Source organism: Caulobacter sp. FG7, from assembly GCF_057808875.1.
Map to the genome: position 1 here is coordinate 1 of NZ_JBMDIW010000035.1, position 53863 is coordinate 53863.

The 53863-nt window shown below is 69.1% G+C and carries 61 protein-coding genes, 1 tRNA gene and 1 pseudogene (1 of these 63 cut by a window edge); 31 read left to right on the forward strand and 32 right to left on the reverse strand.

All coding sequences use genetic code 11. The features are described from left to right. Positions 1-714: LysR family transcriptional regulator (locus tag ACODR1_RS21835; RefSeq protein ID WP_488882316.1), on the reverse strand; the 714-nt coding region annotated here is incomplete at its 3' end. A 95-nt stretch (positions 715-809) separates the two neighbouring features. Between ACODR1_RS21835 and ACODR1_RS21840 the strand changes: the two genes are divergently transcribed. Beyond that, positions 810-974 (forward strand): hypothetical protein, encoded by a 165-nt coding sequence (locus ACODR1_RS21840; RefSeq protein ID WP_488882317.1) that lies wholly within the window; start codon positions 810-812, stop codon positions 972-974. 9 nt (positions 975-983) lie between these two features. Here ACODR1_RS21840 and ACODR1_RS21845 read toward each other — a convergent pair whose 3' ends face one another. From ACODR1_RS21845 to ACODR1_RS21865, 5 genes are read right to left on the reverse strand one after another with little or no spacing between them, the layout of a single operon-like run. Further along, positions 984-1538: a hypothetical protein gene (locus ACODR1_RS21845; RefSeq protein WP_488882318.1), complete on the reverse strand. Its 555-nt coding sequence runs from the start codon at positions 1536-1538 to the stop codon at positions 984-986. Beyond that, entirely contained in the window at positions 1535-2170 is a 636-nt protein-coding gene (locus ACODR1_RS21850; RefSeq protein ID WP_488882319.1) for a hypothetical protein, read from the reverse strand. Before ACODR1_RS21850 ends, ACODR1_RS21845 begins: the two co-directional genes overlap by 4 nt. After that, a complete protein-coding gene (locus ACODR1_RS21855; RefSeq protein WP_488882320.1) occupies positions 2167-2343 on the reverse strand; it encodes a DUF4169 family protein in 177 nt (58 codons plus the stop codon). The genes ACODR1_RS21850 and ACODR1_RS21855 overlap by 4 nt, the downstream gene beginning before the upstream one ends. A 3-nt stretch (positions 2344-2346) precedes the next feature. Continuing rightward, complete coding sequence (locus tag ACODR1_RS21860; protein WP_488882321.1) at positions 2347-3276, reverse strand: DUF6807 family protein; 930 nt, start codon at positions 3274-3276, stop codon at positions 2347-2349. Further along, positions 3273-3860, reverse strand: coding sequence for a glutathione S-transferase family protein (locus tag ACODR1_RS21865; protein WP_488882322.1), 588 nt, complete (start codon positions 3858-3860; stop codon positions 3273-3275). Before ACODR1_RS21865 ends, ACODR1_RS21860 begins: the two co-directional genes overlap by 4 nt. 154 nt (positions 3861-4014) lie before the next feature. Here ACODR1_RS21865 and ACODR1_RS21870 point away from each other — a divergent pair, with 154 nt between their 5' ends. After that, on the forward strand, positions 4015-4251 hold the full coding sequence (locus ACODR1_RS21870) for a DUF2171 domain-containing protein (RefSeq protein ID WP_334349959.1): 237 nt from the start codon (positions 4015-4017) through the stop codon (positions 4249-4251). 74 nt (positions 4252-4325) lie between these two features. On the opposite strand, the gene ACODR1_RS21875 is transcribed toward ACODR1_RS21870, so the two are convergent. Further along, positions 4326-5528 (reverse strand): pyridoxal phosphate-dependent aminotransferase, encoded by a 1203-nt coding sequence (locus ACODR1_RS21875; RefSeq protein WP_488882323.1) that lies wholly within the window; start codon positions 5526-5528, stop codon positions 4326-4328. A gap of 287 nt (positions 5529-5815) precedes the next feature. Here ACODR1_RS21875 and ACODR1_RS21880 point away from each other — a divergent pair, with 287 nt between their 5' ends. Beyond that, complete coding sequence (locus ACODR1_RS21880) at positions 5816-6400, forward strand: hypothetical protein (RefSeq protein ID WP_488882324.1); 585 nt, start codon at positions 5816-5818, stop codon at positions 6398-6400. A 205-nt stretch (positions 6401-6605) separates the two neighbouring features. Here the strand turns inward: ACODR1_RS21880 and ACODR1_RS21885 are convergent, their stop codons facing one another. Both ACODR1_RS21885 and ACODR1_RS21890 read right to left on the reverse strand, forming a co-directional pair. Beyond that, positions 6606-7139, reverse strand: coding sequence for an NADPH-dependent FMN reductase (locus ACODR1_RS21885; RefSeq protein WP_488882325.1), 534 nt, complete (start codon positions 7137-7139; stop codon positions 6606-6608). Positions 7140-7201: 62 nt separating this feature from the next. Next, entirely contained in the window at positions 7202-7867 is a 666-nt protein-coding gene (locus tag ACODR1_RS21890; protein ID WP_488882326.1) for an AAA family ATPase, read from the reverse strand. Between the two features lie 217 nt (positions 7868-8084). Here ACODR1_RS21890 and ACODR1_RS21895 point away from each other — a divergent pair, with 217 nt between their 5' ends. Both ACODR1_RS21895 and ACODR1_RS21900 read left to right on the forward strand, forming a co-directional pair. Further along, positions 8085-8798, forward strand: coding sequence for a TVP38/TMEM64 family protein (locus ACODR1_RS21895; protein WP_488882367.1), 714 nt, complete (start codon positions 8085-8087; stop codon positions 8796-8798). Between the two features lie 246 nt (positions 8799-9044). Continuing rightward, the gene (locus ACODR1_RS21900) at positions 9045-10634 is read left to right on the forward strand and encodes a 2-isopropylmalate synthase (protein WP_277794296.1); all 1590 of its coding nucleotides are present in this window, start codon (positions 9045-9047) and stop codon (positions 10632-10634) included. 159 nt (positions 10635-10793) lie between these two features. Here ACODR1_RS21900 and ACODR1_RS21905 read toward each other — a convergent pair whose 3' ends face one another. Then, positions 10794-11267 carry a hypothetical protein gene (locus ACODR1_RS21905; protein WP_488882327.1) on the reverse strand — a complete coding sequence of 158 codons (474 nt, stop codon included), beginning with the start codon at positions 11265-11267 and terminating at the stop codon, positions 10794-10796. 123 nt (positions 11268-11390) lie between these two features. Here ACODR1_RS21905 and ACODR1_RS21910 point away from each other — a divergent pair, with 123 nt between their 5' ends. From ACODR1_RS21910 to ACODR1_RS21945, 8 genes are all read left to right on the forward strand, one after another. Next, positions 11391-11975, forward strand: a complete 585-nt coding sequence (locus tag ACODR1_RS21910) for an O-methyltransferase (protein WP_488882328.1) — start codon at positions 11391-11393, stop codon at positions 11973-11975. Then, positions 11972-12850, forward strand: coding sequence for a DMT family transporter (locus ACODR1_RS21915; RefSeq protein ID WP_488882329.1), 879 nt, complete (start codon positions 11972-11974; stop codon positions 12848-12850). The genes ACODR1_RS21910 and ACODR1_RS21915 overlap by 4 nt, the downstream gene beginning before the upstream one ends. Positions 12851-13216: 366 nt before the next feature. Next, the gene (locus tag ACODR1_RS21920) at positions 13217-14260 is read left to right on the forward strand and encodes a rod shape-determining protein (protein WP_010919417.1); all 1044 of its coding nucleotides are present in this window, start codon (positions 13217-13219) and stop codon (positions 14258-14260) included. Positions 14261-14310: 50 nt separating this feature from the next. Beyond that, a complete protein-coding gene (mreC, locus tag ACODR1_RS21925) occupies positions 14311-15441 on the forward strand; it encodes a rod shape-determining protein MreC (protein ID WP_488882330.1) in 1131 nt (376 codons plus the stop codon). After that, positions 15438-15947 (forward strand): hypothetical protein, encoded by a 510-nt coding sequence (locus tag ACODR1_RS21930; RefSeq protein WP_488882331.1) that lies wholly within the window; start codon positions 15438-15440, stop codon positions 15945-15947. The genes mreC and ACODR1_RS21930 overlap by 4 nt, the downstream gene beginning before the upstream one ends. Positions 15948-15951: 4 nt before the next feature. Continuing rightward, positions 15952-17991, forward strand: coding sequence for a penicillin-binding protein 2 (gene mrdA, locus ACODR1_RS21935; RefSeq protein WP_488882332.1), 2040 nt, complete (start codon positions 15952-15954; stop codon positions 17989-17991). Next, positions 17988-19145: a rod shape-determining protein RodA gene (rodA, locus tag ACODR1_RS21940; RefSeq protein WP_101716519.1), complete on the forward strand. Its 1158-nt coding sequence runs from the start codon at positions 17988-17990 to the stop codon at positions 19143-19145. The genes mrdA and rodA overlap by 4 nt, the downstream gene beginning before the upstream one ends. Before the next feature lie 83 nt (positions 19146-19228). Continuing rightward, positions 19229-20107, forward strand: coding sequence for a hypothetical protein (locus tag ACODR1_RS21945; RefSeq protein ID WP_488882333.1), 879 nt, complete (start codon positions 19229-19231; stop codon positions 20105-20107). A 25-nt stretch (positions 20108-20132) separates the two neighbouring features. Here ACODR1_RS21945 and ACODR1_RS21950 read toward each other — a convergent pair whose 3' ends face one another. From ACODR1_RS21950 to ACODR1_RS21960, 3 genes are all read right to left on the reverse strand, one after another. Then, entirely contained in the window at positions 20133-20429 is a 297-nt protein-coding gene (locus ACODR1_RS21950) for a winged helix-turn-helix domain-containing protein (protein ID WP_488882334.1), read from the reverse strand. 2 nt (positions 20430-20431) lie between these two features. Next, positions 20432-21001, reverse strand: a complete 570-nt coding sequence (locus ACODR1_RS21955; protein WP_488882335.1) for a hypothetical protein — start codon at positions 20999-21001, stop codon at positions 20432-20434. Between the two features lie 88 nt (positions 21002-21089). After that, complete coding sequence (locus ACODR1_RS21960) at positions 21090-21716, reverse strand: LysE/ArgO family amino acid transporter (protein ID WP_488882336.1); 627 nt, start codon at positions 21714-21716, stop codon at positions 21090-21092. Between the two features lie 69 nt (positions 21717-21785). Between ACODR1_RS21960 and ACODR1_RS21965 the strand changes: the two genes are divergently transcribed. After that, positions 21786-22676: a LysR family transcriptional regulator ArgP gene (locus ACODR1_RS21965; RefSeq protein WP_488882337.1), complete on the forward strand. Its 891-nt coding sequence runs from the start codon at positions 21786-21788 to the stop codon at positions 22674-22676. Position 22677: 1 nt separating this feature from the next. Here the strand turns inward: ACODR1_RS21965 and ACODR1_RS21970 are convergent, their stop codons facing one another. After that, positions 22678-23934: a DNA polymerase IV gene (locus ACODR1_RS21970; RefSeq protein WP_488882338.1), complete on the reverse strand. Its 1257-nt coding sequence runs from the start codon at positions 23932-23934 to the stop codon at positions 22678-22680. A 10-nt stretch (positions 23935-23944) separates the two neighbouring features. Further along, positions 23945-24601, reverse strand: a complete 657-nt coding sequence (locus tag ACODR1_RS21975) for a hypothetical protein (RefSeq protein WP_488882339.1) — start codon at positions 24599-24601, stop codon at positions 23945-23947. Positions 24602-24724: 123 nt separating this feature from the next. On the opposite strand from ACODR1_RS21975, the gene divK reads away from it, so the two are divergent. Both divK and ACODR1_RS21985 read left to right on the forward strand, forming a co-directional pair. Then, entirely contained in the window at positions 24725-25093 is a 369-nt protein-coding gene (divK, locus tag ACODR1_RS21980; protein WP_058348522.1) for a cell-cycle response regulator DivK, read from the forward strand. Between the two features lie 6 nt (positions 25094-25099). After that, positions 25100-26464 carry a PleD family two-component system response regulator gene (locus tag ACODR1_RS21985; RefSeq protein WP_488882340.1) on the forward strand — a complete coding sequence of 455 codons (1365 nt, stop codon included), beginning with the start codon at positions 25100-25102 and terminating at the stop codon, positions 26462-26464. 7 nt (positions 26465-26471) lie between these two features. Here the strand turns inward: ACODR1_RS21985 and ACODR1_RS21990 are convergent, their stop codons facing one another. The 3 genes from ACODR1_RS21990 to ACODR1_RS22000 form a co-directional block, all read right to left on the reverse strand. Next, a complete protein-coding gene (locus ACODR1_RS21990; RefSeq protein ID WP_488882341.1) occupies positions 26472-27224 on the reverse strand; it encodes a glutaminyl-peptide cyclotransferase in 753 nt (250 codons plus the stop codon). 90 nt (positions 27225-27314) lie between these two features. After that, complete coding sequence (gene rpmG, locus ACODR1_RS21995; protein ID WP_004620056.1) at positions 27315-27482, reverse strand: 50S ribosomal protein L33; 168 nt, start codon at positions 27480-27482, stop codon at positions 27315-27317. 81 nt (positions 27483-27563) lie between these two features. Further along, the gene (locus ACODR1_RS22000; RefSeq protein ID WP_488882342.1) at positions 27564-28007 is read right to left on the reverse strand and encodes a DUF6265 family protein; all 444 of its coding nucleotides are present in this window, start codon (positions 28005-28007) and stop codon (positions 27564-27566) included. A 38-nt stretch (positions 28008-28045) separates the two neighbouring features. On the opposite strand from ACODR1_RS22000, the pseudogene ACODR1_RS22005 reads away from it, so the two are divergent. After that, positions 28046-28135 (forward strand): annotated as a pseudogene (locus ACODR1_RS22005) (hypothetical protein); the annotation flags it as partial. A gap of 2 nt (positions 28136-28137) precedes the next feature. Here the strand turns inward: ACODR1_RS22005 and ACODR1_RS22010 are convergent. After that, on the reverse strand, positions 28138-28872 hold the full coding sequence (locus ACODR1_RS22010) for an NUDIX hydrolase (RefSeq protein ID WP_488882343.1): 735 nt from the start codon (positions 28870-28872) through the stop codon (positions 28138-28140). 120 nt (positions 28873-28992) lie between these two features. Between ACODR1_RS22010 and ACODR1_RS22015 the strand changes: the two genes are divergently transcribed. Continuing rightward, on the forward strand, positions 28993-30297 hold the full coding sequence (locus ACODR1_RS22015) for an amidohydrolase (RefSeq protein ID WP_420808144.1): 1305 nt from the start codon (positions 28993-28995) through the stop codon (positions 30295-30297). Between the two features lie 163 nt (positions 30298-30460). Further along, entirely contained in the window at positions 30461-31369 is a 909-nt protein-coding gene (locus tag ACODR1_RS22020) for an Hsp33 family molecular chaperone (protein ID WP_488882344.1), read from the forward strand. Between the two features lie 100 nt (positions 31370-31469). Here ACODR1_RS22020 and ACODR1_RS22025 read toward each other — a convergent pair whose 3' ends face one another. From ACODR1_RS22025 to metZ, 4 genes are all read right to left on the reverse strand, one after another. Next, entirely contained in the window at positions 31470-31757 is a 288-nt protein-coding gene (locus tag ACODR1_RS22025; protein WP_488882345.1) for a hypothetical protein, read from the reverse strand. A 94-nt stretch (positions 31758-31851) separates the two neighbouring features. Further along, complete coding sequence (locus tag ACODR1_RS22030; protein ID WP_488882346.1) at positions 31852-32490, reverse strand: hypothetical protein; 639 nt, start codon at positions 32488-32490, stop codon at positions 31852-31854. A 75-nt stretch (positions 32491-32565) separates the two neighbouring features. Further along, the gene (gene apaG, locus ACODR1_RS22035; RefSeq protein ID WP_488882347.1) at positions 32566-33030 is read right to left on the reverse strand and encodes a Co2+/Mg2+ efflux protein ApaG; all 465 of its coding nucleotides are present in this window, start codon (positions 33028-33030) and stop codon (positions 32566-32568) included. Beyond that, on the reverse strand, positions 33011-34195 hold the full coding sequence (gene metZ / locus ACODR1_RS22040) for an O-succinylhomoserine sulfhydrylase (protein WP_488882348.1): 1185 nt from the start codon (positions 34193-34195) through the stop codon (positions 33011-33013). Before metZ ends, apaG begins: the two co-directional genes overlap by 20 nt. 230 nt (positions 34196-34425) lie before the next feature. On the opposite strand from metZ, the gene ACODR1_RS22045 reads away from it, so the two are divergent. The 10 genes from ACODR1_RS22045 to ACODR1_RS22090 all read left to right on the forward strand — a co-directional run bounded on the left by ACODR1_RS22045 (position 34426) and on the right by ACODR1_RS22090 (position 42072). Then, the gene (locus ACODR1_RS22045; RefSeq protein WP_488882349.1) at positions 34426-35706 is read left to right on the forward strand and encodes a nucleotide disphospho-sugar-binding domain-containing protein; all 1281 of its coding nucleotides are present in this window, start codon (positions 34426-34428) and stop codon (positions 35704-35706) included. Positions 35707-35779: 73 nt separating this feature from the next. Further along, complete coding sequence (locus ACODR1_RS22050; protein ID WP_488882350.1) at positions 35780-36808, forward strand: 2'-deoxycytidine 5'-triphosphate deaminase; 1029 nt, start codon at positions 35780-35782, stop codon at positions 36806-36808. 76 nt (positions 36809-36884) lie between these two features. Further along, a complete protein-coding gene (locus tag ACODR1_RS22055; protein WP_488882351.1) occupies positions 36885-37760 on the forward strand; it encodes a TraB/GumN family protein in 876 nt (291 codons plus the stop codon). A gap of 27 nt (positions 37761-37787) precedes the next feature. Further along, the gene (locus ACODR1_RS22060; protein WP_488882352.1) at positions 37788-38672 is read left to right on the forward strand and encodes a kinase; all 885 of its coding nucleotides are present in this window, start codon (positions 37788-37790) and stop codon (positions 38670-38672) included. Positions 38673-38842: 170 nt separating this feature from the next. Continuing rightward, positions 38843-39109: a hypothetical protein gene (locus tag ACODR1_RS22065; protein ID WP_116488661.1), complete on the forward strand. Its 267-nt coding sequence runs from the start codon at positions 38843-38845 to the stop codon at positions 39107-39109. Between the two features lie 82 nt (positions 39110-39191). Beyond that, entirely contained in the window at positions 39192-39644 is a 453-nt protein-coding gene (locus tag ACODR1_RS22070) for a hypothetical protein (protein WP_488882353.1), read from the forward strand. A 13-nt stretch (positions 39645-39657) separates the two neighbouring features. After that, entirely contained in the window at positions 39658-40251 is a 594-nt protein-coding gene (locus ACODR1_RS22075; RefSeq protein WP_488882354.1) for a hypothetical protein, read from the forward strand. Between the two features lie 7 nt (positions 40252-40258). Next, positions 40259-40453 (forward strand): helix-turn-helix transcriptional regulator, encoded by a 195-nt coding sequence (locus tag ACODR1_RS22080; protein ID WP_058348510.1) that lies wholly within the window; start codon positions 40259-40261, stop codon positions 40451-40453. Position 40454: 1 nt separating this feature from the next. Then, the gene (locus ACODR1_RS22085; RefSeq protein WP_488882355.1) at positions 40455-41129 is read left to right on the forward strand and encodes a hypothetical protein; all 675 of its coding nucleotides are present in this window, start codon (positions 40455-40457) and stop codon (positions 41127-41129) included. Positions 41130-41181: 52 nt separating this feature from the next. Further along, positions 41182-42072 (forward strand): TraB/GumN family protein, encoded by an 891-nt coding sequence (locus ACODR1_RS22090; RefSeq protein WP_488882356.1) that lies wholly within the window; start codon positions 41182-41184, stop codon positions 42070-42072. Positions 42073-42079: 7 nt separating this feature from the next. Here the strand turns inward: ACODR1_RS22090 and ACODR1_RS22095 are convergent, their stop codons facing one another. From ACODR1_RS22095 to ACODR1_RS22120, 6 genes are all read right to left on the reverse strand, one after another. Next, positions 42080-42673: an HD domain-containing protein gene (locus ACODR1_RS22095; protein WP_488882357.1), complete on the reverse strand. Its 594-nt coding sequence runs from the start codon at positions 42671-42673 to the stop codon at positions 42080-42082. An 84-nt stretch (positions 42674-42757) separates the two neighbouring features. Then, positions 42758-42832, reverse strand: a tRNA-Gly gene (locus tag ACODR1_RS22100). A gap of 136 nt (positions 42833-42968) precedes the next feature. Next, a complete protein-coding gene (locus ACODR1_RS22105) occupies positions 42969-44465 on the reverse strand; it encodes a PepSY-associated TM helix domain-containing protein (protein WP_488882358.1) in 1497 nt (498 codons plus the stop codon). Continuing rightward, a complete protein-coding gene (locus ACODR1_RS22110) occupies positions 44465-45040 on the reverse strand; it encodes a hypothetical protein (protein WP_488882359.1) in 576 nt (191 codons plus the stop codon). The genes ACODR1_RS22105 and ACODR1_RS22110 overlap by 1 nt, the downstream gene beginning before the upstream one ends. Next, positions 45037-47349, reverse strand: a complete 2313-nt coding sequence (locus tag ACODR1_RS22115; RefSeq protein ID WP_488882360.1) for a TonB-dependent receptor — start codon at positions 47347-47349, stop codon at positions 45037-45039. The genes ACODR1_RS22110 and ACODR1_RS22115 overlap by 4 nt, the downstream gene beginning before the upstream one ends. A gap of 171 nt (positions 47350-47520) precedes the next feature. Beyond that, the gene (locus ACODR1_RS22120; RefSeq protein WP_488882361.1) at positions 47521-48261 is read right to left on the reverse strand and encodes a helix-turn-helix transcriptional regulator; all 741 of its coding nucleotides are present in this window, start codon (positions 48259-48261) and stop codon (positions 47521-47523) included. 95 nt (positions 48262-48356) lie between these two features. Between ACODR1_RS22120 and ACODR1_RS22125 the strand changes: the two genes are divergently transcribed. Beyond that, positions 48357-49094 carry a glutathione S-transferase family protein gene (locus ACODR1_RS22125; protein WP_488882362.1) on the forward strand — a complete coding sequence of 246 codons (738 nt, stop codon included), beginning with the start codon at positions 48357-48359 and terminating at the stop codon, positions 49092-49094. Positions 49095-49174: 80 nt separating this feature from the next. After that, the gene (locus tag ACODR1_RS22130; RefSeq protein WP_488882363.1) at positions 49175-49900 is read left to right on the forward strand and encodes an energy transducer TonB; all 726 of its coding nucleotides are present in this window, start codon (positions 49175-49177) and stop codon (positions 49898-49900) included. Between the two features lie 126 nt (positions 49901-50026). Here ACODR1_RS22130 and ACODR1_RS22135 read toward each other — a convergent pair whose 3' ends face one another. The 3 genes from ACODR1_RS22135 to ACODR1_RS22145 all read right to left on the reverse strand — a co-directional run. Next, positions 50027-51106 (reverse strand): cytochrome c peroxidase, encoded by a 1080-nt coding sequence (locus ACODR1_RS22135; RefSeq protein WP_488882364.1) that lies wholly within the window; start codon positions 51104-51106, stop codon positions 50027-50029. A 3-nt stretch (positions 51107-51109) separates the two neighbouring features. Beyond that, positions 51110-53602 (reverse strand): TonB-dependent receptor plug domain-containing protein, encoded by a 2493-nt coding sequence (locus ACODR1_RS22140; RefSeq protein WP_488882365.1) that lies wholly within the window; start codon positions 53600-53602, stop codon positions 51110-51112. Positions 53603-53774: 172 nt separating this feature from the next. After that, positions 53775-53863, reverse strand: the 3' end of a protein-coding gene (locus ACODR1_RS22145; RefSeq protein ID WP_488882366.1) for a hypothetical protein. The gene runs 280 nt beyond the window's last position; the window shows 89 of its 369 coding nt (coding positions 281-369); its start codon lies off the right edge, out of view — the gene reads right to left on this strand; it ends in the stop codon at positions 53775-53777.

Sequence of the window (53863 nt, forward strand, 5' to 3'; positions counted from 1 at the left end):
GGCCAGGCCGTGGCCGGCCAGGGCCGAGGCCACTTCGATCGACTGGGCGTCGGCTTCCAGGCGCGGGGCCTCGGGGCCCTGCGGCGGCGCGACGCCGGCGGCGCGGAACCACACCTCCCATTCGCGGGAGGCGCCGATGCGCGGCGCGGCCAGCAGGTCGGCGGGGCGTTCGAATGGCCCATGGCGGGCCAGGAACTCGGGCGAACAGAGGGCGGTCTGGACGAAGGGCATCAGGAAGTGGGCGGCCAGGCCCGGCCAGTCGCCATGGCCGGCGCGCAGGCCCAGGTCCGCCTCGCCGCGACCAAGGTCGCGCAGGACGTGGCTGCCCTCCAGCCGCACGGCGATCATCGGGTGGGCCAGCTGGAAGGCGCCCAGGCGCGCGGCCAGCCAGTGGTTGGCCAGGCTCTGCATGGTGGTGATGGCCAGCACGCCCTGGTCGGCCTCGACCAGGTCCGACAGCGCCGCGCGCAGCAGGCCCATCGACTCGGTGGCGGCGCGCGCCAGTCGCTCGCCGGCCGGAGTCAGGTCGACCTCGCGCACCTTGCGTACGAACAGCGGCTGGCCCAGCCGTTGCTCAAGGGTCTTCACCTGCCAGCTGACGGCGGCCTGGGTGACGCCCAGCTCGTCGGCGGCGCGCGTGAAGCTCTTCAGCCGGGCGGCGGCCTCGAAGACGCGGATGGCGCCGAGCGAATATGAAGCAAGGATGTCTGCCATAAGTATGGCTTATCCATAGCTCAACGAACCGCGTTTGTCGCGCACCTCGATCGGGCCGATCTTCCCTGCGTCGCCGGGGAACAGGAGATGCGGCCATGGAAGAGTTCCACAAGACCCATAAGGAAACCACGTTCGGCTGGGTGTGGGCGATCGAGCGCCTGATCGCCGCCTGGAAGCGGATGGGCGAGGCCCCGACCCCGCCCGTGGTCGGCTGCTGTGACAGCCTGCCCAAGGGCGCGCGCTTTCTGGTTCCGCGGTGAGCCTGGCGTTCAGCGCCGGAAGCGGCGGAAAAGCACAAGGCCGATGAAGCCGGCCAAGAGGGTCAGGACAGTGGAGATCGCCGTCCGCAAATGCGCCTTGCGCCGCCGTTCGGCCTCGCCCAGTTCGGTCAGCTTCGCTGTCTGGCCGTCGGTGCGCAGCAGCCAGTCCGAGCCGGACTTTGCGCCCAGCAGCACAAGCCTGGGCGCGGCGCCTTCGATCCGCTCGTAGTATCGCACGGTGGCGTAGCGGCCCGAATGGTCGCCGACCTTTCCGCCGCCGTTCAGGCAATCGTCGGGCGCCGCGCCGGTCGGCCGGCAACGCAGGCGCAGGCGGCGTCCGTCGACCGTCTCGAACGCGTAGCCGTCGGCCCCAGGCGCATCGGTGGCGGTTCTGAAGACGCCGATGGTCAGGATCGTCCGTTCGCGGGGCGGCGGGGTCCAGGCCGGATCGACCGGTGTCGCCCAATCCCAGATCGCGTTCCAGGCGATGACGACGACGAGCACCGGCGCGAAGCGGAACGCCAGGGCCTGGAACGGCCAGGGGACGCGGGGCTGTTCGGTCACTTGGTCGATGCCGCGAGACGGGGCCGCGTCTTGCGACGCACCACATCGAAGATCATGGCGGCGATCACGAAGAGGATGATCGCGCCCGTGAAAGATGTCATGGCGCGCGGAGAAACCTCGTTGCGCCTTTGGCTCGCCGCGCCGGCGGCCAGCCGATCGGCCTGGTCCTCGGGAGAAAGGATCCAGCGCCGCCCGGCGTTGGCGCTCAGCAGGATGCGTTCGGGTTCGCCGCCGAAGGCGCCTGGCAGTTCGTAGTAGCGTACGCTGACGCGCTGGCCCGCGTAGTCGCCCAGGCGACCACGTCCGGCCAGGCAGTTGTCCCTGGTGGTCAGCGAGGCGTCGGCATAGGGCGTGCAGCGCAGGCGCAGGTGGCCGCCGCCGAGGCCCACGAAGTCATAGCCGCGCGGCTGGAAGGCGTCGGTGCTCCTCGCGAAGACGCCGCTGGCGATGAGGGTCTGATTGCGCGGCGGCGGCGACCAGGCTGGATCCAGCGGAATCATCCAGTTCCAGAACAGATGGCAGCCGACCAGCAGCGCGCCGACCACGCCGGCATAGATCGCCGCCTCCGCCCATTTCCGCTGGCCTGAGGTGAAGGATTCCGCTCTCGGGTTGCGGTGGAACGGCTCGGTCATTCCTCGCGCTTGGCGCCGTCGAGGACGTTCTGCAGCTTCTCGGCCCGCGCTGCGTCGAGGGTCTTTTCGGCCTTGGTGCGGCTAAAGCGGGCGCGGTTCTCGGCGGCGGTCTGCTTGGCGTTGGTCTTGGCCTTGGCCTTGCGCGCGTGGTTGAGGTTGAGGATCTCGGCCATGGTTCAGGTCTTGGGTGGGGCTTGGGGTTTGACGGCCGGCGCGGGCGCGGGCGTGCGCTTGCTGGCCGGGCGGATGACGAGGGTTTCCTGCAGGCGCAGGCTTTCACCCTTCTTGATCACATAGGGCGCGCGGCCGGGGAAGACGCAGTTCTGCATCGACAGTTCGTTGCGCAGGATCCAGCGGGTGACCGGCTTGCCATTGGCCTTGCAGCTCAGCCCCACGGTCCAGGCCGGGACGCCGGGCGCCGCGGGCCAGGCGAAGCCCATGGCCTTGCCGGCCTCGACCGGTTCGTTCTGGGCTTTGACCTGCTTGCCGCCGGAGCCGAACACCAGGGCGTCGGGGCGGATCAGCCGGATCGAGAAGCCGCCATAACCCTTGACGTCGTTGCTGCCGCCCAGGGCCAGGCTGTCGGTGCGGGCGGTGATGGTGGTGTCGAACTCGATCCGCCGCGCGCCGCCCTTCAGCGGATGGACGATGATCGAGGTCGTCTCGGTGGCGGCATAGACCACTTCGGGCCCGGAATTGACCAGCCAGTCGGCCTTGACCGTCAGCTTGCCGCGCCCGGCGGCGTCGCCCTCGAAGCTGCGGTCGTGGATGTTGAAAGAGAGCCCCTGCATGAACCAGCCGTCGCCGATGCTCTTGCCGTCGACCAGCACCTGGTGCCAGCTCCAGAAGGCCCCGCGCTGGTGCAGGTGGTCGGCGGGGCGATCCTCGGTCAGCACCGTGCCGTCCGGCGCGTACAGCGGGTGGACGTAGTTGGAGCGGCCGGGCTCCTTGGCCGGGTCCAGCGGCTTGGTGCGATAGACCAGTACGGTCTTGCCGTCCTCGGTGATCGTCAGGGCGTCGTCGCTGAGCACGGCGTCTATGCGGCCCGCCAGCGCCGGTGTCGCGGCGCTCAGCAGGATGGCGGCGGCGAGGGCGGCTTTTCTCAAGACAGGTCGTCCTTGGCCAGGGCCCGGGCGAGGGCGGGGCGGGCGTTGGCGCGGGCCAGCCAGTCGTCGTAGACCGCATGGGGCGGCAGCATCTGGCGCGCGAACTGCAGCAGGCTGACAAACAGTATGTCGGCCGCCGAGAACTGCTCGCCCAGCAGCCAGGGCTGCTTTTCCAGGGTGGTGCGCAGGCGCTCGTCCAGGGCTGCGTACTGGGCCTTGTCCTGGTCGTCCTGCCTCTGCTTCCAGAGATTGGTCACCGCCGGCTCCAGCACGCCCGCATAGTAGGCCAGCCACGACAGGTAGGGCCCGCGGTGCGGGTCGCTGATCATGGGCCCCAGGCCCGCGGTGGGGAACTTGTCGGTCAGGTAGAGGGCGATGGCGGCGCTTTCGGTGATCAGCACGCCGTCGTCCAGCAGGGCCGGCACCTGGCCGTGCGGGTGGGGATTGCGCGGGTCGCGCGCGCCCGTGCCGCTCATGCTGCGGAAGATGTCGACCTTCTCGATGCGATAGGGCGCGCCCAGTTCCTCCAGCAGCCAGAGGAAGCGCGTCGAGCGCGATCGCGGGGCGTGAAAGAGGGTGAGCATGACGCGTCTCCTTGAGCCGCCTGGCGTTGCGGCCTTGTCGGCGAACGTAAGGCGAACGGATGGGCTCGGCAATCGGGAAACCAATGGTCGCTCAAGGCCGTTTGAAGAGCCATGACGGCGCGGTGGAGGCGCCGCCGATGGGAGGACATATCCGATGATGGATGCATCTCTGATCCGCGAGCATCTCGAGGTGGTCGGCTCCGACGGCAAGCACGTCGGCCGGGTCGACCACGTGGTCGGCACGGAGATCGAGCTGACCAAGCTCGACCTGGGTTCGGGCCTCAAGCATCACATGATCCCGCTGTCGTGGGTCGACTATGTCGACGACGACGCGGTGCACCTGAGCATGACCCAGGAAGACGCCAAGGCCGGCTGGCGCGAGAAGCACTGAGGACGTTGCTCGGCCAATGAAAAAGCCGCGGCCCGAGGGCCGCGGCTTCGTCGTTTCCGGACGGGCCGGAAAGCTTACTTCACGTTGGCGCAGAAGCGCTGGATGCGCGAGCAGGCGTCTTCCAGCACGTCGTTGCTGGTGGCGTAGCTGATGCGGAAGAACGGCGACAGGCCGAAGGCCGCGCCGTGCACCACGGCCACGCCTTCGGTTTCCAGCAGTTCGACGGCGAAGTCCTCGTCGCTCTCGATGACCTTGCCCGATGGGGCGGTCTTGCCGATCAGGCCGGCGCACGAGGGATAGACGTAGAACGCGCCTTCCGGGGTCGGGCAGTGCAGGCCGGTGGCCTGGTTCAGCATCGACACCACGAGATCGCGGCGCTCCTGGAACAGCTTGGCGTTCGGCTTGATGAAGTCCTGCGGACCGTTCAGGGCTTCCAGAGCCGCCCACTGGCTGATCGAGCAGGGGTTCGAGGTCGTCTGGCTGATCATCTTGCCCATGGCCTTGATCAGCGCTTCGGGACCCGCGGCGTAGCCGATGCGCCAGCCGGTCATCGAATAGCCCTTCGAGACGCCGTTCATCGTCAGGGTGCGGTCATAGAGCTTGGGCTCGACCTGGGCGATGGTGGTGAATTCGAAGTCGTCGAACACCAGGTGCTCGTACATGTCGTCGGTCAGCACCCAGACGTGCGGGTGCTTGAGCAGCACGTCGGCGATGGCCTGCAGTTCGGCGCGGGTGTAGGCGCCGCCCGACGGGTTCGAGGGGCTGTTGATGATCAGCCACTTGGACTTGGGCGTGATCGCCGCTTCCAGCGCCTGCGGCGTGATCTTGAAGCCGCTCTCGGCGGTGGTCTCGACCGGCACCGGCGTGCCGCCGGCCAGCAGGGTCATGTCGGGGTACGACACCCAGTACGGCGCGGGGATGATGACCTCGTCGCCCGGGTTCAGGGTGGCGACGAAGGCGTTGTAGATCACCGGCTTGCCGCCCGGGGCGACGTGCACCTGGCTCGGCTTGTAGTCCAGGCCGTTCTCGCGCTTGAACTTCGCGCAGATGGCCGCCTTCAGCTCGGGCATGCCGTCGGGATCGGTATACTTGGTCTTGCCGGCCTTGATGGCGGCGATGGCCGCGTCCTTGATATTGTCCGGGGTGTCGAAGTCCGGTTCGCCCGCCGAAAGGGCGATCACGTCACGACCGGCGGCTTTCAGCGCGCGCGCCTTGGCGCTGATGGCGATGGTGGCCGACGGTGCGATGCGCCGCAGTGCGGCGGACTCGAGCGACATTGTCTTGGACTCCCCTGGAAAGGACCGGTTTCAGGATTGCGGCGGTCTTTACGCCCGACCCCCTCGCGGCGCAACGCGGGAGGGGCCGCAAAGCGCTGCTTCTTGCCAGTTTGTGGCGACCGCGCTACCGCTACCATCGAAGAACAAGGTTCCGCCGCGCGCACGACGGGACCCCGCGTCGGGGGACGTGGTCGGAGCATTTTCGACAATCCTCCAGGGAAGGAGACGGCCGTTCGTCCGCATCGCGCGGGCGAGCAAGATCATGCCTTTCGGAAGGGGGAAGCCAGATGAAGAAGACGATTCTCGGGGCCGCCGTCGCGGCGCTCGCCCTGTCGCTGTCCGCGCCGGTCGCCACGGCGGCCGACGAGGGAATCATGAAGTACGCCATCAACAAGCCGTCGACGGCCTGGAACGTCTACGGGGCCGGCCAGACCAACGCCTATGTCAAGGACAAGGCCGTGGTCGGCGGCGGCGGGGTGCGGGTGGTGGTCGCCACGCCCGATCCGGCGGCGGCCTGGCGGGTGTCGGGCAGCCAGGCGGTCAACGGCAAGATCGCCAAGGGCGACGTCATCACCGTGGCCTTCTGGGCCAAGGCCGAGGCGGTGGAAGGCGGCGCGCCGGCCGCGACCGTGACCAATGTCCGCGTCCAGCAGTCGGCCGAGCCGTGGGGCGGCATCGTCGAGGGCGGGGCGATCAAGGTCGATAGTCCCGACTGGAAGATCTACACCGTCAGCGGCCGCGCCACGATGGACGCCGACAAGGGCGGGGCGGCGGTGTCGCTGCACCTGGGCGGGGCCAAGCAGACCGTGGTGCTGGGTCCGCTGTTCGTGCTGGACTTCGGGGCGAATTACGACCCGTCGCAGCTGAAGTAGGGGAGCGGCCTTAAGTATCGCCCGACCAACATTCCGTAAAACCCCCGCGAAAGCGGGGGCCTAGGCTTTTTCTGAAACGCCGGACGCTTGACGATAAAACGCCTGGGTCCCCGCTTTCGCGGGGATTTTACGGAAAATGGCATCGGTAAGGGCTTCCCCCTCCGGCCCTCCGGGCCACCTCCCCCAGAGGGGGAGGATCTTGAGGCTAACCCCGCACCATCTCCACGAACTCGGCCAGATGCCGGCGCAGGGCCTCGATCGTGCGTTCGTCGGTTAGCACGCCGTCCTCGATCTTGGTGTGGGCCTGGCCGACCAGGACGTCGCCCTGCGGCTCGGTGCGGGCGCCGGCGCGGCGCAGGGACAGGCGCAGGGCGTCCTGGGCGCGGACGGTTCCGGTGATCCCCGGCGAGGCGCCGACCAGGCAGCACAGCTTGCCGGCCAGCGGCGCGGGCTTGCCGCGCGAGGCCCAGTCGACGGCGTTCTTCAGCACGCCGGTGATCCCGCCGTTGTATTCCGGGCAGGCGATCAGCAGGCCGTCGGCGGCGCGCACCGCTTCTTTCCAGGCGACGACGGCGGCGGGATCGCCCTCGGCCTCGAGGTCCTGGTCGAAGAACGGCAGGTCGCGCAGCGAGAACAGGGTGATCGACACGCCTTCGGGCGCCAGGTCCTGCGCGGCGCGGAGGAGGGCGGTGTTGAACGAGCCGGCCCGCAGGCTGCCCGAAACGGCGAGGATGTTCATACGCGACTCCGAAACTCTAGGGAGCCGCGACCATGCCCGCCGTCGGGCGAGGCGGGCAAGGTTCAGCTGGCGCGGGCGGCCGGGGCGGCGACCGGCAGGGCCAGATGACCGGCGACCTGGGTCCACAGGCGGCCGATCTCCTGAGCGGCGGCGCCGGCGGGTTCCCATTCCAGCACCGAGCGGCCGTGGGCGATCGACTGCTGGAAGGCCGCGCGTGAGCGCAGGCCCACGGCCGCCAGCGGCAGGCCGCAGAAGCGCAGGGCCTCGGCGGCCTTGACCACGCTGGCCGGCTCCTGCCCGCCGCGCTTGGCCGGCGCCTGGTTGATGACGATCAGGCCGTTCTTGCCCAGGCGTCGCACGGCCTCGGCCGAGCGCGCGACGGCGGCGATGTCGAGAAAGGTCGGGCGGCAGACCAGCAGGCACAGGTCGGCGGTGTTGATGGCGGTGACCACGTCGGCCTCGGGCGAGGCGGGGGTGTCGATCAGCATCAGGTCCACCCGCTCGTGCTCGGCGTGGTAGCGGGCCTGGAACAGCTTGCCGGCGCTGCTTTCCAGCAGGGCGGGGCCGTCGGCCTCGCGACCGCGCAGCACGTCGGACGCCGAGCGCTGCGGGTCGATGTCGGCCAGGATCGTGCGGCAGCCGGACAGATGGGCGGCGATCGACAGGTTGACGGATAGAGTGGTTTTGCCCGCGCCCCCCTTGCGCGAGATGACGGCCAAGGTCTTCACGTACGTTTCCTCACCAAGCGCCCGCGTCCCCCTGCAGGCCTGTGGATAAGTAGCGTCGCTCTACGACGTTATCGCAACGTAAATGTCGTGAAGGGCGAATCCGCTCGCCGGCGCCCGCCTGAACGGCGAAGTTTGGCCCCGAATGCGCAGCGGCCACGCTTTTGACGCCATCGGGGCGCTTGACCCGGCGATAGCCATGCGCGAGGCAGGGGCCGTGATCATCCGCCGTCTCATCGATTTCTTCACCAACATGGACGCCCGCGCCTGGCGCGCGGTGGCCGTCTCCTTCGTGCTGTTCGGCGGGGTGGGGATCGTCTTCCTGTTCGGCGCCCAGCTTCTGGGCCTCGACGGCGAGACCACCGTCGAGCACTGGCTGACCGCGGCGCACGGCCCGTGGGCCCTGCCGGTGGCCGTGGGCGCCTTCGCGGCCCTGGCCTTTGTGGGCGTGCCGCAGTTCGTGCTGATCGCCGCGGCGGTGGTCGCCTTCGGCCCGTGGACCGGCTTCGCCTACAGCTGGATCGGCACGCTGGTCTCGTCGATGGTCGGCTTCTGGGTCGGCCGGGCGTTCGGCGGCAAGATGCTGGCCAGCCTGCCCAGCGACGGCGTGCACAAGTTCATGAAGCTGATCGGCAAGAACGGCTTCATGGCCAGCCTGATCGTGCGCCTGGTGCCGTCCGCGCCGTTCATCGTCGTCAACATGGCCGCCGGCGTCACGCCGATGAAGGTGCGCGACTTCGTCAGTGGCACGGCCATCGGCATCATTCCGAAGATCGCCCTGACCGCCTTTGCCGGCAACACCATCGTCCAGGCGATGCGGGGCGGAGGCGTGCAGCACGTCGTCCTGCTGGTCGTTGCGGCCGCGATCTGGATCGGAGCGGGTTGGGTCGCCCGCAATTGGCTGAAGGCCAAGGAAGAACAAGCCGATCAATAATTGGCTTTGGGGCATTTGTTGCCCCTGGCGCGGCGAATTGACTGCCTTGTGAGCAAACGGCTTGCTGGATTTGGCGCGGTTCGGTAATACAACCCGCATGTGCCGCGAACGCGACAACCTTCTTCTCCTTGCGCTGGGGCTTAGCCGCCCCTGGGCGTCCGTCTAGCCGCGCGTACGTATCGTCGCGGCCGGTCGCTCAGGGGACAACAACCCTTCAGCCCTCCGGACCTCGCGAAAGACACTCCCATGACCGCCCCCATCTCGCCCGTCGCCGCTGATTCCAAGATCGGGTCGGGCCGCGACAACGTCGTCATCTTCGACACCACCATGCGCGACGGCGAGCAGTCGCCCGGCGCCTCGATGTCGCTGGAAGAGAAGCTGGAACTGGCCAAGATCCTCGAGGAGATGGGGGTCGACATCATCGAGGCCGGCTTCCCGATCGCCTCGAACGGCGACTTCCAGTCGGTCAACGAGATCGCCAAGATCGTCAAGAACAGCACGATCGCCGGCCTGTGCCGCGCCCACCAGGTGGACATCGACCGCTGCGCCGAGGCCCTGAAGCCCACCCAGCGCGGCCGGATCCACGTGGTGATCGCCACCTCCGACCTGCACATGAAGCACAAGCTGCAGATGGAGCCGGACGCCGTCATCGACGTGATCGCCCGCTCGGTGACCCACGCTCGCAACCTGCGCGACGACGTCGAGTGGTCGGCCGAGGACGCCACCCGCAGCGACCGCCAGTTCCTGCGCCGCGCCATCGAGACCGCCATCAAGGCCGGCGCCACGACGATCAACCTGCCCGACACGGTCGGCTACACCTACCCGTCGGAATACGCCGATCTGTTTGATTGGATGACTAAGAACGTCGAGGGCGCCGACAAGGTGATCTTCTCGACCCACTGCCACAATGACCTGGGCCTGGCCGTGGCCAACAGCCTGGCCGGCGTGCAGGGCGGCGCCCGCCAGATCGAGTGCGCCATCAACGGCCTGGGCGAGCGCGCCGGCAACGCCGCGCTGGAAGAGGTGGTGATGGCCCTGAAGGTGCGCGGCGACAAGCTGCCCTTCCAGACCGGCATCGACACCACCCACATCACCCGCGCCAGCCGCTACGTATCGGCCATCACCGGCTTCCCGGTGCAATACAACAAGGCCATCGTCGGCAAGAACGCCTTCGCGCACGAGAGCGGCATCCACCAGGACGGCATGCTCAAGAACCGCGAGACCTACGAGATCATGACCCCGGAATCGGTCGGCCAGGCGCCGTCCAGCCTGGTCATGGGCAAGCACTCGGGCAGCCACGCCTTCCGCGCCAAGCTGAAGGACCTGGGCTACGAGCTGGGCCAGAACGCCCTGAAGGAGGCCTTCGGCCGCTTCAAGGACCTGGCCGACCGCAAGAAGCACGTCTACGACGACGACATCATCGCCCTGGTCGACGACGCCCTGGCGCGCGGCTCGGAAAAGATCCGCGTCTCGCACCTGCGCGTGGTGGCCGGCACCGAAGGCCAGTCGGCCGAGCTGACCCTGGACGTCGATGGCCAGGCCAAGAGCGCCGAGGCCTCGGGCGACGGTCCGGTCGACGCGGTGTTCAACGCCATCCACAAGATCGTGCCGCACAGCGCCGCCCTGCGCCTGTTCCAGGTGCACGCGGTCACCGAAGGCACCGACGCCCAGGCCCAGGTCTCGGTGCGCCTGGAAGAGGACGGCCGCATCGCCACCGGCGCGGCCGCCGACACCGACACCCTGACTGCGTCGGCCAAGGCCTACGTCAACGCCCTCAACAACCTCTTCGCCCGCAAGGAAAAGAGCGCGCCGGCGGCTATCGCCAGCGGCTTCTGAGGGGCGCGCCGAAGAAGCCGTCCTCGCCCCCATCGGGTCGCGCCGCAGGCGCGGCTCGCCCAAGGGCATGCTTCGACAGGCTCAGGGGGAGGCGAATGTCGACGGCGGTGCAGTAGAAACCTCACCCTGAGCTTGTCGTTGGGGCGAGGTTTCGGACCCTCAAGCCGCCTTGCGCCAGCCCCAGCGGCGCGTCGCCAGGATTTCGGCGGCGAGGTGCGCCTGCGGCTGCACGTCGAGACCCAGCTGCGCCAGGCCCTCGCACAGGGCCATGCGCTGCTCGGCGTCGACCAGGGCGCCCACGTCGATCACCATCACCCCGCCCGGGCGCAGCAGGCCCACGGTCGAGGCCGCGGTCGCGCGCATGTCGTCGGCCGTGGGGCTGCCCACGACCAGCAGCACGTCGCTGCGTTCGTCGGCGGCCGCGCAGGTGGCCCGGCGGGCGATTTCCACGCGCTGATAGCCGCGCCGCCACAGCTGTCCCATGGCCTCGGCGGCGTCCGGTCCGGTCACCGCCACGAAGCACAGCGGCGTGGCCTGGGCCAGTTCCAGCATACGGTCGAGCGTCGGATCGATCCCGTCGGTCGGGACGCCCAGCAGAAACTGAGCGGCTTGACGGAGCGGATGGAGAGACATGGTGAACGCCTTGTTAGGAAACGCAGCTTATGTGCGCCAACCCCGCTGTTCTGACGCCGCCCCGCGTCAGGGCGCCATTCATAAACCCGCCGCCGGCGTAAGGGCGGCATAAGGAGCCGATCGATGGGTTCGACCTTGGAAAACAGCGTTGCTTCGCCGCCCCGCTGGCACGAGATCGCCAGGCGCACCATCGAGGCGGGCTTCGACATGTCGTCGGAAGCGCGCATCGGCGAAATGCTCCGCACGCTTGCCGTCGGCCGCAAGGCGTTGCTGGAGATGGGCACGGGCACAGGCTCGGCCACCGCCTGGCTGCTGGACGGCATGGACGAGGACGCCCGCCTGGCCACCGTCGACAACGACGCTTCGGTCCAGGCCGTGGCGCGCGAAGTGCTGGGCGAGGACCCCCGCGTCGACTTCATCACCGAAGACGGCGCGGCCTATCTGGCCGGCCAGAGCGACGGCGGTTTCGACTTGATCTTCGCCGACGCCATGCCGGGCAAGTACGAGGGCCTGGAAGACGCCCTGCGCCTGCTGCAGGTGGGCGGCGTCTACGTGGTCGACGACATGTCGCCCCAGCCGAACTGGCCCGAAGGCCACCAGGCGCGGGTCGACGACCTGGTGCTGCGCCTGGCGGGCGATCCGCGCTTCGCGATCGTCGGCATGGACTGGGCCTCGGGCGTGCTGGTGGCGGCCAAGAGAGCGGCATGATCTGGATCCCCATCACCATCGCCGCCGCGGCCCTGCAGGTCGCCCGCAACGCGGCGCAGCGCTCGGTGATGGGCGGGGCCGGCCCCTGGGGCGCGACCCTCGTGCGGTTCCTGTTCGGCCTGCCGTTCGCGGTCGTCTTCGCCGGGATCGCGTTCCTGGTCACCAAGGACCCGCAGGCGCACCTGACCATGCGCTTCTGGCTGGGCGCCTTCGCTGGCGCGGGCCTGCAGATGGCGGCCACCGCGGCGCTGCTGGTGGCCATGCAGCGTTCGTCCTTCGCGCTGGGCACGGCCATGCAGCAGAGCGGCCTGCCGTTCGCCCTGGTCTGGGGCGCGCTGCTGTTCGGTGATCGGATCACCGCCATGCAGTGGGGCGGGGGGCTGGTCGCCACCGCGGGCCTGGCCGCCCTGTCCTGGCCGCGCGGCGCGGTGACCCTAAAGCGGGGCGCGGTGCTGGCCGGCCTGGGCTCGGGCGCGATGTTCGCGCTCAGCGCCAACTGCTTCCGCCAGGCTTCGCTGACCTTCGATCCCGCGCACCTGGCCTATTCGGCCTTTGTCACGGTGATGGTCGTCCAGGCCATCCAGTCGGTGGTGCTGACCTCGATCCTGCTGGTGCGCAATCCCGACGCGGTGGTCGCCGTGTTGGCCGCCTGGCGCAAGTCGCTGGGCGCGGGCTTCTGCGGCGCGGCCGCCTCGGGCCTGTGGTTCACGGCCATGGCGCTGTCGCCGGTGGGGCCGGTGAGGGCGGTGGGCGTCGTCGAGATGCCGATGGCCGCCCTGGCCGGAAGACGCCTTTTCGCCGAACGGTTGACCCTGTTTCAGGTCCTCGCCGGGGCCGTCACAGCGGTCGGAGTCGTCATAGCCGCGCTCGGCTAGAAATAGACACTTTTATGCGTTCCCCCTGCCGGCTCGCACACGAGTTTGAAACAGGTGAGAAGGCTTGGCGAATAGACCTTGAAATCAACGCTTTCGCGGTGCAAACGGGCGGCGTCTCCCTCACTCTTCCGGTGGTTGGACGACGGCGCGGCCCGGCGGCGGCGCTCCCGTCGCCACAAGAAGGCGCAAGGCGGGAAGGGACGATGATCCGCGTACGCGGGGAATCATGTTGTCCTCTTCCTGATTTGCAGTAGGAGCCTTTTTCTCGCCTGCTCCTCCGGTCATTCGGCGGAATAGGCTCCGCACCGCGGTATCCACCGTGGTTTTTGACGTCTCGCCCCTTCTACCCCTCAGTCAGGGTTTTCGATGTTCTCTTCCCTCTTCGGCGTCATCTCGAACGACATCGCCATCGACCTGGGCACCGCCAACACCCTGATCTACCAGAAGGGCAAGGGCATCGTGCTGAACGAGCCGTCCGTCGTGGCGCTGCGCAACGTCGGCGGCCGCAAGGTCGTCCATGCCGTGGGCATCGAGGCCAAGCAGATGCTGGGCCGCACCCCGGGCCACATGGAAGCCATCCGCCCGATGCGCGACGGCGTCATCGCCGACTTCGAAGTCGCCGAGGAGATGATCAAGTATTTCATCCGCAAGGTTCACAACCGCAAGGGCTTCGTGAACCCGAAGGTGATCGTGTGCGTGCCGTCGGGCGCCACCGCCGTGGAACGCCGCGCCATCAACGACAGCTGCCTGAACGCCGGCGCCCGCCGCGTCGGCCTGATCGACGAGCCGATGGCCGCCGCCATCGGCGCGGGCCTGCCGATCCACGAGCCGACCGGCTCGATGGTCGTCGACATCGGCGGCGGCACCACCGAGGTGGCCGTGCTGTCGCTGTCGGGCATCGTCTATTCGCGCTCGGTCCGCGTCGGCGGCGACAAGATGGACGAGGCGATCATCAGCTACATGCGTCGCCACCATAACCTGCTGATCGGCGAGACGACCGCCGAACGCATCAAGAAGGAAATCGGCACCGCCCGCGCCCCGGCCGACGGCGAAGGCCTGTCGATCGACGTCAAGGGCCGCGACCTGATGCAGGGCGTGCCGCGCGAAGTCCGCATCTCGGAAAAGCAGGCCGCCGACGCCCTGGCCGAACCGGTCGGGCAGATCGTCGAAGCCGTGAAGGTGGCCCTGGAAGCCACCCCGCCGGAACTGGCCAGCGACATCGCCGACAAGGGCATCATGCTGACCGGCGGCGGCGCGCTGCTGCGCGGCCTGGACGCCGAGATCCGCGACCACACCGGCCTGCCGGTCACCGTGGCCGACGACCCGCTGTCGTGCGTGGCCCTGGGCTGCGGCAAGGTGCTCGAGCATCCCAAGTGGATGAAGGGCGTCCTGGAATCGACCCTCGCCTAAGCCCTGATACAATCCGCATCGGCGTCCGGCGGGCGCCAGGAGAATAGTTCGTGCCCTTTCGCGAAGGTCCGCTCGGCGACCTGAAAGTGCCGCTCACCTGGACCGCGGCCGTGGCGCTCATCGTCGCGGTCGTGATCGCGGTGGCCTTCCTCCTGGCCGACCGGCGCGAGACGCTGCAACAGCAAGCCTACGGCGTCACCCGCCAGACGGTCGACACGGTGTCCAAGCCGGTCAGCGGCGTCATCGCCGCGCCCGGCCGCTGGACCGGCGTCGGCGTCGACGCGGTGCGCAACTACTTCTTCGCCGGCTCCGAGAACGCGCGCCTGAAGGCCGAGCTCAAGGAGATGCGGACCTACCGCGACAAGTACCTGGCTCTCGTCGACGAGAACGAGCGCTACAAGTCGCTGCTGGGCCTGAAGACCGATCCGCCGATCCCGATGGTCGCCGCCCGCGTGGTGGCCGACAGCCGCGGCCCCTTCGCCAACACCCGCCTGGCCGACGCCGGCAAGGAAAAGGGCGTGGTCGTCGGCAATCCGGTGATGAACGAGCGTGGGCTCGTGGGCCGTATCGTCGGCGTCGCGCCCGGCGCCAGCCGCGTGCTGCTGCTGACCGACATCGCTTCGCGCACGCCGGTGATGATCGACCGCACCAATTCTCGCGCCATCCTGACCGGCGACGGCGGCCCCAACCCCAAGCTGGAGTACCTGCGCGGCTCCGAACCGATCCAGGCCGGCGACCGCGTCGTGACCTCGGGCGACGGCGGCGTGGTGCCGCGCGGCCTGCCGGTGGGCGCGGCCGTGAAGGGCCTGGACGGCCGCTGGCGCGTGGTCCTGTTCGCCGACAGCGCCTCGATCGACTACATCCGCATCCTGCTGTTCAAGGACTTCGCCCAGCTGGCCGACCAGCAGGCCCTGGCCGCGAAGGTGCTGCCGCCGGTGATCACCGAGAATCCCGAACAGTCGATCCTGGGTCCGGCCAGGCCGGCGACCCCGCCGCCTGCAGCCCCGGCGACGACGGCTCCGGCTGCGACGGGGGCCGCCCCCGCCGCGGCCCGGCCGACCACGCCCGCACCCAGGCCGGCGGCTTCGGGAGCCAGCGCTCCCGCGACCACCAGGCCGCCCGCGACCACGAGGCCCTCGACCACCAGCCCGGCGCCCGCGCCGGCCAGGACGCCGCAATGACCGGCGCCCGGCCCCTCAATCCGGGGCGCTGGCTGGGCGTCCCCATGCTGTTCGTGATCCTGGCGACGATCCTGTTCGCGGCGCCGATCCGCATGTGGGGCCTGCAGCTGCCCGAACCGATCTTCGCCATGGTCCCGGCCTTCGCCTGGGCGGTGATCCGGCCGTCGATCCTGGCGCCGTTCGCCCTGCTGCTGCTGGGCCTGTTCCTTGATACGTTCTGGGGCGGCCCCACGGGCCTGTGGGGCCTGTCGCTGCTGGTCGCCTACGCCTGCGTGCTGGCGGCGCGCAACATGCTGACCGGCCAGAGCCGGCCGATGCTGTGGGTCTGGTACGCCGGGGCCTGCGCGCTTTCGATGACGGCCGGCTTCCTGTTCACGATGATGGACAGCCTGGCCATGCCCAGCCTGGTGGCCGTGTTCTGGCAGTTCCTGGCCACGGCGCTGCTGTTCCCGTTCGCGCACCGGCTGATCGATCGCTTCGAAGACGCCGACGTCCGGTTCCGGTGAGGCGATGAGCGAACCGTCGATCTTCTTCTTCGAGGTCAACGAGCGGCAGGGGGTCTTCCACCGCCGCGCGTTCCTGCTCGGCGGCCTGGCGGGCGCGGGCCTCTTGACCCTGACCGGTCGCCTGGCCCAGCTGCAGCTGGTCGAGGCCCAGCGCTACCAGAAGCTTTCGGCCGGCAACCAGTTCAACTACCGCCTGGTGCCGCCGCCGCGCGGCCTGATCCTCGACCGCAACGGCGTGGCACTGGCCTCCAACCGTCCCAACTTCCGCCTGATGGTGATCAAGGAGAAGGGCATGGACGTCGAGGCCACCCTCGACGACCTAGCGACCCTGGTGCCGATCGACGGCACGCGGCGCGCCCGTCTCCTGAAAGAGATCAACAACGCCCCGCGTAAGGCGCCGGTGGTGGTGATGGAAGACATGACCTGGGAGGAGTTCTCCCGGATCAACATCCGCGCGCCCGAGCTGCCCAACATCAGCGCCGACATGGGCGAGGTGCGGGTCTATCCGTTCGGCGGCGCCTTCGCCCACGTCATCGGCTATGTCGCCAAGGTCTCCGATCGCGACGTCGAGGCGGCCAGGAAGGATCCGACCCAGGACCAGGAACTGCTGCACAACCCCGGCTTCCGCATCGGTCGCCAGGGCGTGGAGAAGGCCTTCGACCTGGACCTGCGCGGCCGGGCCGGCGCGATCAAGGCCGAGGTCGACGCGCAGGGCCGCGTGGTCAGCCTGGACCCGGCCGGCGACATTCCGGCCACGCCCGGCAAGGAAGTCCGCCTCACCCTCGACGCCGACATCCAGAACCGCGCCCTCGAGGTGATGGGCGAGGAAAGCGGCGCGATCGTCGTCATGGACATCCGCAACGGCGACCTGCTGGCGATGGTCTCGGCCCCCAGCTTCGACGCCAACCGGTTCGTCAAGGGCCTGTCGGGCGCCGAGTACCGGGCGCTGTCGGAGTACGAGCGCAAGCCGCTGCTCGACAAGGCGATGACCGGCACCTATCCGCCGGGCTCGACCTTCAAGCCGACGGTGGGCCTGGCGGCCCTGGCGGCCGGCATCGATCCGAACATCCGCATCAACTGCCCTGGCAGCTGGTACTACGGCGGCCGCACCTGGCGCTGCTGGCAGAAGGGCGGCCACGGCGCCCAGAACATGCACGACGCCATCAAGAACTCGTGCGACATTTATTTCTACCAGACGGCGCTGAAGATCGGCCCGGACGCCATCGCCACGGCCGCGCGCGGCATGGGCTTCGGCGAAATCTTCGACATCGGCATTCCCGGCCAGAAGAAGGGCATCGTCCCCGACCGCGAGTGGAAGAAGCGGGCCTTCAAGCGCAATCCGGCCAACCAGATCTGGTTTCCGGGCGAGACCCCCAGCTACGGCATCGGCCAGGGCGCGCTGAGCGTCAACGCCCTGCAACTGGCGGTGATGACCGCGCGCCTGGCCAACGGCCGCAAGGCCCTGAACCCGCGCCTGATCAAGTCGGTCGGCGGCGTCGAGCAGCCCAGCGGCGCCGATGTGCCCGACATGCCGTTCTCCAAGGAGCACCTCGACTACGTGCGTGGCGGCATGGCGGCCGTGGCCAACGACGTGCGCGGCACGGCCTATCGCCAGAGCCAGCTGGGTCTGGGCGACGTGCAGATGGCCGGCAAGACCGGCACGGCCCAGGTCCGCAGCTACGACAAGGCCAAGAGCCGCAACAGCGCCTCGGTGCAGTGGAAGCTCAAGGACCACAACCTGTTCGTGGCCTTCGCGCCCTATGACGACCCGCGCTACGCCGTGGCGGTGCTGGTCGAGCACGGGGGTCTGGGCGGCGCTACCGCCGGCGCCCCGCGCGCCCGCGAGGTGATGCGCGTGGCCCTGCTCAAGGATCCCGAGATCCGCGCCCGCATCGAGCGTCCCATGCCTCTGCCCGAGGCCCCGGTCGAGACCGCCGACGGCGTCGTCGAAGGCGCCGCGCCGGACGAGCCGGAGGAGGGTGCTCCGCCGCCCCCCGAGGCGACCCCGACGACCGGCCAGCCACCCCAGGGAGGCCACATATGACCCTCAGCGGCGGCCTGTCCCGGCCCGGCGAACGCGACCGGCCGATCATCAAGTTCATGGAGATCGACTGGACCTTCTGCCTGCTCCTGTGCCTGATCGCGGGCTCGGGGGCCTTGATGCTGTTCTCGATCGCGGGCGCCTCGTGGGAGCCCTGGGCCGACAAGCACCTGCTGCGCTTTGGCCTCTACTTCATCATGATGATCATCCTGGCCATGGTCGACCTGCGGGTCTGGTTCACCCTGGCCTATCCGGTCTACGGCGTGGGCCTGTTGCTGCTGGTGGCCGTGGAGGTGGTCGGCGACGTGTCGCTGGGCGCCCAGCGCTGGCTGTCGATCGGCGGCTTCCGATTCCAGCCGTCCGAGATCATGAAGATCGGCGTCGTGCTGGCCCTGGCCCGCTACTATCACGGCCTGTCGGCCGACAGCGCCCGGTTCTCCTGGCGGCTTCTCGTCCCGTTGGCGATGATCGGCGCGCCGGTGCTGCTGGTGGCCCACCAGCCCGACCTGGGCACCGCCATGCTGATCGCCATGACGGGCCTGGCTATCGTCGTGCTCGCCGGCCTGTCCTGGCGGGTGATCGCCACCGGCGTCATCGGGGCCCTGGTGGCCATCCCGCCCTTCGTGCTGTTCGTGCTGCACGACTACCAGCGCAAGCGGGTGCTGACCTTCCTCAACCCCGAGGCCGACCAGTCGGGCTCGGGCTACCACATCTACCAGTCGAAGATCGCCCTGGGCTCGGGCGGCCTCCTGGGCAAGGGCTTTGGCCTGGGCTCGCAGAGCCAGCTGAACTTCCTGCCCGAAAAGCAGACCGACTTCATCTTCGCCACCCTGGCCGAGGAGTTCGGCTTCGTCGGCTGCCTGTGGGTGCTGGCGCTGTACGGCGTGGTCATCTTCATGGCCCTGCGCATCGCCTCGATCAGCCACAGCCACTTCGGGCGGCTGGCGGCCTCGGGCGTGACGGCGACCTTCGCCCTCTACGTGCTGATCAACGGGGCCATGGTCATGGGCCTGGCGCCGGTGGTGGGCGTGCCCATGCCGATGCTGTCCTACGGCGGCACCGTGATGATGACGGTGATGATCGGCTTTGGCCTCGTCCAGGCCGTGCGCGTCCACCGCTACACCGAAGTCACCAGCGGCAAGGGCTCGCTGATGTAGTCGGCGCCGGCGCGCAACCTTCCTGTTTACGCGCGTCAATTTGAATGCCAGTCTCCCTCTACGCGTGAAAAGGGGGAGGGCGCATGAAGTTCTGGTTGATTGCTGGCGTTGCGGCGGCCGCCGCCGTCTGCCTGTCCGGCGCGGCCCAGGCGGGCACGCCCTATCCGGTGAAGATGAAGTGCCCCGTCGGCGGCGAGAGCTTCGTCTACACCGACACCATGTCCTACAGCACCTGGGGGCAACGGCCCGACGGCAAGCCTTACGGCAGCTGGGAGTTCCCGCGCCCGATCCCCGCCTGCCCCGGCAATGGTCTCGTCGTCTACAAGTCGTTCTCCAAGGCCGAACTCAAGGCGCTGCCGGCTCTGCTGGCCTCCGACGACTATCGGCGGATGGTCGAGGCGGACACCACCTACTACCGCGCCGCCTGGCTGGAGCGCGCCTTGAAGGGCGAGGGCGATCCGCTGTGGCTGATACTGCAGGCCAGCTGGCAGAGCGACGCCGAACCCGCGCGCAAGGCGCGCTATCAGCGGGCGTTCATCGCGGGCGCCGAAGCCTTGCCCGCCAAACCGAACGACCTGCAGTGGCTGGGCATGATGACCAAGGTGGTCAACGCGCGTCGTGAGCTGGGCGAGTTCGACGCAGCCAGGGCCGATCTGGCGCGGCTGGATGTCGACAAGCAATTGGCTGCTCTGCCTGCGCCGCCCGCGGAAGGGCAGGAGCCCCAGGAAATCGCCAACCGTCGGGGGATGCTCAATTTCCTGAACAGGCTCGGCAAGGCCGTCGACCGTGGCGACGCCAGCGCCGAACCGATCGACATGATCCCGCCCATGGCGGCCGCGCATCAGTGCGTGGAGCTGGAGGCCAAGGGACAGAGCCACGAGGTCTGCAAGTCCGAGCGCGTCGCCAAGTTCGTGGAGAGTCTCCGCGACGCGCGCAAGGGTCGCGAGGCGGCGGGAAGCTAAGCTTCCGCCGCCAGGGGCGCGGACCTCAGTCTATGCCCTCGACCAGTTCCCGCAGGTAGGCCACGTGGCCGCGGAAGGCCTTGGCGCCGTCCGCCGTCACCTTGGCGCGGGTCCGGGGACGCTTGCCGACGTGGTCCTTCAGGATCTCGACATAGCCGGCCTTCTCCAGCGCGGTCAGGTGGCTGCCCAGATTGCCGTCGGTGGCCTGGGTGACGGCCTTCAGGCGCGAGAACTCGGGCGGCTCGCCGTCGCGCTCGGCATAGAGGGCGGCCATGATCTTGAGGCGCAGGGGTTGGTGGATCAGGTCGTCGGCCTGGGCCATGCTCAGGCCCTCGCCAGCCAGACGCCGCTGACGAACAGCGCCACGCTGGCGCTGGCCATCCAGAAGGCGAGGATCTCGGGAAAGGCGTAGAACCCGACCAGGGTGAGCGCGAACATCACTGCGCCGATCCCCAGGTAGCGCCGGGCCACGAACACGCCGACGGCTGCGTAGATCGTCCCCACCATCAGGCCGGGAAAGGCCAGGTAGGCGTTGGGATCGGTGGGGCGCAGCACATAGAAGGTCGACATCACGAAGACGATGGCCACCGCCATGCCGCCGAGCATCTTCAACGAATTGCCGCCGGCCTTGGCGCCCGAGGCCCTGGCGGCCTTGTCGGCGGGGCGGGCCAGCAGGATCGAGCCGATCGCGCCCACCGTGTCGAGCACCAGCCAGGCCCAGCCCCATTGGTGCGAGGGCAACAGGCCCATGCCGAGATAGCCCAGCATCCAGATCACGCTCCACAGCATCAGGATCGGTCCGCCGATGCGGTAGCCGCGCAGGGTGGCGCCCCGGCGGGTGGTTTCCTGAATGTCGGCCAGCGCGGCGGCCGCTTCGTCCTTGGTCAGCACCATCACATCCTCCATGGAGCTTCAAAGCTCTCTGTATGGCAGAGTGATTGCGTTGATGAACTCTGTCAAGCAGAGTTCTCTGAGTGACGCCCTAGTGACCCGATGCCGCGACCAGCAGGCTGACGGCCAGCAACAACATCACCGCGCCGATGACGAGGTCGAGCACGCGCCAGGCGGCGGGGCGGGAAAACAGTGGGACAAGGAAGCGCGCGCCGAAGCCCAGGGCCGAGAACCAGGAGAAACTGGCCAAGGCCGCGCCGGCCATGAACAGCGGACGCTCGGCGGCGGGCAGGCTGGCGCCGACCGCGCCCATCAGCATCACCGTGTCGATATAGACGTGCGGGTTCAGGAAGGTGAAGGCGGCCGTGCCGGCCAGCGCCGCGCCCAGGGTGATGCTCGGCTGGTCGGCCAGGGCCAGCGCCTCGGGCTTGGCCGCCCGCCGCAGCGCGCCGACGCCGTACCAGGCCAGGAACGCCGCGCCGCCGAGGCTCAGCGCCAGCGACAGCCCCGGGATCAGCGCCAGCACCGCGCCCAGGCCGTTGACCCCGGCGATGATCAGCGTGGCGTCGGCCAGGGCGCAGAACAGCACGATCGGCAGAACGTGCTCGCGCTTCAGCCCCTGGCGCAGGACGAACATGTTCTGCGCGCCGATGGCGACGATCAGGCCGGCGGAGAGGGCGAAGCCTTTTGCAAAGGCGGGGAGGAGGGCGGTGCTCATGGCCGTCTTGATGACGGCGGCCGTGGCTGTAGTCTAACTAAGGATGCTAAATCAAAATTAGGCGAACTAATGCTGGACTATGCGTCCCTGGCCGCGGTGGCGGCGGTCGCGCGCGAGGGCGCCTTCGACAAGGCCGCCGCCGTGCTTGGCGTCACGCCCTCGGCCGTCTCCCAGCGGGTCAAGGCTCTGGAAGAGCGTCTTGGGGCGGTGCTGCTGACCCGTGGCCAGCCTTGCCGGCCCACCGCCATCGGCGCGCGCCTCTGCGCCCATGTCGAGCAGGTGCGGCTGCTGGAGGGCGACCTCGTCGCTGACCTGCCGCGACTGACCGACCTCGCCGAGGGGCCGGCCGTGGTCCGCATCGCCGTCAATGCCGACAGCGTCAGCACCTGGTTTCCGCTCGCCGCCGCGCGCTTCGCCGAAGAGACCGGGGCCATGCTCGACATCGTCATGGACGACGAGGCCCATACCGCCGACCGCTTACGCGACGGCGAGGTGCTGGCCGCCGTCACTGCCGATCCGGCGCCGGTGGTCGGCTGCAAGACCTATCCGCTGGGGGCGATCGAGTACGTGGCCACGGCCAGCCCCGCCTTCATGGCCAGGGTCTTTCCGGGCGGTTTCGGCGCCGAGCGCCTGCGCCATGCGCCGTTGCTGCGCTTCGACCGCCGCGACGGCTTGCAGGCGCGCTGGGCCCAGGAGGCGCTGGGCGTGCGTCCCGAGGGGCCGGTGCATTGGACCCCGGCCACGCAGGGCATGCTCGACATGAACCTGGCGGGCCTTGGCTGGGCGATGACGCCGCGCACGCTCGCGCAGCCCCATCTGGCCTCTGGACGGCTGGTCGAGCTGCCGCCGGGCCATGCCATCGCGGTGGCGCTCTATTGGCAGCGTTCGCGGTTGTCGGCGCGGCTGCTGGACCGGCTGACGGCGGCGGTTCGAACGACGGCGGGCGAGGCGCTGGCTTAGGCTACTTGCTCTTCAGCGCCCGCCCGGTGACGACGGCGCCCTGGCCGAACTTGCCGCGCAGGGCGTCGATGGCGGTCTCGCTCTTCAGGGCCCGGCGCTCGTCGCCGGCGAAGAAGTCGTCGGCCGCGCCGGTGGCGGGAACGAACTCGGTCAGGCCCGCCCCGATCAGGCGATAGGACCGGCCCGGCGGCTCGGCGGCCAGCAGTTCGCGCGCCACCTGGAACAGGGTCTGGGCCGTCTGGGTGGGCACGGGCAGGGTGCGCCGGCGGGTGTGGATCTTGAAGTCGGGGGTGCGCAGCTTCAGCGTCGCCACCCGGCCCGCCACCTCCTCGCGCCGCACCTGCCGGGCCACCTTCTCGCACAGGGGCCAGAGCTGGTCCTCCAGGTCCTCGCGGCGGAAGAGGTCGTCGTTGAAGGTGGTCTCGGCGCTGATCGTCTTGCGCACGCTGTCGGGGTCCACCGCCCGGGCGTCCTGGCCGTGAGCCAGGCGGTGCAGCCGCAGGCCGCCGGTTCCCAGCGCCTGGGCAAGGGTCTTGAGGTCGGCATTGGCGATGTCGCCGACGGTGCGCAGGCCAAGGCCCGCCAAGGTCGAGACCGTGGCTGGCCCCACGCCCGGCAGGATCGACACCGGCTTGGTCGCCAGGAAGGCCACCGCCTCGGTCGCGCCTATGGCCGAGAAGCCGCGCGGCTTGTCCAGTTCCGAGGCGATCTTGGCCAGGAACTTGTTGGGGGCGAGACCGATCGAGACGGTCAGGTTCTGCTCGGCCTCGATCTCCCGCTGCACCTTGGCCAGCATCACCGCCGGCGGCGCGCCGTGCAGGCGCTCGGTGCCGGCCAGGTCGATCCAGGCTTCGTCCAGCGACAGCGGCTGGACCAGCGGCGTCAGGTTCGACAGGCGCGCCATGATCAGGGCGCTCTCGTGCTTGTATTTGGCGAAGTCGGGCTTCACGACGACAGCGTCGGGGCACAGCTGCAGCGCCTTGAACATCGGCATCGCCGAGCGCGCGCCGCTCATCCGGGCGATGTAGCAGGCCGTGGTGACCACGCCGCGCTTGCCGCCGCCGACGATCACCGGTTTGTCGCGCAGGCTCGGATCGTCGCGCTTCTCGACCGAGGCGTAGAAGGCGTCGCAGTCCAGATGGGCCATCGAAAGCCGGCCCAGTTCCTCGTGGAAGACCGTGCGTGGCGAGCCGCACGAAGGGCAGCGCGGCGCCTTGCGATCGCCGGTCCACAGACAGTCGCGGCAGAGGGCTTTCATCTGGGAGCCTTCATCGCCCGTCGAGCGCCAGGGTCCCGCGGAGGGCGACCTTGAGGTCGGGCCACAGGTCGATGCGCGTGTGCCGGTCGGGCGCGCTGGGGGCGAGGGGGCGCAGGCGCTCGTCCGTCACCATCTGGAAGCGGCCCACGCTCGGCGCGTACTCGGCCACTGATTCGAGTTGCGGCAGCAGGTCGTCGATGAACACCGCCGGCTTTTCGACCCGTCCGGCCAGGTCGGCCGCCGACGGACCCTTGGGGCCGGAATTGATAATCAGCGGATAGTCGAAGCCGTGGGTCTTCAGCCACCGCGCGCGGGTCTGGCGGCCGTGCTCGGGGGCGTTGGTCAGAATCACCACATTGGCGTCCAGCGACAGGTCGGCCAGGGCGTCGGCCGCGCCCTCGGCGGGCTTGAGGTCCTCGCCGCCGTCGCGGAAGAAGTCGTTGAACAGGGCCCGGCCGGCGATCAGGTCCAGGTGCTCTGCCTCGCCCGGGCGATAGATGTTCTGGAACAGCGCGAAGCGGTCGACGCGCAGCTCGAAGCCGTGCCGGCCGATGAACGCGCCGAAGCCGGCCATGAACTGGGCCAGCACTTCGTCGACGTCCACTATGACGAGCGGACGGTGCGCATCCAGCGTGCAGGTCTTGAGGTCGAGAGAGCGGGCGTCCATTTGTGTGCGATCGGTCGTTGGAAACGCGATTAGCGCGGGCTTAAGGATATTCGTGCGATCTGAGGATGAAGAAGCGGCGCGAATCCCTCACGTGTCGCCACGGACCGTATGGTCGGGGTCAGGATGACGAAGAAGGTCCTCATCGTCGAGGATAACGAGCTGAACATGAAGCTGTTTCATGATCTGCTCGAGGCCCAGGGCTACGAGACCCTGCAGACCCGTGAAGGGCTGCAGGCGCTGTCGATCGCCCGTGAACATCGCCCTAACTTGATCCTCATGGACATCCAGCTGCCCGAGATTTCGGGCCTGGAAGTGACCAAGTGGCTCAAGGAGGACGACGATCTGTCACATATACCCGTGGTCGCTGTTACGGCATTTGCGATGAAGGGCGATGAAGAGCGGATTCGCGAGGGCGGCTGCGAGGCCTACATCTCGAAGCCGATCTCGGTGTCGCACTTTCTCGAAACCATCCGCCGGCTGCTGGAGAGGTAACAGGTCGTGAGCGCGCGAATCCTCGTCGTCGACGACATCGAGGCCAATGTGCGCCTGCTCGAGGCCAAGCTTTCGGCCGAGTATTATCAGGTCTCCTACGCCTATGACGGCCCGACGGCCCTGGCGAAGGCGGCCGAGGAACTGCCCGACATCATCCTGCTCGACGTGATGATGCCCGGCATGGACGGCTTCACCGTCTGCCGCAAGCTCAAGGAAGACGCCGCCACCCGCCATATCCCGGTGGTGCTGGTCACGGCCCTCGATGGCCGCGCCGACCGCATCCAGGGCCTGGAGGCGGGCGCCGCCGACTTCCTGACCAAACCCATCGACGACGTCATGCTGTTCGCCCGGGTGCGCAGCCTGACCCGCCTGAAGATGGTCATCGACGAACTGCGCCAGCGCGAGGCCTCGGGCCGTCGCATCGGCGTGATCGCCGGCGCCGCCGCCCGCCTGGACGGCATCGGCGGCCGGGTGCTGATCGTCGACGACAACGAGCGCCAGGCCCAGCGCGTGGCCTCCGAACTGGCGGTCGAGCACCGTCCGGTCATCGAGACCGATCTCGCCAAGGCCGAGATCAGCGCCGGCGGGCCGGTGGACCTCGTCATCGTCAACGCCGCCGCCCGCGGCTTCGACGGCCTGCGCTTCGCCGCGACCCTGCGTTCGAGCGAGCGCACGCGCCACCTGCCGATCCTGGCCGTGGTCGACCCCGACGACCGTCCGCGGATGGTCAAGGCGCTCGACATCGGCGTCAACGACGTGCTGCCGCGCCCGATCGACCCGCAGGAACTGGCCGCCCGTGTCCGCACCCAGGTGCGCCGCAAGCGCTACACCGACTATCTGCGCAACAACCTCGACCACTCGCTGGAGCTGGCGGTCACCGATCCGCTGACCGGCCTGCACAACCGCCGCTACATGACCGGCCAGCTGTCGGCCCTGGTCAACCGCGCCACCATGGGCGGCGACCCGGTCTCGGCCCTGCTGATCGACATCGACTACTTCAAGAAGATCAACGACGGCTTCGGTCACGACGTCGGCGACGAGGTGCTGCGCGAGTTCGCCCTGCGCCTGGCCTCGAACGTTCGGGCCATCGACCTGCCTTGCCGCTACGGCGGCGAGGAGTTCACGGTGATCATGCCCGACACCCAGCTGGCCGACGCCGTGCGCATCGCCGAGCGGATCCGCATGCACGTGGCCGGCTCGCCGTTCCGCGTGGCCGGCGGCCAGGAACTGCTGACGGTGACCATCTCGGTCGGCGTTTCGGCGACCATCGGCGCCGGCGACTCCCCCGAAGCCCTGCTCAAGCGCGCCGACAGCGGCGTCTACGAAGCCAAGGCCGCCGGCCGCAACGCCGTGGTCTGCAAGGCGGCCTGAGCGCCGCCTACTTCGCCACCTTGATCTCGAACAGCCACGGCCAGAACTTGCCCGTGACGAAGATCCTGTCCGCCTTGGCGTCGTAGGCGATGCCGTTCAGCACGTCGGCGCGGGCGGCTTCCTGCGGCGTCAGCAGGCCCGACAGGTCGAGCCGTCCGACCACCTTGCCGGTCTTGGGATCGATGCGGATGATCTGGTCGGTCTGCCAGACATTGGCCCAGACCTCGCCCCTGATGAACTCCAGCTCGTTGATCTGGTCGACGGGGCGACCATCGTCGGTCACCTTGACCCGGCCGGTTTCCTTCAGGGTCTTGGGATCCAGGAACCGCAGCTCGGCGGTGCCGTCGCTCATGATGATGCGGCGGTCGTCCTTGGTCAGGGCCCAGCCCTCGCCGGTGTAGCTGAAGGTCGACTTGACGGCGAAGGTCGCCCGGTCGCGCACGAAGCCGACGCCGTTCTGCCAGGTCAGCTGGATGATCTGGTCGCCCCAGTCGACGATGCCCTCGCCGAAATACTTCGGATCGAGGTCGGCCTGCTGCTGCACCGCGCCGGTCTCGAGATCGACCTTGCGCACCCACGAGCGGCCTTCCAGGCCCGTGCTCTCGTAGAGCTGTCCGTCGCGCACCAGAAGGCCCTCGGTGAAGGCCTGGCGGTCGTGGGGATAGGTGCGGACCACCTCGTAGCTCTGCACCGGCGCCGGCTGGGCGCAGGCGGGCAGGGCGGCCATGACGGAGAAGGCGAGGGCGAGGCGAACGATCACGCGATGAACCTATTCCAGGGACCGGAAAAACAAAAACGCCCGACGTTGCCGCCGGGCGTTTTCGAGAATCGTCGGTGCGACGAGGCGATCTTACTTGATCTTGCCTTCGCGGAATTCGACGTGCTTGCGCACGACCGGGTCGTACTTCTTCAGCACCATCTTCTCGGTCTTGGTGCGGGCGTTCTTCTTGGTGACGTAGAAGAAGCCGGTGTCCGCCGTCGAATTCAGGCGGATCTTGATCGAAGCCGGTTTGGCCATGGTCGTATCCCTGCGGTGGTCGCGCAGGTCTCCGCGCGGTCGAAATGAGAGGCGCGGAACATACGCATGAACGGGGCAAAGTCAATCGGCGCCGGAACATCGTTTGTACGGGAAGTCGACGGACCGCGCCTGGCCGCCGATTTCGCCCTCGATCCGGCCCAGAAGTCCGTCCGCGCCCTGGCTTTTGTAGATCACGCGCTGGGGAAAGTCGTGGCCGGGGTTCTCGAACACCAGCTCTCCGGTGGCGGCGCTCTTCAGCGGGAAGGCGGCGGCGGGCTGGCCGGACGGCATGGCGAAGAAGGTGAGTCGCCCGCCGCTCTCCTGGATTCGCGTGAACTCGTAGGTGCGCGCCTTGCCGTCCCGCACCGTGCGGCTCATGCCCAGCATCATCTCGCCGCCGGGAGCGAGCCACTGTTCCTCGACCACGCCGTTGGGGCGGTCCTGTCGCCAGCAGCCGGCCAGGAAGGCCGCCTGGTCGATGGCGGGGGCCGGGGCGGCCTGCAGCGCGAGGATGAGGGCGAGCATGGCGAAGGCTCCTTCGGAAGTGCAGATCATGGCCCGCAATCCTCGTCCTTCGACAAGCTCAGGATGAGGATTTCTACTGCGACGCTGGAATTCTTCCTCACCCTGAGCCCGTCGAAGGGCGAGGACGCTCCTAAAGCTCCGTCATCACGGCGTTGCCGCGCAGGAAGCGCATGAACGGCGCCGGGCGGCCCGGGTCCTTCAGGCGCAGCGCCGACTCGCGCAGCACCATGCGGGTGATGCTGGGCAGGTCGAGGTCGCGGGTCTCGTCGAAGGTCACCCAGGCGATCTCGTCCAGTTCGCCGCAGTCGGGTTGCGGTTCCAGGCTCAGCAGGGCGCTGGCCGGGGCCATGAAGAAACGGGCGTCGAACCGGCGCGGCCGATAGGGCGGGGTGATGGCCCGGGCCACGAAGGCCAGCGGCGACAGGTCGGGCAGGGCGCCCTGGGCCAGGAACGGCCGCCAGGCCCCGGCGCCGGGACGGGCCTGGGCGGGTTTGGCCAGCAGCAGGCCCGTCTCCTCGAAGGTTTCGCGCACGGCCGCCAGGGCCAGGGCCCGGGCTAGGCGCGCGGGCGAGGGATGGCGCGGCTCGGTCGTCAGGCGCGTGGCGACCTGGGGATCCAATTCGGTGGCCGAGGGCGCGCCATAGTCGCCGCGATCGACCCGGCCGCCCGGAAACACCCACTTGCTGGCCATGAAGGCGTGGCCGCGGTTTCGGCGACCCATCAGCACCCGGGGCGCGGGGCCGTCGTCGCGCACCACGATCAGGGTGGCGGCGTGGCGCGGCCGTATCACGCCGGAGGCGGGGTCCAGGGCTTCGCCATCGTCCTTTGAGTCGAAGGTTGGGGAGTCGAATGCGGGCTCGGTCATGGACGAAGCTTAGTCTTCGCGACGGTTCTGCAAAGCCGTTCCTTAGGTAAAGCGCCGCCGCTCTTGACCCGGGCCTGGGAACCGCCAAGCTCGCCGCAAAGTCTTCTCAAGGAGTCGGGAATGGGCGTGCGCGCGAAGGTTTCGGTACTGGCCCTGATGGCGGCGAGCGCCATGTCCGTCCCTGCGCTGGCCGCGCCGTCGGCCGCCAAGGTCGAGGCGGCGGCAAAGGCGGCCCAGCCCAAGGTGGTGGCCTGGCGGCGCGACGTCCACGAGCATCCGGAACTGGGCAACCAGGAAGTCCGCACCGCCGCCCTGGTGGCCAAGGAGCTGAAGGCCCTGGGCCTGGAGGTCCGCGAAGGCGTCGGCAAGACCGGCGTCGTGGGCGTGCTCAAGGGTGGCAAGCCCGGCAAGGTCGTGGCCCTGCGCGCCGACATGGACGCCCTGCCGGTGCTGGAAAAGACCGGCCTGCCGTTCGCCTCCAAGGCCACCGCCACCTGGGAAGGCAAGACGGTTCCGGTGATGCACGCCTGCGGCCACGACACCCACGTGGCCATGCTGCTGGGCGCAGCCACGGTGCTGGCCGGCATGAAGAACGACATCGCCGGCACGGTGGTGTTCGTCTTCCAGCCGGCCGAGGAGGGGCCCCAGGCCGGCGACGAAGGCGGCGCCAAGCTGATGATCGCCGATGGCGCGCTCGACAATCCCAAGGTCGACGCCATCTTCGGCGTCCATATCGGTCCCGGTGACGCCCACGCCTTGAACTATCGTCCCGAAGGCTTCTACGCCGGCGCCGATCGCCTGACGATCACCGTCAAGGGCAAGCAGACCCACGGCGCGCGTCCCTGGGCCGGCATCGACATGGCCAGCATCTCGGCCGACATCGTCCAGGCCCTGAACCAGATCGCAGCCCGCCAGATCGACGTCGGGACCTCGCCGACGGTGCTGACCATCGCCACCATCAACATGGGGGTGCGCAACAACATCATCCCCGAAGACCTGGTGATGAGCGGCACGCTGCGCACCTTCACGCCCGAGCGTAAAGCCGAGGTGATCGCCAAGACCCAGAAGGCCGTGGCCGCCATCGGCGACCGCTATGGCGCCAAGGCCGAGGCGGTGTTCACCCAGCCCTATCCGGTCACCTGGAACGACGCGGCCCTGTCGAAGTGGGTCAAGGCCTCGCTGGAAAAGGCCTCGCCCGGCAAGGTCGACGACCAGGCCGCCCTGGTCACCGGCGCCGAGGACTTTTCCCTCTACGGCCAGAAGGTCCCGGCGGTGTTCGTCCAGCTGGGCGGCCGCAAGGCCGACGTGCCGGCCGCCGGCGCCCCGGCCAACCACTCGCCTTACTTCGACATCGACGAGGCGGTGCTGGAGACAGGCGTGAAGGCCGAGGTGTTCATGGCGCTGGATTACCTGGCGAAGAAGTAAGGAAGACCCCCTCAGTCGCTCCGCGACAGCTGCCCCGGAGGGGGAGCATCTTCGCGCCTGCGCCAATAGATCCTCCCCCTCTGGGGGAGGTGGCCCGGAGGGCCGGAGGGGGTTTTGCGGCGCCCCCTCGCATTTTTTGGGAAAGCGCCTATCTAACCGCCCCATGACCGACGCCGCCCCCCAGATCCTGTCCGACGACCTCGTTTCCGCCTTCCAGATCGAAGGCCTGCCCGTGCGCGGCCGCGTGGTGCGGCTGGGCGAGGCGGTCAACGAGGTGCTGACCCGCCATTCCTATCCAGAGCCCGTGGCCAACCTGCTGGGCGAGGCCTGCGCGCTGGCCGCCCTGGTCGGCTCGAGCCTGAAGTTCGAGGGCCGGCTGATCGTCCAGGCCCAGGGCGACGGCCCGGTGCGCTATGTCGTGGTCGACTACGACACCAGCGGCGGCCTGCGCGGCTATTGCCGGTTCGACCCCGACGAGGTGGCGGCAGTCTCGGAAGGTTTCGCACGTCCGGGCGCCAAGACCCTGCTGGGCGGCGGCGTGTTCATCATGACCCTCGACCAGGGGCCGGACATGGAGCGCTACCAGGGCGTCACGGCCATCGAGGGCGAGAGCCTCGCTTTGTGCGCCGAGCAGTATTTCATGCAGTCGGAACAGATCCCGACCCGCGTGCGCCTGGCCGTCGGCCAGGTCGACACCGGCGAGGGCATGACCTGGCGGGCCGGCGGGATCCTGATCCAGACCATCGCCGGCGACGAGACGCGCGGCGAGACCAAGGAAGCCTGGAACCACGCCCAGGCGCTGTTCGAGACCACGGGCGAGGACGAACTGATCGATCCGACCGTGCCGACCACCACCCTGCTGTGGCGCCTGTTCAACGAGGACGGCGTGCGCCTGATCGACGAGAAGCCGCTGCGCGCCTTCTGCCGCTGCTCGGAAGAGCGGATCGGCGTGGTGCTTCAGTCGTTCTCGCCCGAAGAGAAGGCCGAGATGATCGAGCCGGACGGCAAGATCCACGTGACCTGCGAGTATTGCTCGCGGGTCTACGCGCTCGAGCCCGACGGCGAGGCTTAAGCCCCCTCAGTCGCTCCGCGACAGCTCCCCCAGAGGGGGAGCATCTATTCCGCATAAATCCTCCCCCGCTGGGGGAGGTGGCCCGGAGGGCCGGAGGGGGTTAGTGCCGCCCCTCGGGCGGCCGGATGACGTACTCGTGCGTCAGGTCCAGGTCCAGCCGCACCGAGCCTGCCGGCGGTTGGCCGCCGTCCAGGTGCGGCCGTTCGCCCAGCACCAGATAGGCCTGAGCGTTCGGCTCCAGATTGTTGAAGCTGATCTTCGATGAGCCGCCCGGCGGGATCGACCGCGCCAGGCTCACGGGCCTGCTGGGCGCCTTCTGAAACACCATGACCGTCGAGTTCTGGACGTCGTCGCTCTGGTTGATGAGGGTCAGCTCGTAATCGGCCACGCCGCAACCTCCCTAAGTGTTCGCGGTCTTGCGCCGCTGAGGGAAGTAAACGCGTAACATTGTTACTTGGCAACGGCGCCGTTCGGGAGAGCCGTCAGCTGTAGGTGACCGAGAAGGTCCCGTTGGGCTGCTGGATGACCGTGGCGGTCGTCTGGGGCCTGCCGGTGAAGTCGATTTCGGCGCTGGCGGTGATCTGCGCCGCGTCGATCACCTCGCCCGGCGCATAGGCCCCTTCGGCGACATAGTAGGTGTGTATCGGCCTGATGTTGCTGATCATGTTCGGCAGGGCGGGGAAGGTCATCGTGGGAACGGGGATCGGCGTGCCGGCGATGCGGGCCATGCCCAGCACGTAGCCGCTGGCCGGCGTGAAGTCCGAGCCCGTGACGATCGCGAACGACCCCTGCTGGGCCGTGCCCGGGCTGGTCAGCGTGGTGAAGCCGGTCGGCGAGCCGCCGCTGAAGGCGACCGTATCCTGGGTCTGGGGGCTGACCTGCATCACGCCGCCGCTGAGCATCTGGCCGCCCACCGGCGGATGGCTCCAGTAGGCGTAGACCGTCTCGTCGAAGGTGATGCGGTCGAAGCCGCCGTTGGTGACGCCGGGAAAGGTCGCCCAGGCGTTGGTGTAGACCTGCGAGGCGCCGCCGTTGGCTATAAGCTCGGGCTCCCGCAGGAAGAGCACGTAGCTCTTGGCGGCCTGGGACTGGTTCCAGATCTGGATGGTGTAGTACGTCATCGCTCGGCTCCCCCCGGGTTCACGAACGATGACGTACTATCTCAAGGTTGCGTTTTCGGAAACGCGATCCTGCCGTCAGTTCACCCGGCGCGAGGCGCCGGGCAGGTGCAGCGAGAACTCCGGGATGTGCGCGTCGAACGCCTCGCCGGCCTCGGTGACCATCTGGTAGCGGCCGACCATGGTGCCCGAGGCCGTCGGCAGCGGGCAGTTGGAGACGTAGCGGAACGCCTCGCGCGGCCTCAGTTCCGGCTGCTCGCCGACCACGCCCGAGCCCTCGACCTCGTTGCTGCGGTTCATCGCGTCGGTGACCTTCCACCAGCGCGCGACCAGGTGAACGGTCTCGACGCCGTGGTTCTCGATCTCGACGGTGTAGGCCCACAGGTAGAGGCTCTGCTCGGGCGACGACTCCTCGGGCAGGTAGCAGGGGGCGACCCGCACGACGATGTCGCGCGTGCGGGCTTCATAGATGCCGGTGTCGGGGCCGCGACGCCGACGGATCCGCTTCAGCGGCGGGCTGGACTCACGCCTGGTCGAGCGCACGGGTCACGTCTCGCGTCAGGTCGCCAAGGCTCTCGAGGCCGACGGACAGGCGCACGCCGCCCTCGGTGACGCCCAGCAGCGGGCGCATCTCTTCAGGCACCGAACGGTGCGTGGTGGTCGGCGGGTGGGTGGCCATCGACTTGGCGTCGCCCAGGTTGTTGGAGATGTCGACGATCTCCAGCGCGTTCAGGAACTTGAACGCCGCCTCGCGCGAACCGAGGTCCAGAGCGATCACCGTGCCGGCGCCAGTCATCTGCTTCTTGGCCACCTCGTAGCCAGGGTGGTCGGTGCGGAACGGGTAGAGGACCTTGGTCACCTTCTTGTGCTCGGCCATGACGTCGGCCAGGGCGGCGGCGGTGTCGGTCTGGCGGCGCACGCGCAGGTCCAGCGTCTCCAGGCCCTTGAGCATGACCCAGGCGTTGAACGGCGACAGCGACGGGCCGGTGTGGCGCATGCTGTCGCGGTAGAATTCCTCGTTGATGGCCTCGGTGGTCAGGATCGCCCCGCCCAGCACCCGGCCCTGGCCGTCGATGTGCTTGGTGGCCGAGTAGACGACGACGTCGGCGCCCAGCGCCAGCGGCTGCTGGAAGATCGGGGTGGCGAACACGTTGTCGACGATGACCTTGGCGCCGACGGCGTGGGCCAGTTTCGACACCGCTGCGATGTCGGTGATCTCCAGCACCGGGTTGGACGGCGTCTCGATCAGAACGGCCTTGGTGTTCGGCTTGATCGCCGCTTCCCAGGCCGAAAGGTCGGTGGCGTCGACGAAGGTGGTCTCGACGCCGAAGCGCGGCAGCCACTCGGCGATCAGCCAGCGGCACGAGCCGAAGAGGGCGTTGCCGGCCACCACGTGGTCGCCCGCACGCACCAGGCCCATCAGGGCCGAGTGGACGGCGGCCATGCCGGTGGCGGTGGCGCGGCAGACCTCGGCGCCTTCCAGCAGGGCCAGGCGGTCCTCGAACATCTTCACGGTCGGATTGTTGAACCGCGAATAGACGAAGCCCGGGTCCTCGCCCGAGAATCGGCGATCGGCGCCCTCGGCGCTGTCGTAGGTGAAGCCCTGGGTCAGGTAGAGCGCCTCGGCGGTCTCCATGAACGGCGAACGGGCCAGCCCCCCACGGATCAGCTTGGTGGCGACGTCCCAGTTCTTCGGATCTTCGGACACGGCTTACTCCCGACGACGAAAAGGCCCGCGCCCGCAACTTACCGCCGACGCAATCGCGGTGGGTATAGGCGATCTTTCACTGCTTCGTCACGGTCCGAGCGCACGGGGCGAGCGCCGGGGCGGCAAAGGTCGCCTGGCGGGGGTGACGAGCCTTGCCTTGGCGCGCCGGTTGCGGTTCCCATCCGGCGGTGCGGCGCGCGGGGGCGAGGATGGCGGCGGGGCGACGGATCGTGCTGGCGACGACGGGTTCGCTCGGCGACCTGCATCCGTTCCTGGCCCTGGCGCTCGCCCTGAAAGGTCTTGGCCACGCGCCTTTGCTGGCCACCCACGAGGACCATCGCGCCAAGGTCGAGGCCGAGGGCCTGGCTTTCGCCCCGCTGCGGCCCAGCACCCGGCAGATCCAGGCGCGCCTGGGTCTCGATATCGCCGACGTGTTCGAGCGGATGAGCCGCGACCCCGATTTCCTGCTGCGCGACCTGCAGATGCCGTTCCTGTCGGAGACCTACGAGGATGTCCGCGCGGCGGCGCTGGGGGCCGACATGGTCGTGGCTCACAACATCGTCTTCGGCGCGGCGCCGGCGGCCCGGGCGCTGGGCCTGCCGCTGGTTCGCGTGGCCCTGGCGCCGATCTTCATGCAGTCGGCGACCGATCCGTCCGAGACCGGGCCGGCGCCCTATGTCTTCACGCCGCGCTCGGCCGCCGCGATCGGCTGGAACCGGCTTGTCCGCGCGCTGGTGCGCGGGCGTATCGCCGCCTCGCTGAAGCCCGTGCGGGATCTGGGCCGCAGGCTCGGCGTCGCCCATGCCGGCGCCGACGCCATGTTCGATTGCGGCCACGGCGACGGCGCGCCGGTGCTCGGCCTCTACTCGCCTGTCTTTGGGCCCGTGCAGCCCGACCACCCGGTCGGCCTGACCCTCGTCGGCTTTCCGTCCTACGACAGCGAGGCCGGGGGGCGGCTCGCGCTGGATCCCGCGCTGGCGGCCTTTCTCGACGCGGGGCCGGCGCCCATCGTGTTCTCGCTGGGGAGTTTCGCGGTGCACGCGCCGGGCGACTTCTATCGCGCCAGCCTCGATGCGGCGCGCGCGTTCGGTCGCCGGGCGCTGCTGCTGGCCGGCGCCGAGGAGGCCGGGCGGTTGGCGGGCGCAGGGGGAGGCGACGTATTCGTCGGCTCCTACGCTCCCCATTCGCTGGTCTTCCCCCGCGCCGCGGCCATCGTCCATCACGGCGGGATCGGCACGACCGCCCAGGCCCTGCGGTCGGGACGCCCCCAACTGGTGACGCCGTTCCTGGGCGACCAGCACGACAACGCCCGGCGAGCGAGGCGGCTGGGCGTCGGCCGCAGGCTTCACCCCAAGCGTTACGAGCGCGGCGGCGCGGCGGCGGCGCTGAGGACCGTGCTGGAGGATCCCGCCTACGCCGCCGCCGCGCAGGGCCTGGCGCCGGTCTTTCGCGACGAGGACGGGGCCATGGCCGGCGCCCTGCATCTCGACGAACTGCTCCGGCGGGGCTGACGGCGTTCAGATTTTCACGGCGCTTCCGATACCGCCCTTGCCTCGCGGCGGCGCTTTAGAGAGTGTGCCGGCGATGACCGACGCCCACGCCGCAGGGATTCTGCCCTGCCAGACCATCGAGTCCCTGATCGCCCAGGAGGCGATCACCTCGCAGACCCCGTTCGACCGTGACCAGGTCCAGCCGGCCAGCCTCGACCTGCGCCTGGGCGTGCGCTGCTGGCGCGTGCGCGCCTCGTTCCTGCCGGGCGTCGCCCGTCGCGTGCCCGACCGGCTCAAGGACGTGGCCATGCACGAGCTGGACCTGAGCAAGGGCGCGGTGCTGGAGAAGGGCTGCGTCTACATCGCCGAGATCCAGGAGCGCCTGTCCCTGCCGGCCAATGTCGCCGCGCGCGGCAATCCCAAGAGCTCGACCGGCCGGGTCGACGTCTTCGTCCGCCTGCTGAGCGACCACTCCAAGGCCTTCGACGACATCGAGGCTGGCTATGAGGGGCCGCTCTATATCGAGATCGCGCCGCAGACCTTCTCGGTGCTGGTCCGCGCCGGCACGCGCCTGAACCAGCTGCGCCTCAAGCGCGGCGACCCGGTCAAGCTGGCCATCCGCAGCGTCGGCGTCGACCTGACCCCGGGTGACACCGGCATTGTCGGCTTCCGCGGCCGTCGCCACGCCGGTGTCGTCGATCTGGACCACGAGGACGGCCACGACCCGCGCGACTTCTGGGAGCCGCTGGAAACCCGCCACGGCGAGCTGCTGCTCGACCCGGGCGAGTTCTACATTCTCGCTTCCAAGGACGACGTCGAGATCCCGGTCATGGAAGCGGCCGAGATGACCCCGATCGATCCGTCGGTCGGCGAGTTCCGCGTTCACTATGCCGGCTTCTTCGATCCGGGCTTCGGCACGGAAGAGGCCGGCGCCGTCGGCTCCAAGGGCGTGCTCGAGGTCCGCAGTCACGAGACGCCGTTCCTGCTCGAAGACGGCCAGACCGTCGCCCGCCTGGTCTACGAGCCCCTGACCGAGCGTCCCGCGCGCCTCTATGGCGAAGGCGGTTCGCACTACCAGCGTCAGGGCCTGAAGCTCTCGAAGCACTTCAAGGCGTGGCGTTAGGCCGCGGCGCTTAGCGCTCGCCCGGTTAACCCGCTCTGGCCTAGCGTCGGTCCCGTGTTGTTGTCGGGGACGGCGTATGGTTCTGGCTTGGGTTAGGGGCGCGGCGGCGGCCATTGTCGCGCTGGCGGGTCTGTCGGGCGTCGCCCGCGCGGCTCCGGCCATGTGGGAGGTCAGCGACGGCGACTCCCGCATCTACCTGTTCGGCTCGATGCATGTGCTGTCGCCGGACGTGCGCTGGCGCACCCCGGCCTTCGACCGCGCCTATGCCCGCGCCGATAAGCTGTGGTTCGAGACCCGCGTCGAGGCCGATCCCGCCGCCGTGAAGGCTCTGGTCGACCGCTACGGCGTCGATCTCGATCGTTCCCTGACCGAGAAGCTGCCGCCGCGCACCGTGGCCAGCCTGCGCGCGGCCCTCGACAGCCGCGGCGCCAGCCTCGACCGCGTCGACCGCCTGCGGCCCTGGGCGGCGGCGATGATGCTGTCGGTGCTGCCGATGGCGCAGGCCGGCGGCTCGGTGGAGAACGGCGCCGACGCAAGCGTCACCCGCCAGGCCGTGCGGGCCGAAAAGCCGGTGCTGGCCTTCGAGAGCTTCGAGCAGCAGTTGCGCCTGTTCGCCGACCTGCCCGAGACGGTCGAGGTGCAGTATCTCGACGACGTCGCCGCCGAGCAGGTCGCGCCGCCGCGCCGGGGCGTGGATTTGCAACAGGCCTGGCTGAAGGGCGATGTCGACCGCCTGGGCGCGGTGCTGGTCGAGGGCATGCGTCGCGACCGGCCGCAGCTCTACGAGGCCCTTCTGAGACGGCGCAACCTGGCCTGGGCGCAGGTGCTGGATCGCGAGATGGCCGGCTCGGGCGTTGAGCTGGTCACGGTCGGGGCGCTGCACATGGCCGGTCCAGACGGCCTGCCGGCTCTGATGAAGGCGCGCGGCTATCGCGTGAGGCGGGTGCAGTAACCGTCCGAACCGGTGCATGGTCGAGGCATGACCCCGCCCGATCCCGCCTGGCTGTCCGACTTCATGCGCGACGAGCGCCTGGACGCCGGCTTCGCCGAGACCTTCCGCATCCTGCACCGGCCTCTGGCCGAGCGGTTGATGACGGCGGCGCGGGCCCATGATCGGCCTGGCCTCATTGCCGGTCTGTCGGCGCCGCAGGGCGCGGGCAAGTCGACCCTGGCGGCGGTGGTCGCCAAGCTTCTGGAGGACGAGGGCCTGAAGGTCGCCGTGCTGTCGCTCGACGACCTGTACCTGACCCGTGCCGAGCGCCAGGCCCTGGCTCGCGACGTCCATCCGCTGCTGGCGACGCGCGGGCCGCCGGGCACGCACGACGTCGCCCTTGGCCTGTCTGTGCTCGATGCTCTGGCGGGGCAGGGGGCGATCGCCCTGCCGCGCTTCGACAAGGCCGCCGATGATCGTGCGCCGCGTGCGGCCTGGCCGGTGTTCGACGGTCCCGCCGACGTCGTGCTGCTGGAGGGCTGGTGCCTGGGCGCGCGGCCGCAGGAAGCCGAGGCGCTTGCCACGCCCATCAACGCTCTCGAGCAGAACGAGGACAAGGGCGGCGCCTGGCGCGGCTTCATCAACGCGGCGCTGGACGGCCCTTATCGCGCGCTCTTTGGCCGGATCGACTGGCTGGCGGTGCTGACCGCGCCAGACTTCGCCACGGTGCGCGCCTGGAGGCGCCAGCAGGAGGCCAAGCTGCAGGCGAATCTGGCCGCGCGCGGTGCGCGGGGCGGGCTGGATCCCGCGGCCCTGGAACGCTTCCTCGACCACTACGAACGCCTTACCGCATGGTGTGCCGCCGACCTTCCGAGGCGGGCCGACCTGCATGTGGCGCTGGACGCCGTGCGGCGACCGCTTACGCCGCCCTGAGTCGCGCAAAGCGCAAGTCGATGAACGTGTTCAAGCTGTCGCGCGGCATGGCGTCGCACTACATATGGTGTTGGCTGCGTTAATCGTCACCAAGGGCTAGTGTTCAGTTATTGCGATTACACGCAGATTCGGTTTCCGGATCCGCGCCGCGTCGACGGGAGTCCAGCGTCATGAACCGCCTCTTTTCCGGCCCGTTCTCGACCCACAGCCAGCGCGTGGCCGCCTGGGAGCGCGCCGAGCGCATCCCCGGCTGCGACAAGGCCGTGTGGCGCCTCGACGCCGACGGACGGGTGATCCGCTGGGACGACTACGGCGACCGCTTCTCGCAGTACGGCTGGCTGATCCACGCCGACCCCAAGGCCCACTGGCTGGCCAAGGCCCTGGGCGTCGCCGCCCCGGCGCCGCTGCACTGGCGCAGCGGCCGCATCGCCGCCTAAACGCGAATTCCGTCCAGGGTCCTTGACACGACTCCGCTTCTTGATGTCAATGTTCCTTGTCATTTTGACGAGGGGACTTGGCATGGCCGGACAGGGAATGGCGCGACGACGGCTTGTGGCCGCGGTGGCCTATTCGTTTGGCGCGGCCTTGGTGCTCGGCGTCGCGGCCTCCCTGATCGGCGAACTGGGCAAGCGAAAGCCCGAGTTCGCCGTCTTTTCGCTGGTCGCCATCGCGTTGTCGGTCATCGGGGTCATGGCCCTGGTGCTGTGGCTCTGCGCGCGCTGGTGGAGCGCCGCCGACGAGGCCGCGCGTGAAGCCCACAAGTGGGCCTGGTACTGGGGCGGATCGACGGGCCTGGCCCTGGCCGCCGTGCCCTACATTCTGCTCCACGCCATGCCCGGCGCCACGGAGGCCGCGTTGCCGGCCGGCATGACCACCACCGAGGCGGTGCTGTTCGGCATGGCCCTGCTCGGCGGCTTCCAACTGGTCGGTTACGGCCTGTTCTGGGTCGGCTGGTGGCTGAAGCGGCGCTAGGGGAGGGAACGCCATGAACGCCTTTCTGAAGGGCGCCCGCCCGGCGCCGGCCAAGGCCGCCATCCTGGTCCTCGTCGGCGTGGTCGGCGTCGGCGGCTCGATGGCGATGCTGCTGCTCGGGCGCGGCCAATGGCCCACCTATGTCGGCGCCGTCGCCATGGCCTTCGCGGCCGCGGCCTTCGCCTCCACCGCACGGCGCCTCTATGGCGGCGAGCCGGTGCGTCCTGCGATGCGCGGCTTCCTGATCGGATTCCTGGGCGCGATGACCGCCTATGTCGTCCTGCTGCTCGGGGCGGTCCAGCTCCACATGGCGGGGCTGACGCAGGGCGCGCTCGGCTACGCCGCAGCCCTGGCGCCGGTGATCGCCCTGATCGCCGCCTTCGCCAGCCTTGGCCTCTACGTCTTGCGCGAGACCGACGAACTGCTGCGGCGGATCACGGTCGAGAGCCTTCTGTGGGCGCTGGGCGCGACCTTGTCGCTGGCCACCGCCTGGGGCGTTCTGGAGGCCTTCGGCAAGGCGCCGCATCTGCAGCTATGGGTGGTCGCGCCGGTCTTCGCCGTGGTGTTCGGTCTCGCCCAGGGCCTGGTGTCCTGGCGCTACCGCTGAGGCCTCGATGAAGAACCGCCTCAAGGTGCTGCGCGCCGAGCGCGACTGGAGCCAGGCCGACCTGGCCCAGCGGCTGGACGTCTCGCGCCAGACCATCAACGCGCTGGAGACCGGCAAGTACGATCCCAGCCTGCCGCTGGCCTTCAAGATCGCCCGCCTGTTCGGCCAGCCTATCGAAGCCATTTTCCAGGACGAGGACTGAGATGAGCGTCGCTTCCAACGCCCAGAAGCTGTCGCCCCGGGCGCGCCGGGCGCTGATCCTGATGGCCGTCGGCGCGCCGGTCGGCTTCTTCGCCGGCCGCGCCCTGATGTGGCTGAAGCGCCAGGGCTACTGGCACGGGCTGGAGTTCTCGACGAGCGACGTGGTCTCGCTGGGTCTGGCCGCCTTCCTCGTCGCGGTAGGCCTGGTGACCATGGCCGTCAGCCTCAGCCGCAAGGCGCTGGGCCGGCGGATCAACGGCGACGAGGCGCCCAGGGCCGCCACGCCCGCCCAGGCGAGCTTCTACGCCGGGCAGGGCGGGGTGCTGGTGCTGGCCGCCGGCATGCTGGCCGCCCCGCCGTTGGCCAGCGCCCTGTTCGTGCCGCTGTCGCCGTTGCTGGCCTCGGCGGTGATGACCGGCCTGATCGCGGTCTTCCTGGTGCAGACGGCCGGCAACATCACCCTGTGGGTGCGCAGCGACGAGCTGATGCGCCGGACCATGGCCGAGACCGCCGCCGTATCCTACGGCCTGCTGCAGGGGCTGCTGTTCCTGTGGGCCGCCGGCGAGAAGCTTGCCCTGCTGCCGCCGCTGACGCTGTGGGACGCCGTCAACATCAACATGATCGCCTATCTGCTGATCTCGATGATCGTGGCCTGGCGACGCGGCTTCGTCGACTAGCCGCTCACCCCCCCAACCGTTTCCGACCCGATTTCACCTAAAGAGGATCCGCATGCTTCGTTCGTCCGTCAAAGCCGCCCGTCGCGTCGTCGTCGGCATGGTCTCCGTGCTGGCCCTGGGCGCGGCCACGCCCTCCCTGGCCGATCCGGCGCTGTGGAAGATCCAGGATCACGACTCGACCATCTATCTGTTTGGCACCGTCCACGTGCTGCGCCCCGAGACCCAGTGGCGCTCGCCCAAGCTGGACGCGGCCCTGAAGTCCTCCGACGAACTGGTGCTGGAAGTGGTTGGCGCCGACGACATGGCCGTCATGCAGCCGCTGGTCATGAAGTACGGCATCGACCAGGCCACGCCGCTGTCGAAGAAGCTGGCCGCCGCCGACTGGGAGAAGACCAAGACCTACGGTCAGGAGATGGGCATGCCGTCGGCCGCCCTCGACGCCTTCCGCCCGTGGATGGCGGCCATCACCCTGGCCATGGCCCCGATGCTCAAGGCCGGTTTCGATCCCAAGAAGGGCGTCGAGCAGGTGCTGACCGCCGAGCTCAAGGCCGACGACAAGAGCATCGGTCAGCTCGAGACCGCCGAGCAGCAGATCCGCTTCTTCGCCGACCTGCCGGCCGCCGACGAGGTGCTGCTGCTGAAGTCGACGCTCGACGAGGTTGATGAAGGCCCGGCCAAGCTCGACGCCATGGTCAAGGCCTGGGCCGACGGCGACGTGAATGCCCTCGAAGGTCAGTTCGTCACCGAGATGCGCACCAAGTATAAGCCGCTCTACAGCACCCTGATCCTCGGTCGGAACACGGCCTGGGCCGATCAGCTGAAGACCAAGCTCGATGGCAAGGGCGTCAGCTTCGTCGCCGTGGGCGCGGGGCACCTCGTTGGTCCCGACAGCGTCCAGACCCTGCTGGGCAAGCGCGGCATCAAGGTCGAGCGCGTCCAGTAGGGCGCGCTCAGGCCTCCGCGGCCCGCAGGTAGATCGATCGCTTCGGCGTGCTCATCACGCGCCGGAGCATCGGCTCGAACGCCGCCAGCGGCAGGGTCTCGTAGGCGGGATCGAAGGCCGGCTGGTCGTACTGGTGGCAGAACTTGGCCGTCCGCTCGAAATGCGGGTGGCCCCTGAAGGCCTCGCGCATGTCGCGGTCCAGGCCCAGGTGATGGAAGAAGTAGTAGCCCTGGAAGATCGCGTGGTTGGCCACCATCCAGTGGTTGGCCTCCGACACGAAGGGCTGGACGATGGCGGCGGCGATGTCGGCGTGGTTGCGCGGACCCAGGATGTCGCCGATGTCGTGAAGCAGGGCGCAGACGACGTACTCCTCGTCCTCGCCGGCCAGATGGGCCCGGGTGGCGGTCTGCAGGCTGTGTTCCAGCCGGTCGACCGCGAAGCCCCCGCAGTCGCCTTGCAGCAGTTGCAGATGCTTGATGAGCCGGTCGGGCAGCTCGCGCCCGTACTCGCCGGCCGCCTGGGCGATGATGCCCCAGTCCTCGGCGGTGCCCTCGGTCATGGCGTGGAAGCGCGCGCGGGGATGATCCTCGCCGTCGGCCATCGCGTTCTCCTCACGAACGTCTGTTTGACGCGCAGCGTGCGCTCGGCAAGGGCGGGCGTCAACGTTTCGGAATGGGGAGGAGATTGGAGCGGGCGGGGGGAATCGAACCCCCGACATTCAGCTTGGGAAGCTGACGTTCTACCTCTGAACTACGCCCGCACGGGTCGCGAGCGACCGTGGAGGTCGTGCTTAGCCGGTCTTGCCGCGTCGCTCAAGCGTTGAAGGACGGGCTTTCACAGCCAATGAAAAAGGCCCGCCGTCGCCGGCGGGCCTTCGTTGTTCCGGGGCGACGGGATCAGGCAGCGGCCGGCGTCTTGGTCAGCTTGACCGACGCTGCCAGGACTGCCGCGCCCAGCACCAGGGACACGTCCATGATCCAGGCGACCGGATCGACCGAGCGGCCGGTGTTGAGGCCAAGATGGACCAGGGCCACCAGGACGAGGCTGACGGCCGAGGCCAGGCGCAGGCGGATCGAGATCACCTGCGGCGTCCACAGGAACGCGCTGGCGCTGGCCAGCAGGGTGACGCCGCCCCACACCGCCACCGGCGGCGCGCCGGGCGCCAGTAGGGCGACCATGGCCGCGACGCCATAGCCCAGCGGCTGGCTCCAGCAGAAGGCGACCCACACCCGCTCCCAGCGCGGGGCCGGGCGGCCCTTGTCGCGCCGTCGGGCCAGCCAGATGGCCACGCCGCTGGCCGTCACCGCCGTCAGGCCCAGGCCCAGAAGGAAGTAGGCCACCTTCACCGGCCAGCCGCCGAACCAGCCGAAGTGCAGCGGGGTCAGGCTGGCATAGATGGCCATGCCGACATTGCCGCTCTCGAAGCCGGCCTCGCCCAGCACCTTGGCGTTGCCGTCGACGATGAGCATCTCGCCGCGCGACAGCTTGCCGGGCGTGACGCGGTTGATGCTCATGTGCTGGCCGGTCTCGCCGGGATGCTCGACGAAGATGTAGTTGAAGCCCGCTTCCGGATGCCTGGCCTGAAGAACGGCAAGGCCCTTGGCGACGTCGACCACCGGGGCCGGGCGCGGGTCGTCGGCCACGGCCGGGCCGCTGAACAGGGCGAAGACCTTTTCGCGGTTCCCGTCGAACACCACCATGGCCAGCACGCCGACGATCAGGACGGAAAGGCCCAGGAAGGCGCCGGTCAGCGACACCACCACGTGGAAGGGCAGGCCCCACACCGAGATGCGGTTGTGCAGGTCGGCTTCCTGCAGGCGCTTGGAGCCGCCCCAGCGGAAGGCAAAGGCGTCTTTGAACACCCGCGGATGCGACAGCACGCCCGAGACCAGCGACGACAGCAAGGCAACGCCCGTCAGGCCGACCAGGAAGAAGCCCCAGCTGCCCGGCAGATGCAGGGCGGTGTGAAGCTTGGCCTGGAATTCGCTGAACGGGGTGCGCTGCTCGGCGACGATCTTTCCAGAAGCGTCGGCGAACCAGGTGTGCTCGCCGCCCTTGGCGTCGTCGCCGTGCACCGACAGGCGCGGCACGGCGGGCTCGGGCATGCGGATGAAGAGGTCGTGGGCCTTGGGGTTCTTGGCCAGCACCTCGTCGAAGGCCGCGCCGACGGCGGCGGGCGTGACGCTGTGCAGCACCGGGGCGGTCGGCTGCTCCCAGCGATTGAACTCGTTGGTGAACACCGCCACCGCGCCCGAGAAGCAGACGAGGTAGATCAGGGCGGCGAACGCCAGGCCCAGGGCCGAGTGGCCGGCCAGCATGGCGCGCACGAAGGGGGCAGGGATCTTCGGCCAGATCGGCTTGCCGGGTTTCGACTTTTGTTGCGGGGCGTGCATCAGAGGGAGCCCTTCAGGAACACGGCGCCGAAGCCGGCGACGGTGACGCCGACCAGCACGGCCAGGGCGCGCAGGATCTTGTCGTCCGACAGGGTCCAGGCCATGCCGCCGGCCCACAGGAACGGCACCAGCATGCCGCCGATGATCAGGCGGGTCTTGACCTCGGCCGGGAAGCAGACGGCGACTGCCAGGCCCACCGCCATGGCCGCCGCCCCGCCCAGCGGTCCTGCGAGAAAGCCGCGCAGCCAGCCGCGCCAGGCCACCCGGCGACGGTCCGACGGCTCCAGGGCCAGCTCGCGCGGCGCCTTGCGCTTGGCTTCGCGCAGCTCGACCCCGGCGGCCACCAGCGCCAGGGCGACGGTGGAGGCGAGCGCCAGCACGATCGAGGGCCCCCGCGCCGCGCCCAGGAACGGCACGGAGACCGCGATGGCCAGCGCCAGCAGCGCCCAGCCGCCGACGATCAGCCAGGGCCGCCGCGCATCGGCGTGGGTCCAGGCGCGCCGCAGCAGCAGCGCGCCGCCCAGGGCCAGGGGGGCTAGAGCCAGACCGCCCAATCCTACCATGGGCCCGATCACCAGCGCGCTTCCAGGCTGACGCCCAGCACGCGGGGCTCGCCCAGCAGGGCCACGGCGAAGTCGGGGCGGCTATATTGGCTGTAGGTCTCGTTCAGCAGGTTCTTGCCGAACACGTAGGCGCCCCAGGCGCGCGTCTCGTAACCGAAGCGGCCGTTGACCAGGGTGCGGGCGTCGGCGATGCGGCCGTCCTGCGCACCGCCGGCCTCGGTGAAGGCCTTGGCGCGATAGTTGGCGTTGAGGTTGGCCACTAGGCCGTTGTTCCAGCGGTAGTCGCCGCCGACGGCGAAGGTCCAGTGCGGGGCGTAGGGGAACTCCGAGCCCGACAGGTTGCGGGTGTCGGTTCCGGTCTGGACGTTGAACTCGTCGAACTCGGTCTTGGTGTGGCCGAGCGACGCCCACCAGCCGGCGTTCGGCGTGACGCGCTGGGCCAGCTCCAACTCGAAGCCGTAGAGGTGCGAGCTGCCGGCGTTCTCGACCTGGTAGTCGTACTGGTTGAGGCCCAGGTTCAGCGACACCTGCTGGTCGGTCCAGTCGACATAGTAGGCGTTGGCGTTGGCGGTCAGGCCCCACTGCGGCCAGTAGGTGCGCAGCGAGAACTCGTAGTTCCAGGTGTATTCGGGATCGTAGGGCACGACGGTGGCGCGGGCGGTGTTGATCGCCGTGCCGCCCGAGCGGTAGCCGCGCTGGACCACGAAGCTGGTCGAGATGTCGTCGGTCCAGGCGTACTTGGCGCCCAGCTTGGGCAGGAAGGCCTCGAACTCGCGCGTCGTCTCGGGCGAGGGCGCGCCGGCCTGGGCGACCATCGAGCCGACGAACTGGTTCACCAGCACCACATAGGGCGCATAGGCGCCGAAGGCCGCCGGGGTGGGGTAGACGCCGGCGAAGCGCGCGGTCTGCACCGAGCTCTGGGTGTTCTTCTCGCGGTCGTAGCGGAAGCCGGCCAGCACGCTGAGCTTGGGCGTCAGGGCGAAGCTGCCGTCGGCGAAGAGCGCGGTGGTCTCGACCAGCTCCGGCGCGTCCGAGGTGTAGTCGACAGGGATGACGGGCAGGGCGGCGATGTAGAGGTTGGCGAAGGCGTTCGCCTGGGCCAGGGCCTGGGGCTGGGTGATGCCGGGCACGCTGCCCATCAGGGTCGAGGTCAGCACGCTGACCAGGGTGGCGCGCGGGAACTCCACGTTGGTCAGGCTGGCCGACTTGCGATCGGCGTCGCGGGTGGCGTGGAACAGGCCGACCAGGCCTCTGAGCCGCTCGCCCTCGTAGTTCAGGCGAACTTCCTGGCTGGCCGTCTCGATCCGCTCGTTCTGGCCGCCGTAGGACAGGGTCTGCGGCCCCAGGTCGCCGTCATAGCGCTGGATGAGATCCACCTGGCTCCACGAAGCCACGCCCGACAGGGTGAAGCGCTCGCCCAGCTTCTGTTCCAGCTCCAGGGTGGCGATGTCGGTGGTGATGTCGCTGGTGTTGGGCGAGTTGGTCGTGGTGACGCGGTGGTCGTAGTAGTCCGGCGTGTCGGTGCGGCTGTAGGTGTAGATATAGCCCGACTTGCGCTCGTTGTGGCTCATGGTGGCGATGGCCTTGAAGCCTTCGGCCGTGGCGGGCGTCAGCAGCAGCTTGCCGCGGATCATGCGCGTGTCGAGGGCGTCGTCGTCGACCTTGCGCGTGGTGTTGTAGATGAAGCCGTCGCTTTGCCGGTCCTCGAAGGCCAGGCGGAAGGCCAGTTGGTCGGCCACGATCGGGCCGCCGCCGGCCAGGGCGATCGAGCGGTCGTCGCCGCTGGCCGAGGTTACGCGGGCCTTGAAGTTCCAGTCGTTGGTCGGGTCGGTGGTGCGAACGATCACCGCGCCGGCCAGGGCGTTGCGGCCCTGCAGGGTCGACTGCGGACCCCGGAACACTTCCACCTGGCCCACGTCCCACATGTCCAGCGGGCCGCCGTACATGGCCCGTTCGGGAACCGCCGCGCCGTCGACATAGACGGTGGCCAGGCCCCCGGAGCCACCGCCCGAGACGTTGTTGTTGGCCACGCCCCGGATCGTGAAGCCGCTCTTGCCGTAGGTCTCGCTCATGTTCGCGGTCCTGGCGACCACGTCGTAGAAGTCGCGGATCTGCTCGCGCTCGATGGTGCGGGCGGTGGTCACGGCCACGCTGGTGACAGTGTCCTGCACGCTGCGGCTGGTCTTCTCGCCGGTGACCACCACCTGGTCGACCTCCGTCGGCGCTTCCGGCGCCGTGGCGACCGGGGCCTCGGCCCACGCCGCGCCGGCCAGCACCGCCCAAACGCCGACGGCGCTCGCCATCATCAACCGCGACTTCATGCATTCCCCCGTTATTTAAGAACGGGTCGCAGCTAACGGCGGTTTAATTGCGAGTCAAACGCAAACTCATTTGCAGAAGCGATGGGGGCGGCGTGGATTTGCGAGGGATATTGTTTCTGTTCGGAAATATCCTTTAGTCGCCTGGCGAGCGTCTGGTCCGTAGTTACGGCCCTAGCCCGGACCATGCGGAAGCAGCCCCCCGGCCGCCTTGGCCGCGTCGTAGGCGGCCCATTCCTCTTCCATCTGCCGCTGCCAGCGGGCGCGCAGCACGGCGGGGCGCTGGCCGTGGCGGTCGTCGAGGAACTCGGCGGCCACCACCCGATCGGTGCGGAAGTTGCGGAAGTCGTCGCGCAGTTCGCACCAGGCGATCAGCATGCGCGTGGTGGCCATGTAGCCGACGGTCACCGGCCAGACGACCCGCTGGCTGACCGCGCCCTTCTCGTCGCGATAGTCCAGGCGGATCTTGCGGCCGGCATGGATCCAGGCCCGGGTCTGGGCCATGTCGATGCCGTCGGGCGCGGGGTTCCAGGGGGCGGGGGCGCGGGTGGCCGGCTCCAGCACGTAGGGGCGCAGGTTGTCGGGCACGGCGGCGGCGATCTTTGCAATGAGGTCGCGGGCGGCGGTGGCCAGGGCGGGATCGCCACGGCCAGCCACCCATTGGGCGCCCAGCACAGCGGCTTCGATCTCGTCCGGCGTCAGCATCAGGGGCGGCATGTCGTATCCGGCCTCCAGCACATAGCCGACGCCCGCCTCGCCGCGGATGGGCGCCCTCTGACCGACCAATGCGGCGATGTCGCGATAGACGCTGCGCTTGGAGGTCTCCAGTTCGGCCGCGATGGCGTCGGCGGTGACCGGTGCGCGGCTGCGGCGAAGGATCTGGATGATCTGGAATAGGCGTTCAGCGCGTCTCATGGGTCTTACTGTGCCGGATCGTTGCTGACAGCATGCTGGCAGCAGGGTGGCGGCAGTCTCTCTCCATCGCAAGACCGCACGAGAGGGACCTCGAGATGATCACGCTCTACGCCGCCGGCCCGGCCTATGGGTTGCCTGAGGGAAGCCCCTACGTCACCAAGACCGAGATCCACCTGCTGATGGCGGGCCTGGACTACCAGAAGGTCCCGGCCCATCCGGAGACCTCGCCCAAGGGCCAGCTGCCCTGGATCGACGACGACGGCGTCAGGGTCGCCGACTCCACCTTCATCCGCGCCTATCTTGAGCGCAGCTATGGCGTCGATCTCGATGCGGGCCTCTCCCGCGCCGAGCGCGCCCAGGCCTGGGCGATCGAGCGGATGGTCGAGAACCAGCTGGGCTGGGCCAACTGCTATTTCCGCTTCTTCGATTTCGACAATTTCGAGAAGGGGCCGGCCCGCTGGTTCGACGGCGCGCCCGAAGCCATGCGCCAGGACCTGAAGGCGGGGCTGCTCGACACCGTGGAGGCCAACCTCAAGGCTGTCGGCGTCGGCCGGCATTCGCCCGACGAGATCGTCGAGCTGGCCTCCTGGTCGCTGACGGCGCTCTCTGAGATGCTCGGCGACAAGGCCTTCATGATGGGCGAGCGGCCGACCAGCGTAGACGCCATCGTCTTCGCCATGCTGGCCCAGATCCTGACGCCGTTCTTCGACTCGCCTATCCGTCGCCGGGCGGAGGGGTTCTGCAATCTCGTGGCCTATGCCGAGCGGATGCTGACGACGTTCTATTCCGCCTTCGCACAGCAGGTCCGTCCCGAGACGCTCAAGGCCGCATAGGTAGCCTTCCGGACATTGTGCCACGGCCGTCCATCCTGTAGATGCGACGCATTCTTATGAGTGTCGCGCAATCCATAGGCATGAGGCGGCCCCGGTCGGGCCGACGGGGCGGGGGCAAGGTCCTCGCCGCCGGCGTGTCGGTCGGGCTGCACGCGGCTGTCATCGTCGGGCTGGTCGGCTTCGTCCGCGCCATGCCGGGCTTGGCCGAGCCGCCGGCCATGGAGGCCTCGCTGTTCGAGGCCATGACCCCCAGTCCGCAGCCTTCACCGTCCAAGGCGTCGGACGAGCGGCGCGAGCAGGCCGTGCCTCATGAGGCGCGGATGGCCTCGCCGATCCGGCCCCGGCCGGTTTCCATCCCCGCGCCCGATCCGCTGGTGGCCGCCCCGCAGGTCGCGCCCCAGCCGGTCGAGACCCGCTCGATCTCGACGGCGACGCCCGTGGCGGTCGCCGCTTCGGCCGCCTCGGCCCCGGCCGGCGGCGGCGCGCCGGTGCAGGTGCGCGGCGAGGCCGCCAAGGCCCACGATCCCTACGCGGCCCAGGTGCTGTCCTGGATCGAGTCCCGCAAGGTGATGCCAGAAGGGCTCAAGCGCCGCCGCACCCAGGGCGTCGTCGTCGTGGCCTTCACCCTCGACCGCTTCGGCCGGATGTCGCGGGCGGTTATCGTCGAGAGCAGCGGCGACCGCGCGCTCGACGCCGCCGCCATGGACCTGCTGTCCGCCGCCGCCCCGTTCCCCAAGGCCCCGCGCGACTCCGACTGGAACCGCCGCCGCTTCGAGACGCCGATCGCGTACGCGGTGAAGGGGTAGGGGGCAATCCCCCTCAGTCGCTCCGCGACAGCTCCCCCAGAGGGGGAGCATCCATAGCGCCAATCAGATCCTCCCCCCTCTGGGGGAGGTGGCCCGGAGGGCCGGAGGGGGGCGCGCGAAGCGCGCCTACAGCGTCTCCAAGAACGCCACCAGCGCCGCCTTCTCCTCGCGCGTCAGGCCGAGCGGCTTCAGCAGCGGGGTGGTGGTCGGGAACAGACGGTCGCTCGCTTGCTCGGGCTTGGGCCGGGGGCGTGCGCCGCCCTCGTTGTAGAAGTTCACCGTGCCTTCCAGCGTCGGGAAGATGCCGTTGTGCATGTAGGGGCCGGTCCTGGAGATCCCGCGCAGCGACGGCGTCAGGAAGGCGCCGACGTCGGCCGGGTCGCCGCTGACCTCGTAGCGGCCCAGGTCCTGCAGCTTGCGGCCGTAGAAGCTGAGGCCGATGTTGTGGAACTTGCCGTCCGACAGCAGCGGGCCGTTGTGGCAGTTCACGCAGCCGGCCTTGCCCTGGAACAGCTCCAGCCCCTGGAGTTCCTGGTCGGTGAGCACGCGGCCGCCGAGCGACAGCACGCGGTCCCACTTGCTGCTGCGCGGCTTGAGGGTGCGCTGGTAGGCGGCCAGGGCCTTGGCGGCGTCCTGCATCGTCGGGCGACGGGCGCCGAATACCGCCTGGAAGTCCTTGCGGTAGTCGGGATCGGCGGCCAGGCGCCGTTCGATCTCGCGCGGGTCGCCGGCCATCTCCTTGTGGTCGACCACGGGGCCCAGGGCCTGGGTCTCCAGGCTGCCGGCGCGGCCGTCCCAGAACAGCGGCGTGCGCCAGGCCACGACGCTCAAGGTGGGGGCGTTGCGGCGGCCGCGCTGGCGGTCGTGGCCGAACGAGGTCTTCACCCCGTCGCCGAAGGCCAGTTCGGGATTATGGCAAGAGGCGCAGGCGATCTGGCCCGAGCCCGACAGCTTGGGATCGTCGAACAGCTTGCGGCCCAGCGCGACCTTCTCCGGCGTCTGCGGATTGTCGGCCGGGACGGCGGGGGCGGGCAGGGCGCCGAACGGCGTGAAGCTGGCGCCCGGCAGCAGGGTGGGAGCGGGCCAGCTGTCGGGCTTGCCCGCGAAGGCGGCGCGGCGAAGGGCCGTCGCGTCGGGCGCCGGCGCCAGCCCGATCAGGGCCGCCGCCGTTCCCAGCAGAAGAAGGAGATTCGCCGCGCGCTTCATGGCTTAGAACTTGTAGCTCATGCCCACCCAGAACGACCGGCCCATGCGGTAGGGCTGGCTGGTCGACGAGGCGGTCACCGTCTGGGGCAGGGTGTCGAACAGGTTGGTCACCCGCACGTCGAGCCGGGCCTCGCCATAGGCCGTCTTGGCCACCAGGGCCGAGACGTTGGCGTTGAAGGTGGTCTGGGCCTTGTAACGGATCACGTCCCACACCGCGTAGCGCACGCCGCCCACGGTCTGGGTCGCGCCTGTCTCCTCGATCTGGTCGTAGCCCGAACGCCAGCGGGCGTTGAGGTTGGTGCGGATGCGGCCCTTCCACCAGTCGGCGCTCCAGTCGGCGTTGGCGAGGCCCGGCGCCGCGTAGTTCAGGCGCTGGTTGGTGGCGATGACGCCCAGCAGGCTGCGCACCTCGCCCTTGTAGTAGACCATCTCGTCGCCGTACTCGGCCTCGTCCGAAGGATCGACAAGGGTGTTGTCGCCCATGTTGTCCTCGGTCTTCGACCACGAGCCGTTCAGGCTGAAGGTGTGACGGCCCACGCCCCGGGTCCATTCCGCCGACAGGCCGCGGTACGAGGTCTCGCCGTCGTTGCCCAGATAGGTGGTGCGGTAGGTGTAGGTCTGGCCGTTGGTCTCGCGGACGTAGTTCTGCACCTCCTCGACGCCGGCCGTGAACTGGTCGCGGGTCTCGCGCGCCACGCCCTTCAGGCGCGCAACGCCGCCGAACAGCGGCTTGGAGAGCGCAAAGGTCAGTTCGTCCGAATAGGGGATGGCCAGGCCCGAGCCGGCCAGGCCCGCCGACACCGAGTGCGAGCTCAGCGTCCAGGCGCCCATCACCCGCTGGCCGCTCACGATCGAGCTCGTGCGATTGTAGACGTAGTTGCCCGGGTACTGCGACTTGATCGCGTAGCCCAGGAAGTCGCGCGAGTAGTAGCGGTTGGCGCCGACGGTAGCGGTGACGTCCCACGGCATCTCGTAGACCACCGACAGGCGCGGGGCGAAGTTGTGCTTGGAGATCAGGCTTTCGTGGTCGTAGCGCACGCCGGCGCGCACGGTCAGCGGGCCGCGGCTGACTTCGTACTCGGCGAAAGCGGTGACGGTGTCGACCTCGGCCGAGGCGTCATAGGCCTTGTAGAGGCTGTAGACGGTCAGGGCGGCGTCGCCGGCGATGCAGGCCGGGTCGCCTTGCGAGCAGACGATGCGGCTGTCGGCGACGGTGGTGCGGTAGGCGTAGTTGTCTACCGGGCGGCGCTTGCGGGCCTCCACGTGGCCGTAGTCGAACCCCAGCCGCACGTCGCCGCCCAGCAGCGGCTGGTTCCAGCGCGCCTGCAGGCCGATGTCCTCCTGCCACTGGTCGAGGTCGCCGAAGCTGCCCTCGACGCAGTTGGTCGACGAGCACCAGTTGGCGTAGGCCGAGGTCGACGACCAGGTGAACAGCGTGCCCGGCGCCTCGCGGCCGCTGCGGGCCTTGGCGTAGGTGGCGGTCAGCGACCAGTCGGCGTCGCCGCGCTTGCCCAGCAGCTCGATCTTGCTGGTCACGCCGCCGCCCTTCTGGGTCATCACGGCGTTGCGCGAATTGTTGGCCGAGTTCTCGCTCGTATAGGGACTGTAGGTGAGTTGGCCGCGCAGGGTCAGGTCGGGCGCCAGGTCGACCTCGACCTTGGCCATGGCGTTGTCGGTGCGGCTCTTCAGGCCGAACGGCGTGCCGCCGTAGTTGGCGTGCCGGTAGTAGGTCATGTCGGTCTGCTGGCGGCCGCCGGCCAGCAGCACGCGCACCTTGTCGTTGATCGGCAGGTCGACCGAGCCGCTGACCCGGCACTTCTCGTAGTTCGGCGGCTCGGGCTCGACGCCGTTCAGCGCATCGCGGACCACGCCGGGGATCTTGAACGAGGTCAGGCTGTCGTTGCTGCAGCCGCCGGTGATCGAGGCGCCGAACACGTGGGCGGGCTGGCGGGTCTCGATCTGCACGACGCCGCCGGTGAAGCCGCCGTAGCGGGCGGAGACGTTGCTGTCGCGGACGGTCACCGATTCCAGCAGGTTGCTGTCCAGCCAGATCGACTGGGCGCTGCCGCCGGCGGCCTCGTTGTAGTCCTGGGCGTTGCCGATATCGACCACGTCCAGGCGGCTGTTCACGCCCACGCCGTCGATCGAGAAGTAGTTGTCGTAGAACTGGCCGCCCGAGATCGACACCTTGGCCGGGCGCATGTCCTGGATGCTTTCCTGCGTCGCCAGGCCCTGGTCGGAGTCGAAGTTGGCGAACGGCAGGATCTTCAGGGTCTCGATGACGTCGCCTGTGCCGGGCGAGCGGTCCTCGATGGCGCGGCGGGTGATCTTCGAGGTGCCCGAGTCGACCGGATCGGTGGCCTCGTAGGCCGCGGCGGGCGGGGCGGCGGCGGTGGCCTCGATGCTGACTTTCGGCAGGCGCTCGGCCTTTTCGTCCTGGCTCCAGGCCTGGCCGGCCGCGCCCAAGGCCACGGCCATCGCCGCGGTCGTCATCATCGCTCGCTTCATCTACTCGCCCCGTACCAACGCTCGTGCGTATCAATCGCAATAAGGGCGGGGGTCTTAGGCGCGTTGAGATCGACTCGCAACTACGGGATGGCCGCAGCCGGCAAAAAATGGGCGGAATTTTGGTGCGCGAGGCGGGATGGCCCGCGGCAAGGGATTACCGCTACTTGCGGCGGTCCTTCAGCTCTTCCAGGAAGCGATATTCCAGGGCCTGTTCGAACTCGCTGGCCGGGACGAAGCGACGCTTCATCG

Excerpts from the sequence above, each read along its gene's own strand:
- ACODR1_RS21920 (WP_010919417.1), top strand. The coding sequence starts at position 13,217 with ATGTTCTCTTCCCTCTTCGGCGTCATCTCGAACGACATCGCCATCGAC.
- ACODR1_RS21850 (WP_488882319.1), bottom strand. The coding sequence starts at position 2,170 with ATGACCGAGCCGTTCCACCGCAACCCGAGAGCGGAATCCTTCACCTCA.
- ACODR1_RS21855 (WP_488882320.1), bottom strand. The coding sequence starts at position 2,343 with ATGGCCGAGATCCTCAACCTCAACCACGCGCGCAAGGCCAAGGCCAAG.
- ACODR1_RS22015 (WP_420808144.1), top strand. The coding sequence starts at position 28,993 with ATGGGCGTGCGCGCGAAGGTTTCGGTACTGGCCCTGATGGCGGCGAGC.
- ACODR1_RS22125 (WP_488882362.1), top strand. The coding sequence starts at position 48,357 with ATGATCACGCTCTACGCCGCCGGCCCGGCCTATGGGTTGCCTGAGGGA.
- ACODR1_RS21880 (WP_488882324.1), top strand. The coding sequence starts at position 5,816 with ATGAAGAAGACGATTCTCGGGGCCGCCGTCGCGGCGCTCGCCCTGTCG.
- ACODR1_RS21865 (WP_488882322.1), bottom strand. The coding sequence starts at position 3,860 with ATGCTCACCCTCTTTCACGCCCCGCGATCGCGCTCGACGCGCTTCCTC.
- ACODR1_RS22090 (WP_488882356.1), top strand. The coding sequence starts at position 41,182 with ATGCTTCGTTCGTCCGTCAAAGCCGCCCGTCGCGTCGTCGTCGGCATG.
- ACODR1_RS21840 (WP_488882317.1), top strand. The coding sequence starts at position 810 with ATGGAAGAGTTCCACAAGACCCATAAGGAAACCACGTTCGGCTGGGTG.
- ACODR1_RS22075 (WP_488882354.1), top strand. The coding sequence starts at position 39,658 with ATGAACGCCTTTCTGAAGGGCGCCCGCCCGGCGCCGGCCAAGGCCGCC.
- ACODR1_RS22120 (WP_488882361.1), bottom strand. The coding sequence starts at position 48,261 with ATGAGACGCGCTGAACGCCTATTCCAGATCATCCAGATCCTTCGCCGC.
- ACODR1_RS21960 (WP_488882336.1), bottom strand. The coding sequence starts at position 21,716 with ATGAGCACCGCCCTCCTCCCCGCCTTTGCAAAAGGCTTCGCCCTCTCC.
- divK (WP_058348522.1), top strand. The coding sequence starts at position 24,725 with ATGACGAAGAAGGTCCTCATCGTCGAGGATAACGAGCTGAACATGAAG.
- ACODR1_RS22105 (WP_488882358.1), bottom strand. The coding sequence starts at position 44,465 with ATGCACGCCCCGCAACAAAAGTCGAAACCCGGCAAGCCGATCTGGCCG.
- ACODR1_RS22130 (WP_488882363.1), top strand. The coding sequence starts at position 49,175 with ATGAGGCGGCCCCGGTCGGGCCGACGGGGCGGGGGCAAGGTCCTCGCC.
- ACODR1_RS21905 (WP_488882327.1), bottom strand. The coding sequence starts at position 11,267 with ATGTCTCTCCATCCGCTCCGTCAAGCCGCTCAGTTTCTGCTGGGCGTC.
- ACODR1_RS22085 (WP_488882355.1), top strand. The coding sequence starts at position 40,455 with ATGAGCGTCGCTTCCAACGCCCAGAAGCTGTCGCCCCGGGCGCGCCGG.
- ACODR1_RS22140 (WP_488882365.1), bottom strand. The coding sequence starts at position 53,602 with ATGATGACGACCGCGGCGATGGCCGTGGCCTTGGGCGCGGCCGGCCAG.
- ACODR1_RS22055 (WP_488882351.1), top strand. The coding sequence starts at position 36,885 with ATGGTTCTGGCTTGGGTTAGGGGCGCGGCGGCGGCCATTGTCGCGCTG.
- rodA (WP_101716519.1), top strand. The coding sequence starts at position 17,988 with ATGACCCTCAGCGGCGGCCTGTCCCGGCCCGGCGAACGCGACCGGCCG.
- ACODR1_RS21950 (WP_488882334.1), bottom strand. The coding sequence starts at position 20,429 with ATGGCCCAGGCCGACGACCTGATCCACCAACCCCTGCGCCTCAAGATC.
- ACODR1_RS21945 (WP_488882333.1), top strand. The coding sequence starts at position 19,229 with ATGAAGTTCTGGTTGATTGCTGGCGTTGCGGCGGCCGCCGCCGTCTGC.
- ACODR1_RS22115 (WP_488882360.1), bottom strand. The coding sequence starts at position 47,349 with ATGAAGTCGCGGTTGATGATGGCGAGCGCCGTCGGCGTTTGGGCGGTG.
- ACODR1_RS22080 (WP_058348510.1), top strand. The coding sequence starts at position 40,259 with ATGAAGAACCGCCTCAAGGTGCTGCGCGCCGAGCGCGACTGGAGCCAG.
- ACODR1_RS21910 (WP_488882328.1), top strand. The coding sequence starts at position 11,391 with ATGGGTTCGACCTTGGAAAACAGCGTTGCTTCGCCGCCCCGCTGGCAC.
- ACODR1_RS21885 (WP_488882325.1), bottom strand. The coding sequence starts at position 7,139 with ATGAACATCCTCGCCGTTTCGGGCAGCCTGCGGGCCGGCTCGTTCAAC.
- ACODR1_RS21965 (WP_488882337.1), top strand. The coding sequence starts at position 21,786 with ATGCTGGACTATGCGTCCCTGGCCGCGGTGGCGGCGGTCGCGCGCGAG.
- ACODR1_RS22060 (WP_488882352.1), top strand. The coding sequence starts at position 37,788 with ATGACCCCGCCCGATCCCGCCTGGCTGTCCGACTTCATGCGCGACGAG.
- rpmG (WP_004620056.1), bottom strand. The coding sequence starts at position 27,482 with ATGGCCAAACCGGCTTCGATCAAGATCCGCCTGAATTCGACGGCGGAC.
- ACODR1_RS22010 (WP_488882343.1), bottom strand. The coding sequence starts at position 28,872 with ATGACCGAGCCCGCATTCGACTCCCCAACCTTCGACTCAAAGGACGAT.
- ACODR1_RS21875 (WP_488882323.1), bottom strand. The coding sequence starts at position 5,528 with ATGTCGCTCGAGTCCGCCGCACTGCGGCGCATCGCACCGTCGGCCACC.
- ACODR1_RS21955 (WP_488882335.1), bottom strand. The coding sequence starts at position 21,001 with ATGGTGCTGACCAAGGACGAAGCGGCCGCCGCGCTGGCCGACATTCAG.
- ACODR1_RS21975 (WP_488882339.1), bottom strand. The coding sequence starts at position 24,601 with ATGGACGCCCGCTCTCTCGACCTCAAGACCTGCACGCTGGATGCGCAC.
- ACODR1_RS21915 (WP_488882329.1), top strand. The coding sequence starts at position 11,972 with ATGATCTGGATCCCCATCACCATCGCCGCCGCGGCCCTGCAGGTCGCC.
- ACODR1_RS22050 (WP_488882350.1), top strand. The coding sequence starts at position 35,780 with ATGACCGACGCCCACGCCGCAGGGATTCTGCCCTGCCAGACCATCGAG.
- ACODR1_RS22020 (WP_488882344.1), top strand. The coding sequence starts at position 30,461 with ATGACCGACGCCGCCCCCCAGATCCTGTCCGACGACCTCGTTTCCGCC.
- ACODR1_RS21870 (WP_334349959.1), top strand. The coding sequence starts at position 4,015 with ATGATGGATGCATCTCTGATCCGCGAGCATCTCGAGGTGGTCGGCTCC.
- ACODR1_RS21970 (WP_488882338.1), bottom strand. The coding sequence starts at position 23,934 with ATGAAAGCCCTCTGCCGCGACTGTCTGTGGACCGGCGATCGCAAGGCG.
- ACODR1_RS21930 (WP_488882331.1), top strand. The coding sequence starts at position 15,438 with ATGACCGGCGCCCGGCCCCTCAATCCGGGGCGCTGGCTGGGCGTCCCC.
- ACODR1_RS22000 (WP_488882342.1), bottom strand. The coding sequence starts at position 28,007 with ATGCTCGCCCTCATCCTCGCGCTGCAGGCCGCCCCGGCCCCCGCCATC.
- ACODR1_RS22095 (WP_488882357.1), bottom strand. The coding sequence starts at position 42,673 with ATGGCCGACGGCGAGGATCATCCCCGCGCGCGCTTCCACGCCATGACC.
- ACODR1_RS21900 (WP_277794296.1), top strand. The coding sequence starts at position 9,045 with ATGACCGCCCCCATCTCGCCCGTCGCCGCTGATTCCAAGATCGGGTCG.
- ACODR1_RS22070 (WP_488882353.1), top strand. The coding sequence starts at position 39,192 with ATGGCCGGACAGGGAATGGCGCGACGACGGCTTGTGGCCGCGGTGGCC.
- ACODR1_RS22030 (WP_488882346.1), bottom strand. The coding sequence starts at position 32,490 with ATGACGTACTACACCATCCAGATCTGGAACCAGTCCCAGGCCGCCAAG.
- ACODR1_RS22135 (WP_488882364.1), bottom strand. The coding sequence starts at position 51,106 with ATGAAGCGCGCGGCGAATCTCCTTCTTCTGCTGGGAACGGCGGCGGCC.
- ACODR1_RS22065 (WP_116488661.1), top strand. The coding sequence starts at position 38,843 with ATGAACCGCCTCTTTTCCGGCCCGTTCTCGACCCACAGCCAGCGCGTG.
- mrdA (WP_488882332.1), top strand. The coding sequence starts at position 15,952 with ATGAGCGAACCGTCGATCTTCTTCTTCGAGGTCAACGAGCGGCAGGGG.